Origin of the sequence: Mesorhizobium sp. B2-2-4, from assembly GCF_006442375.1 — a bacterium.
In the GTDB taxonomy this organism is placed as follows: domain Bacteria; phylum Pseudomonadota; class Alphaproteobacteria; order Rhizobiales; family Rhizobiaceae; genus Mesorhizobium.
Genome location: NZ_VFWB01000018.1, coordinates 1 through 57,671, shown reverse-complemented (window position 1 = coordinate 57,671; position 57,671 = coordinate 1). Strand labels below are relative to the sequence as shown.

The 57,671-nt window shown below is 63.9% G+C and carries 50 protein-coding genes and 1 pseudogene (1 of these 51 running past the window's edge); 23 read left to right on the top strand and 28 right to left on the bottom strand.

Features of this window, described 5'->3' with window-relative positions; translation table 11 throughout:
• The 14 genes from FJ959_RS30105 to puuE all read right to left on the bottom strand — a co-directional run.
• Positions 1-1,228, bottom strand: partial view of a S8 family serine peptidase gene (locus tag FJ959_RS30105; protein WP_140633678.1) — the 5' portion only. 203 nt of this gene lie to the left of the window's left edge; 1,228 of the gene's 1,431 nt are visible here — the first part of the coding sequence; its start codon is at positions 1,226-1,228; its stop codon lies beyond the left edge, outside the window.
• Entirely contained in the window at positions 1,218-1,886 is a 669-nt protein-coding gene (locus FJ959_RS30100; protein WP_140501198.1) for an anti-sigma factor, read from the bottom strand. Before FJ959_RS30100 ends, FJ959_RS30105 begins: the two co-directional genes overlap by 11 nt.
• The gene (locus FJ959_RS30095) at positions 1,883-2,449 is read right to left on the bottom strand and encodes a sigma-70 family RNA polymerase sigma factor (protein ID WP_140512795.1); all 567 of its coding nucleotides are present in this window, start codon (positions 2,447-2,449) and stop codon (positions 1,883-1,885) included. The genes FJ959_RS30100 and FJ959_RS30095 overlap by 4 nt, the downstream gene beginning before the upstream one ends.
• Before the next feature lie 126 nt (positions 2,450-2,575).
• Complete coding sequence (locus FJ959_RS30090; protein WP_140501194.1) at positions 2,576-3,415, bottom strand: alkaline phosphatase family protein; 840 nt, start codon at positions 3,413-3,415, stop codon at positions 2,576-2,578.
• An 81-nt stretch (positions 3,416-3,496) separates the two neighbouring features.
• A complete protein-coding gene (locus tag FJ959_RS30085; protein ID WP_140633675.1) occupies positions 3,497-5,080 on the bottom strand; it encodes an ABC transporter substrate-binding protein in 1,584 nt (527 codons plus the stop codon).
• 114 nt (positions 5,081-5,194) lie between these two features.
• Positions 5,195-6,850, bottom strand: a complete 1,656-nt coding sequence (locus FJ959_RS30080) for an ABC transporter ATP-binding protein (RefSeq protein ID WP_140501254.1) — start codon at positions 6,848-6,850, stop codon at positions 5,195-5,197.
• The gene (locus tag FJ959_RS30075) at positions 6,850-7,674 is read right to left on the bottom strand and encodes an ABC transporter permease (RefSeq protein WP_140501190.1); all 825 of its coding nucleotides are present in this window, start codon (positions 7,672-7,674) and stop codon (positions 6,850-6,852) included. Before FJ959_RS30075 ends, FJ959_RS30080 begins: the two co-directional genes overlap by 1 nt.
• Before the next feature lie 11 nt (positions 7,675-7,685).
• Positions 7,686-8,645: an ABC transporter permease gene (locus FJ959_RS30070; RefSeq protein WP_140512803.1), complete on the bottom strand. Its 960-nt coding sequence runs from the start codon at positions 8,643-8,645 to the stop codon at positions 7,686-7,688.
• Positions 8,646-8,660: 15 nt separating this feature from the next.
• On the bottom strand, positions 8,661-10,247 hold the full coding sequence (locus FJ959_RS30065) for an ABC transporter substrate-binding protein (protein ID WP_140512805.1): 1,587 nt from the start codon (positions 10,245-10,247) through the stop codon (positions 8,661-8,663).
• A gap of 153 nt (positions 10,248-10,400) precedes the next feature.
• Positions 10,401-12,386, bottom strand: coding sequence for a CocE/NonD family hydrolase (locus tag FJ959_RS30060; protein ID WP_140633673.1), 1,986 nt, complete (start codon positions 12,384-12,386; stop codon positions 10,401-10,403).
• Between the two features lie 92 nt (positions 12,387-12,478).
• Entirely contained in the window at positions 12,479-13,072 is a 594-nt protein-coding gene (locus FJ959_RS30055; protein WP_140501182.1) for a nucleoside deaminase, read from the bottom strand.
• Positions 13,072-13,575: an ureidoglycolate lyase gene (locus tag FJ959_RS30050; RefSeq protein WP_140501180.1), complete on the bottom strand. Its 504-nt coding sequence runs from the start codon at positions 13,573-13,575 to the stop codon at positions 13,072-13,074. Before FJ959_RS30050 ends, FJ959_RS30055 begins: the two co-directional genes overlap by 1 nt.
• Entirely contained in the window at positions 13,572-14,435 is an 864-nt protein-coding gene (locus FJ959_RS30045; RefSeq protein ID WP_140501178.1) for a bifunctional allantoicase/(S)-ureidoglycine aminohydrolase, read from the bottom strand. Before FJ959_RS30045 ends, FJ959_RS30050 begins: the two co-directional genes overlap by 4 nt.
• 10 nt (positions 14,436-14,445) lie before the next feature.
• Positions 14,446-15,870, bottom strand: a complete 1,425-nt coding sequence (puuE, locus tag FJ959_RS30040) for an allantoinase PuuE (RefSeq protein WP_140633670.1) — start codon at positions 15,868-15,870, stop codon at positions 14,446-14,448.
• 201 nt (positions 15,871-16,071) lie between these two features.
• Between puuE and uraH the strand changes: the two genes are divergently transcribed.
• The 4 genes from uraH to xdhC all read left to right on the top strand — a co-directional run bounded on the left by uraH (position 16,072) and on the right by xdhC (position 21,346).
• The gene (uraH, locus tag FJ959_RS30035; protein ID WP_140501174.1) at positions 16,072-16,446 is read left to right on the top strand and encodes a hydroxyisourate hydrolase; all 375 of its coding nucleotides are present in this window, start codon (positions 16,072-16,074) and stop codon (positions 16,444-16,446) included.
• 3 nt (positions 16,447-16,449) lie between these two features.
• Positions 16,450-17,931, top strand: a complete 1,482-nt coding sequence (xdhA, locus tag FJ959_RS30030; protein ID WP_140525604.1) for a xanthine dehydrogenase small subunit — start codon at positions 16,450-16,452, stop codon at positions 17,929-17,931.
• Positions 17,931-20,276 carry a xanthine dehydrogenase molybdopterin binding subunit gene (xdhB, locus tag FJ959_RS30025; protein WP_140633693.1) on the top strand — a complete coding sequence of 782 codons (2,346 nt, stop codon included), beginning with the start codon at positions 17,931-17,933 and terminating at the stop codon, positions 20,274-20,276. Before xdhA ends, xdhB begins: the two co-directional genes overlap by 1 nt.
• A gap of 62 nt (positions 20,277-20,338) precedes the next feature.
• Positions 20,339-21,346 carry a xanthine dehydrogenase accessory protein XdhC gene (gene xdhC / locus FJ959_RS30020; RefSeq protein ID WP_140633667.1) on the top strand — a complete coding sequence of 336 codons (1,008 nt, stop codon included), beginning with the start codon at positions 20,339-20,341 and terminating at the stop codon, positions 21,344-21,346.
• A gap of 13 nt (positions 21,347-21,359) precedes the next feature.
• Here xdhC and FJ959_RS30015 read toward each other — a convergent pair whose 3' ends face one another.
• From FJ959_RS30015 to FJ959_RS30005, 3 genes are all read right to left on the bottom strand, one after another.
• Complete coding sequence (locus tag FJ959_RS30015) at positions 21,360-22,616, bottom strand: LLM class flavin-dependent oxidoreductase (protein ID WP_140633664.1); 1,257 nt, start codon at positions 22,614-22,616, stop codon at positions 21,360-21,362.
• Entirely contained in the window at positions 22,613-23,596 is a 984-nt protein-coding gene (locus FJ959_RS30010; RefSeq protein ID WP_140633661.1) for an LLM class flavin-dependent oxidoreductase, read from the bottom strand. The genes FJ959_RS30015 and FJ959_RS30010 overlap by 4 nt, the downstream gene beginning before the upstream one ends.
• A 108-nt stretch (positions 23,597-23,704) precedes the next feature.
• Complete coding sequence (locus tag FJ959_RS30005) at positions 23,705-24,625, bottom strand: LysR family transcriptional regulator (protein WP_140501163.1); 921 nt, start codon at positions 24,623-24,625, stop codon at positions 23,705-23,707.
• Positions 24,626-24,763: 138 nt separating this feature from the next.
• Between FJ959_RS30005 and FJ959_RS30000 the strand changes: the two genes are divergently transcribed.
• From FJ959_RS30000 to FJ959_RS29985, 4 genes are all read left to right on the top strand, one after another.
• A complete protein-coding gene (locus tag FJ959_RS30000; RefSeq protein ID WP_140633658.1) occupies positions 24,764-25,981 on the top strand; it encodes a urate hydroxylase PuuD in 1,218 nt (405 codons plus the stop codon).
• A gap of 2 nt (positions 25,982-25,983) precedes the next feature.
• Positions 25,984-27,297: a guanine deaminase gene (gene guaD, locus FJ959_RS29995; protein ID WP_140633655.1), complete on the top strand. Its 1,314-nt coding sequence runs from the start codon at positions 25,984-25,986 to the stop codon at positions 27,295-27,297.
• A gap of 89 nt (positions 27,298-27,386) precedes the next feature.
• Complete coding sequence (locus tag FJ959_RS29990) at positions 27,387-27,893, top strand: heme-degrading domain-containing protein (RefSeq protein ID WP_140633652.1); 507 nt, start codon at positions 27,387-27,389, stop codon at positions 27,891-27,893.
• Between the two features lie 184 nt (positions 27,894-28,077).
• A complete protein-coding gene (locus tag FJ959_RS29985) occupies positions 28,078-29,343 on the top strand; it encodes a glycerate kinase (RefSeq protein ID WP_140633649.1) in 1,266 nt (421 codons plus the stop codon).
• 9 nt (positions 29,344-29,352) lie between these two features.
• Here FJ959_RS29985 and FJ959_RS29980 read toward each other — a convergent pair whose 3' ends face one another.
• From FJ959_RS29980 to FJ959_RS29960, 5 genes are all read right to left on the bottom strand, one after another.
• A complete protein-coding gene (locus tag FJ959_RS29980; protein WP_224647248.1) occupies positions 29,353-30,090 on the bottom strand; it encodes a UdgX family uracil-DNA binding protein in 738 nt (245 codons plus the stop codon).
• Positions 30,087-31,472: a glutamine synthetase family protein gene (locus FJ959_RS29975; RefSeq protein ID WP_140501251.1), complete on the bottom strand. Its 1,386-nt coding sequence runs from the start codon at positions 31,470-31,472 to the stop codon at positions 30,087-30,089. The genes FJ959_RS29980 and FJ959_RS29975 overlap by 4 nt, the downstream gene beginning before the upstream one ends.
• Before the next feature lie 47 nt (positions 31,473-31,519).
• Positions 31,520-32,893, bottom strand: a complete 1,374-nt coding sequence (locus tag FJ959_RS29970) for an aspartate aminotransferase family protein (protein ID WP_140633646.1) — start codon at positions 32,891-32,893, stop codon at positions 31,520-31,522.
• A gap of 98 nt (positions 32,894-32,991) precedes the next feature.
• Entirely contained in the window at positions 32,992-33,966 is a 975-nt protein-coding gene (locus FJ959_RS29965; protein WP_140513541.1) for a WD40 repeat domain-containing protein, read from the bottom strand.
• A 128-nt stretch (positions 33,967-34,094) separates the two neighbouring features.
• Positions 34,095-35,162, bottom strand: coding sequence for a GTP-binding protein (locus FJ959_RS29960; RefSeq protein ID WP_140512833.1), 1,068 nt, complete (start codon positions 35,160-35,162; stop codon positions 34,095-34,097).
• Between the two features lie 414 nt (positions 35,163-35,576).
• On the opposite strand from FJ959_RS29960, the gene FJ959_RS29955 reads away from it, so the two are divergent.
• The gene (locus FJ959_RS29955) at positions 35,577-36,047 is read left to right on the top strand and encodes a MarR family transcriptional regulator (RefSeq protein ID WP_140501145.1); all 471 of its coding nucleotides are present in this window, start codon (positions 35,577-35,579) and stop codon (positions 36,045-36,047) included.
• A 15-nt stretch (positions 36,048-36,062) separates the two neighbouring features.
• On the opposite strand, the gene FJ959_RS29950 is transcribed toward FJ959_RS29955, so the two are convergent.
• Complete coding sequence (locus FJ959_RS29950; RefSeq protein WP_140633643.1) at positions 36,063-36,932, bottom strand: AraC family transcriptional regulator; 870 nt, start codon at positions 36,930-36,932, stop codon at positions 36,063-36,065.
• A 49-nt stretch (positions 36,933-36,981) separates the two neighbouring features.
• Here FJ959_RS29950 and FJ959_RS29945 point away from each other — a divergent pair, with 49 nt between their 5' ends.
• From FJ959_RS29945 to FJ959_RS29925, 5 genes are all read left to right on the top strand, one after another.
• Positions 36,982-37,389, top strand: a complete 408-nt coding sequence (locus tag FJ959_RS29945; protein WP_140512837.1) for a DUF2000 family protein — start codon at positions 36,982-36,984, stop codon at positions 37,387-37,389.
• Positions 37,390-37,562: 173 nt separating this feature from the next.
• Positions 37,563-38,447 (top strand): DMT family transporter, encoded by an 885-nt coding sequence (locus FJ959_RS29940; RefSeq protein WP_181172018.1) that lies wholly within the window; start codon positions 37,563-37,565, stop codon positions 38,445-38,447.
• 67 nt (positions 38,448-38,514) lie between these two features.
• Positions 38,515-39,537, top strand: a complete 1,023-nt coding sequence (locus tag FJ959_RS29935) for a LacI family DNA-binding transcriptional regulator (RefSeq protein ID WP_140501249.1) — start codon at positions 38,515-38,517, stop codon at positions 39,535-39,537.
• Complete coding sequence (locus FJ959_RS29930) at positions 39,534-40,517, top strand: 2-hydroxyacid dehydrogenase (protein ID WP_140633637.1); 984 nt, start codon at positions 39,534-39,536, stop codon at positions 40,515-40,517. The genes FJ959_RS29935 and FJ959_RS29930 overlap by 4 nt, the downstream gene beginning before the upstream one ends.
• 85 nt (positions 40,518-40,602) lie before the next feature.
• A complete protein-coding gene (locus FJ959_RS29925) occupies positions 40,603-41,007 on the top strand; it encodes a hypothetical protein (RefSeq protein ID WP_140633634.1) in 405 nt (134 codons plus the stop codon).
• Here the strand turns inward: FJ959_RS29925 and FJ959_RS29920 are convergent, their stop codons facing one another.
• Positions 41,008-41,781 (bottom strand): gamma-glutamyl-gamma-aminobutyrate hydrolase family protein, encoded by a 774-nt coding sequence (locus FJ959_RS29920; protein ID WP_140633631.1) that lies wholly within the window; start codon positions 41,779-41,781, stop codon positions 41,008-41,010.
• 262 nt (positions 41,782-42,043) lie between these two features.
• Here FJ959_RS29920 and FJ959_RS29915 point away from each other — a divergent pair, with 262 nt between their 5' ends.
• Positions 42,044-43,153: a TRAP transporter substrate-binding protein gene (locus FJ959_RS29915; protein ID WP_140525590.1), complete on the top strand. Its 1,110-nt coding sequence runs from the start codon at positions 42,044-42,046 to the stop codon at positions 43,151-43,153.
• 147 nt (positions 43,154-43,300) lie between these two features.
• Here the strand turns inward: FJ959_RS29915 and FJ959_RS29910 are convergent, their stop codons facing one another.
• The 4 genes from FJ959_RS29910 to FJ959_RS29895 all read right to left on the bottom strand — a co-directional run bounded on the left by FJ959_RS29910 (position 43,301) and on the right by FJ959_RS29895 (position 47,923).
• Positions 43,301-44,329, bottom strand: a complete 1,029-nt coding sequence (locus FJ959_RS29910; protein ID WP_140501133.1) for a zinc-dependent alcohol dehydrogenase family protein — start codon at positions 44,327-44,329, stop codon at positions 43,301-43,303.
• A gap of 19 nt (positions 44,330-44,348) precedes the next feature.
• A complete protein-coding gene (locus FJ959_RS29905) occupies positions 44,349-46,145 on the bottom strand; it encodes a TRAP transporter large permease subunit (protein ID WP_181172017.1) in 1,797 nt (598 codons plus the stop codon).
• Positions 46,142-46,726 (bottom strand): TRAP transporter small permease subunit, encoded by a 585-nt coding sequence (locus FJ959_RS29900; RefSeq protein WP_140501131.1) that lies wholly within the window; start codon positions 46,724-46,726, stop codon positions 46,142-46,144. Before FJ959_RS29900 ends, FJ959_RS29905 begins: the two co-directional genes overlap by 4 nt.
• A 291-nt stretch (positions 46,727-47,017) precedes the next feature.
• On the bottom strand, positions 47,018-47,923 hold the full coding sequence (locus FJ959_RS29895; RefSeq protein WP_140633628.1) for a branched-chain amino acid ABC transporter permease: 906 nt from the start codon (positions 47,921-47,923) through the stop codon (positions 47,018-47,020).
• 150 nt (positions 47,924-48,073) lie between these two features.
• Between FJ959_RS29895 and FJ959_RS29890 the strand changes: the two genes are divergently transcribed.
• From FJ959_RS29890 to FJ959_RS29855, 8 genes and pseudogenes are all read left to right on the top strand, one after another.
• The gene (locus tag FJ959_RS29890) at positions 48,074-48,688 is read left to right on the top strand and encodes a CGNR zinc finger domain-containing protein (protein ID WP_140525588.1); all 615 of its coding nucleotides are present in this window, start codon (positions 48,074-48,076) and stop codon (positions 48,686-48,688) included.
• Complete coding sequence (locus tag FJ959_RS29885; protein WP_140633625.1) at positions 48,663-49,214, top strand: hypothetical protein; 552 nt, start codon at positions 48,663-48,665, stop codon at positions 49,212-49,214. The genes FJ959_RS29890 and FJ959_RS29885 overlap by 26 nt, the downstream gene beginning before the upstream one ends.
• A gap of 220 nt (positions 49,215-49,434) precedes the next feature.
• Positions 49,435-52,911 (top strand): indolepyruvate ferredoxin oxidoreductase family protein, encoded by a 3,477-nt coding sequence (locus tag FJ959_RS29880; protein WP_140633622.1) that lies wholly within the window; start codon positions 49,435-49,437, stop codon positions 52,909-52,911.
• 136 nt (positions 52,912-53,047) lie between these two features.
• Positions 53,048-55,363, top strand: a complete 2,316-nt coding sequence (locus tag FJ959_RS29875) for an EAL domain-containing protein (RefSeq protein WP_140580591.1) — start codon at positions 53,048-53,050, stop codon at positions 55,361-55,363.
• 340 nt (positions 55,364-55,703) lie between these two features.
• Positions 55,704-56,471: a hypothetical protein gene (locus tag FJ959_RS29870; RefSeq protein WP_140501119.1), complete on the top strand. Its 768-nt coding sequence runs from the start codon at positions 55,704-55,706 to the stop codon at positions 56,469-56,471.
• A 114-nt stretch (positions 56,472-56,585) separates the two neighbouring features.
• The gene (locus tag FJ959_RS29865; RefSeq protein WP_140501117.1) at positions 56,586-56,735 is read left to right on the top strand and encodes a DUF3096 domain-containing protein; all 150 of its coding nucleotides are present in this window, start codon (positions 56,586-56,588) and stop codon (positions 56,733-56,735) included.
• 213 nt (positions 56,736-56,948) lie between these two features.
• The gene (locus FJ959_RS29860) at positions 56,949-57,173 is read left to right on the top strand and encodes an aa3-type cytochrome c oxidase subunit IV (RefSeq protein WP_140501115.1); all 225 of its coding nucleotides are present in this window, start codon (positions 56,949-56,951) and stop codon (positions 57,171-57,173) included.
• Between the two features lie 87 nt (positions 57,174-57,260).
• A pseudogene (locus FJ959_RS29855) lies at positions 57,261-57,671 on the top strand (NAD(P)(+) transhydrogenase (Re/Si-specific) subunit alpha); the annotation flags it as partial.

Genomic DNA, 57,671 nt, shown 5'->3' with positions numbered 1-57,671 from the left:
CCGAGCCGGCTCCGCTCGGCGCCACCATCTCGACGCCCGGCGCCGAGATGAAGACATAGCCGCCGCGATTGGCCTGCGGCATTAGCCCATCCCTGGCGTCGGTGGCGGTCACCGCGATGACGCCGTCGAAGGCGGCCGGGTAGCCATAGGGCGCCTTGGGCCCGTTGTTGCCGGCGGCGGCGACCAGAACCATGCCGAGCGCGCGTGCATTGCGGCAGGCGACGCCGAGCAGGTCGTTCTTCGGACCGACGAAACTCATATTGATGATGCGCACGTCCTGCTCGGCCGCCCAGTCGAGCGCAGCGAGGATGACGTCCATTGTCGACTTGCCGCCTTCGAAGGCGCGTGCGTGATAGATCCTGGCGCCGGGCGCCATGCCCTTGAGCGCGCCGACGCCGGCGATCAGCCCGTCGATTGAGGTGCCGTGGTCGCGCTCTTCGACCGGCACGTCGGGCATAGCGTCGAACTGGCCGGCGATGACCCCGGCCAGTGTCGGATTGGTGTCGTCGACGCCGGTATCGATTACCGCGACGCGGACGTTCTCGCCGCTCGCCTGGTTGGCGTCGAGCGCGATGCGCTCGAACGCATAGTTGACGATGCCCGCCGCCTGCTGAAGCGAATAGATATGGTTGGGCTCACGCCGCTGCGTGCGGCTGTCGGCGGCAAGCTGCGCCAGCACCACGCCGACGGGGCGGCCGTCGGGAATGCCGAAGCGCACAAGCATGGTGCCGAGCAGAAACGACCGCCGCTGCGAGCGCACATCGAGGCCGAAGGAAGCGGCGATCTGCTGCACGGCGCCCGCATCGCCATCGACGGTCACCAGCACCTCGTCGGGCACGAAATCGCCGGCCACGGCGCGTGGCGGCTGAACGGCGATGAGATCGCTCGGCGAGACGATCGGCCCGCCCGAAGGCGGTCCGGCCTGCGTGCCGGCGGGCGGCGCCGCCGGGTCCGGCCGTGGCGTCGGCACCGGTGCCGCGGGAGCGGCCGGATTGGGAAACAGGTCGACGATCAGGGCGGGAAGAAACACGGCACCGGCTGCGCCGTCACTGTCGCCGCCGCCCTTGCCGTCCTTGCCACAGTCGGCGCCTGCCGCATCGGTGCCGTCGCGGCAGTCGATCTTTCGGTCGGCATTGGCGTCGTTGCCCTGCGCCGACGCAGGCCCGGTGGCGATCGTCATCGCCGCCGCAAGGATTGCCGCAAATCGAATGACCGCCTCAGCCGCCATCGGCCGGTTTCCTTCCCTCGATCACGGTGTCGGTGAAAGGCTGGGCGGCAACAAGGCCGAGTTGCCTGGTGTAGTCGGCCGCGTTGGCGGCCGGAATGCCGAGCCGGAACACGCCCTCGGCGGTCGGTCCGTCCAGGATCTTCAGTCCGCTGCTGCCGAGAAAGGCGGCGATGTCGGACATTTTCGCGTCGGGCCTGAACTTGACCAGGGCGAACGGCATCTTCGCCATCTCGTCCTGCGCGCCCGCGATCTCGAAATTGCCGCCCTTGCCGCCGGGCTGCACGAACGACTGCACCATGACCAGCGCCAGCAGAGCCGCGGCCGCCGCCCAGGCGACGCCGACCGGCAGCGCCATGAAGCGGCTCCAGGCCTGCGCCAGCCAGGACGAACCGGCGGCGGCGCGCGCCGGGCCAGCCTCGGCATCGAGCGCCCTGGAAAAGCGGCTCAGCGCATCGGCCGGCGGACGGATCGCCTCATTGGCGGCCGCGGTGCTGGAGAATTCAGCCTCCGCCTCGCCAAGGGCGGCCATCGCCGTCGGATCGCTGGCCAGCCATTCCTCGACGGCCTCCAGTTCCGAGCCTTCCAGCGAACCGTTCAGGTAGAACGGCAGCAACGTTTCCATTTCGTCGCGGCGCGACATCTTTTCAGCGGCGCTCATGGCCACCCCCTGTCGTAACCGGCGGCCTTGAGGGCTTCGCCGAGTTTCTTGCGGGCATAAAACATGCGGGTCTTGACGGTCGCGACCGGGATGTCGAGCACCTCGCCGATCTCGGTCACCGATTGCCCCTGATAATAGGCGAGATCGATGACCACGCGATGCTCGCGCGGCAAGGCATCGATGAAGCGGCGCAGGGCGGTGCTCTTGTCCTCCTTCATGGCAACGATCTCGGGCGTATCGGCGCCGTCGGGCACCGCGGCTGCGGCCTCGTCGTCGATCCAGTCTTCCTTTTTCTTGCGCAACAGGGACAGAGCCTTGAAGCGGGCGATGCCGAGCAGCCATGTCGAGACTTCGGAACGTCCCTCGAAACCCGGCGCCTGGCGCCACAGTTCGAGGAACACCTCGTTCGCGATGTCGTCAGCCATCATTTCCGATCCCGTCTGGCGCGCCACGAAGCGGTATATCCGCGCGTGGTGGCGCATGAACAGGAGCCGCACGGCGGCCCGGTCGCCCTTCGCGACCCGCTCGACAAGCGCGCGATCGGTCTCCATCGCGCCGGTCATGACCGATCGAGCCGCCTGGCTCCTGCCTGCTCTGTCGCTGATCGGCTCAAAAAGGTTCATCCTCCGCCAAGGAATTTGCGGAGGCTAACCGAAGAAGATGAGCCTTGCCAGTGGGTGAAGGGGAAGCTAGCTCAGGAAAGGCTTCGCCTTCATCGTCGCCGGCACCGACACCCCCAGTCGGCTTAGAACCGTCGGCGCCAGCTGCAGCTGGTCGAGCAGTGTGTCGGCATCCGGTCCCTTGCCGGCGCCGAAATAATACAGCGCGAAATCCTGCATCTCCTCATCATGGCCGCCATGGTGGCCGCGGTCGGTCTGGCCGTGATCGGCGGTGACGATCACTTCATAGCCGGCGTCGCGCCAGCGCGGCAGGAAAGCGGCCAGCATGCCGTCCATCGCGTAGCAGGCATGGTCCATCTCGTGACAGTCATGGCCGAAACGGTGGCCCATCGAGTCCAGCGTGCAAGTGTGCAGGATGCCGTAGTCGATGCCGTGGCGGCTGCTCAGCATGGTCAGCGTGGCGAACAGGTCGACGTCGCTCGGCGTCATCTGGTTGCGCGCGTTGTAGCCGGTCATGGTGTGGAAGCGGCCATGCGTGATCGGCCCGCCCGGCTCGTCATACTCCATGTCCTCGACGAGGTCGAACGGGTAGGAACGGAAGAACTCCGACCAGTAGGAGTGGGTGACCGCGCCGGTTATTCCCCCGGCCCCGGTGACCTCCGAGAAGATGTCGGGCTGGCTGACGCGGAAGCGGTTCTCGTTGGAAAGAATGCCATGCGCCTGCGGCGGCACCCCGGTGTGGATCGAAGCATAACAGCAGGCCGAGGTCGACGGCAGCACCGAGCGCATCTTCCATACCCGCGCTTCGCCCGACTGCACCCAGCCTTCGAGGTTGCCCATCAGCCGGCGCCAGTTCCGGTAAGGCACGCCGTCGAGGATGATCAGCAACAGTTTGGTCTTGAGCGCCACGAGCTGCTCCATGCGATTGTCGGGGGAACGAGCACGCCGCGTGTCGCACGGACACGCGGCGTGCTCGGCAGGAACTTGATGTCAGGCGTTCAGCCAGCATTCGGCGAGCGCGTAGCCGTCCATCATCTCGCCGATCGGGCTCTTGGCGAAGCCGCCGATCTTGTTGGTGGCGGCGTCGATGAACTGGTTGAAGAAAGGCACGATCAATCCGCCTTCGTCGCGCATCAGCTCGGCCATGTCGTGATAGATCGCCTTGCGCTTGTCCTGGTCGAGCTCGCCGCGCGCCGCAAACAGCATCTTGTCGAACTCGGGCCGCTTGAAACGCGTGTCGTTCCAGTCGGCGTTCGACACATAGCCGGTGGAATACATCTGGTCCTGCGTGGCACGCCCGCCCCAGTAAGACAGCGAGAAAGGCTGCTTGTTCCAGACCTCCGACCAATAGCCGTCGCCAGGCTCGCGCTTGATCTCGATCTTGATGCCGGCCTTGGCGGCACTCTGCTGATAGAGCTGTGCCGCATCGACGGCCCCGGGGAAGGCGACGTCGGAGGTGCGCAGCAGGATCGAGCCGCTGTGGCCCGACTTCTTGTAGAGCGCTGCAGCCTTTTCCGGGTCGAACTTGCGCTGTTCGATGGCCGAAAACAGCGGATAGGCCTCGTTGATCGGGAAGTCATTGCCGACCGAACCGTAGCCGCGCAGGATCTTTTCCAGCATCTCGTCGCGGTCCATGGCGAGCTTGAGCGCCATCCTGAGATCGCCGTTGTCGAAGGGCGCGGTGTCGCAGAACATGTTGAACGGGTAATAGCCCTTGCCCGAAACGTTCTCGATGCTGACGCCGGGGATGCGCTTGACGAGATCGACCACCTTCGGCTCGACGCGATTGATCATGTGCACCTGGCCGCCTTGCAGGGCCGCCAGCCGCGCCGTCGCATCGTTGATGACGACGATCTCGACCTGGTCGGCATGGCCCGCCTTGTCGCCCTGCCAGTAATTGGCGAAGCGCTCGCCGCCATGGCGCACGCCGGGCTGGTTGACGGTCACCTTATAGGGGCCGGCGCTGATGCCCGCGTTCGGATCGTCCTTGCCGCCATTGGGCTGGATGACGAGATGATAGTCGGCCATCAGATAGGGGAAGTCGGCATCGGCGTCGGCAAGCGTGACGACGACCTCCTTGCCGTTGGCCTTGATGCCCTTGATGTTCTTGAGAATGCCGAGTGCGCCCGACTTCGACTTCTCGTCGGCGTGGCGCTCGATGGTGGCCGCGACATCCTCCGCGCCGACCGTCTTGCCATTGTGGAACTCGATGCCGTCGCGGATCTTGATCGTCCAGGTCTTGGCATCCGGGGAAGCGCCGATGTCCTCGGCGATCAGGTTGACCAACCTGTTGTCGGGGGTGAGGCGAACCAGATATTCGCCCCACTGCTTGCCGAAGCTGAAGGTGACCTGGCTGAGGTTCAGCGCCGGATCGAGGCTGTTGGTCGATTCGCCGCCCTGCAGGCCGGCCTTGAGAATGCCGCCCTTGACCGGCGTCTGCGCGAAGGCTTTCCCGGCCAGCGTCGTTGCCAGCGCCGCCGACATGCCCAGCGCCGCGGTGCGCCCGAGAAAGTCACGCCGCGATATCCGGCCTTGGCCGGCGAGTTCAGCGAGATGGTCGAGTTCAGTCTTCATGTCCTACCCCTTTTTGAAACAACCGCACACAGGCGATGCCGTCCGAAGGACGTCTGGCCCTCCAGTGTTGCATCCGGATGACGTTCGTCATCTCCTTGACTGGCGAACCGCTGGCTAGTTCCCGGCGCTCGCCATGCGTCGCCCCTTGATCGCCTTTTCCAGCCAGCCGATCTCCATTTCCGGAACCGAGGACAGCAGGAGGTCGGTATAGGCATCGAAAGGCGGTGTGAGCACCTTGCTTTTGGAACCGTAACGGACCACCTCGCCGCGATACATCACCGCGATCGAATCGGCGATCGACCTTACCGTCGCAAGGTCGTGGGTAATGAAGAGATATGCGACCTTCTCGTGCTGCTGCAGGTTCAACAAAAGCTTGAGAATGCCGTTGGCCACCAGCGGGTCGAGCGCCGAGGTCACCTCGTCGCAGATGATCAGCTTCGGTTTGGCGGCGAGCGAGCGGGCGATGCAGACGCGCTGCTTCTGGCCGCCCGACAGCTCCGCCGGATAGCGGTCGAGGAAGCCTTTGCCCATCTCGATCTCGTCGAGCAATTCGGCGACGCGCCGGTCGCGCTCACGTCCCCGCATGCCGAAATAGAACTCCAGCGGCCGGCCGATGATGGTGCCGACGGTCTGGCGCGGGTTCATGGCCACGTCGGCCATCTGGTAGATCATCTGCAGCTGCCGCAGATCCTCCTTCGGCCGGTCGGCAAGCCGGTTGGCAAGCGGGCGCCCGTCGAAGGTCACCGTGCCCTGTTCGGGCGGCAGGAGCCCTGTGATGGCGCGCGCCAGCGTCGACTTGCCGGAGCCGGACTCGCCGACCACCGCCAGCGTCTGGCCGGGATAGATATCGACGGAGACGTTCTTCAGCACCTTGACATGACCGCCGCCATACGCGGCGGTGACGTTCTTCACGGACAGGAATGGCGAGACGCCGGGTTTCTGCTCGGCGTGTTCGATCTCGTGCACTGACACCAGAGCGTTGGTGTACTCCTGGCGCGGCTCCTTGATGATCTGGCGGGTGCCGCCCCATTCGACCAGCCGGCCGTGGCGCAGCACCATGATCTCGTCCGACACCTGGGCGACGACGGCGAGGTCGTGGGTGATGTAGAGCGCGGCCACATGCGTGTCGCGGATGGCGTCCTTGATCGCCGACAGCACGTCGATCTGCGTCGTCACGTCGAGCGCCGTCGTCGGCTCGTCGAAGACGATCAGGTCCGGTTCCGAGCACAGCGCCATCGCCGTCATCACACGCTGCAGCTGGCCTCCGGAGACCTGGTGCGGGAAACGCTCGCCGATGGTTTCGGGATTGGGCAGGCTCAGCTTCTTGAACAGCGCGACGGCGCGTTTCTCGGCCTCCGCGCGCGTCGCCCTGCCGTGCAGGAGGGTGGCTTCGACAACCTGGTCCATCAGCCTGTGCGCCGGGTTGAACGCCGCTGCCGCCGACTGCGCGACATAGCAGACCTCGCGGCCGCGCAGCCTGCGGAAACCTTCCTTGCCGCCCTTGAGGATGTCGCGGCCGTTGAGGAGCACCTCGCCGCCGGTGATGCGCACGCCGCCGCGCCCATAACCCATCGAAGACAGGCCGATGGTCGACTTGCCGGCACCGGATTCGCCGATCAGGCCGAGCACCTTGCCCTTTTCCAGGGTCAGCGAGACGTCGTGGACGAGCGTGATGGTCTTTGGCGCTTCGCCCGGTGGGTAGACCATGGCTTCGATGCGCAGGTTGCGGATATCGAGGAGCGGGCTGGATTTCGCTTTGCTGTCGGCCATCATCCGCGTCCTCCTTTCAGGCTTGTCGTGCGGTTGAGCACCCAGTCGGCGACGAGATTGACCGAGATCGCAAGCGCCGCGATCGCGGCCGCCGGTATGAGCGCCGCGGCAATGCCGAAGACGATGCCGTCCTTGTTTTCCTTGACCATGCCGCCCCAGTCGGCATCCGGCGGCTGTACGCCGAGGCCAAGAAAGGAGAGCGTCGACAGGAACAGCACGGCATAGATGAAGCGCAGGCCGAGTTCCGAGACCAGCGGCGACAGCGCATTGGGCAGGATCTCGCGGAAGATGATCCAGGTGCTGCCTTCGCCGCGCAGCTTGGCGGCTTCGACATAGTCCATGACGTTGATGTCGACGGCCACCGCGCGCGACAGGCGGTAGACGCGGGTCGAGTCGAGAATGCCCATCACCAGGATCAGCGTCACCAGGTTTGTCGGCAGCACCGAGAGCACGACAAGGCCCATGATCAGCGTCGGGATCGACATCAGAAGATCGACGAGGCGCGACAGCAGCGTGTCGAACCAGCCGCCGAACACCGCCGCCGAAAAGCCGAGAATGGCGCCAAGCGAGAAGGACAACGCCGTGGCGAGCACTGCGATGAAAAGGGTGATGCGCGCACCATAGATCATGCGCGACAGCAGATCGCGGCCAAGGTTGTCGGTGCCCAGCCAGTGCGCCGCCGACATGGGCTCCCAGACGTCGCCGACGATCTCGCCATTGCCGTGCGGCGCAAGCCACGGCGCGAAGATGGCCGCCAGCACGAACAGGGCCGTCAGCACCAGGCCGACCAGCGCGGGCACGGGGATGCGTTTGATGTCGAGCATGCCCGCCCTCTTCATTTGGGATGCCTCAGGCGCGGATTGGCGACGATTGCCGCTATGTCAGCGATGATGTTGAGGCCGATATAGACGGCGGCGAAGATCAGTCCGACCGCCTGCACCACCGGCACGTCGCGCTTGGTGACGTGATCGACCAGATACTGCCCCATGCCGGGATAGACGAAGATCACTTCGACCACGACCACGCCGACGATCAGATAGGCGAGGTTGAGCATGACGACGTTGATGATCGGCGCGATGGCGTTCGGGAAGGCATGTTTGCGGATGACCGCGAAAGCCGAGAGCCCCTTGAGCTCGGCGGTCTCCACATAGGCCGATTGCATGACGTTTAGGATCGCCGCGCGCGTCATGCGCATCATATGGGCAAGCACCACCAGCGTCAGCGCCGCCGCCGGCAGCGCGATCGCCTGCATGCGTTCACCGAAAGGCATGCCGTCATATACGGTCGAGATGGCGGGGAACCACTGATGCTGAACTGCGAAGTAGAAGACCAGCAAGTAGCCGATGAAGAATTCCGGGAAGGAGGTCGAGGCGAGCGCCAGTCCCGAGATCAGCTTGTCGACCCAGCCATTGCGGTAGCGCACCGCGATCAGGCCAAGCGTTATGGCCAGTGGAATGGCCACGATCGCCGCCCAGAAGGCGAGGAACAGCGTGTTCCACAGCCGGCCCTTGATCGATGTTGCGATATCCTGTCCGCTCGACATGGCGGTCCCGAGATCGCCGGTCAAAACGCCGCCGAGCCAGCGGAAATACCTGATATAGGCCGGGTCGTTGAGACCAAGCTGCTCACGCAGATTGGCGAGCGATTCCGGTGTCGCCGACTGCCCTAGGATGGCTTGCGCGACGTCGCCGGGCAGGATCTGTGTGCCGGCGAAGATCAGGACCGAGACGGCCAACAAAAGGAGGATGCCCAGCGCAACGCGCTGGGCCACCAGTTTCACGATGGGTGAGGACATCTGGGCAAGGCCGGCTCAGGCTTCGAGCCAGCACTTTGCCAGGGCATAGCCATTCATCAACTCCTGGTGCGGATCGTCCACCCAGCCGCCCACCTTGGCGCCGGTGGCGTCGATGAACTGGTTGAACATCGGCAGGATCAGGCCGCCTTCGTCGCGCACCATGACGGCCATGTCGTGATACATCGCCTTGCGCTTGGCCTCGTCCAGCTCGGCGCGCGCCGCCAGCACCATCTTGTCGAAATCCGGGCGCTTGAAACGCGTGTCGTTCCAGTCGGCGGTCGACAGGTAGGCGGTCGAGTACATCTGGTCCTGGGTCGAGCGTCCGCCCCAATAGGAGGCGCAGAAGGGCTGCTTGTTCCAGACCTCGTTCCAGTAGCCGTCGCCCGGCTCGCGCTTGAGCTCGATCTGGATGCCGGCCTTGGCCGCGCTCTGCTGGAAAAGCTGGGACGCGTCGACGGCGCCGGGAAAGGCGACGTCGGAGGTCCTGAGCAGCACCGCACCGTCATGCCCCGACTTCTTGTAGTGGAACTTGGCCTTGTCCGGATCGTATGTGCGCTGCTCGATCTCGGTGAACAGCGGGTAGGCGGCATTGATCGGGAAATCATTGCCGAGCGAACCGTAACCGCGCAGCACCTTCTTCAGCATTTCTTCGCGGTCGATCGCCAGCTTCAGCGCCATCCTGAGATCGTTATTGTCGAACGGCGCCGTATTGCAGTGCATGATGAAGACGTAGTGCCCCGGTCCCGCATGGTTGCGGATGGTGACGCCCGGCACGCGTTTGATCAGGTCGACGATCTTCGGCTCGACGCGGTTGACCATGTTGACCTGGCCGCCCTGCAGGGCTGCCGTACGGGCCGTGGCGTCGTTGATGACGATGATCTCGATCTGGTCGGCATGGCCCATCTTGTCGCCCTGCCAGTAGTTGGCGAAGCGCTCACCGCCATGGCGCACGCCGGGCTCGTTGGTGGTGACCTTGTAAGGGCCCGCCGAGATGCCGGCATCGGCCTTGTCCTTGCCACCATTGGGCTGGACGATCAGGTGGTAGTCGCTGAGCAGGTAGGGCAGATCGGCATTGGCCTCCTTCAGCGTCAGCACCACTTCCTTGCCGCTGGCCTTGATGCTTTCGATGCCTTTCATGTAGCCGAGCGCGCCGGACTTCGACTTCTCGTCCGAATGGCGCTCGAGCGTGGCGGCGACGTCTTCGGCTGTCACCGTCTTGCCATTGTGGAATTCGACGCCGTCGCGGATCTTCAGTGTCCAGACCTTGGCATCGTCGGACGAGCCGATCTCCTCGGCGATGCGGTTCTCGAGCTTGCCCTCGGGGGAAAGCTCGACGATCAGTTCGCCCCACATTTTGCCGAAGGCGAACGGCACCTGCGTCATGAACAGGGCTGGATCCAGGCTGTTGGTGGACTCGCCGCCAACCAGGCCTGCCTTGAGCGTCCCGCCCTTGACCGGACCGGCTGCGCGCGCCGCGCTCGAAAGCAGTGAGTTGGCGAAGGTCGCGGTGACGCCGAGCGCTGCCGCCCGGCCGAGAAAATCACGACGGCTGAGCTTGCCTGAAGCGACACGTCGGCTAAGGAATTCCAGTTCGTTTGACATTTTGAGTTCCTCACTCTGTTGGTTCGACCTTAGTGGTCGTTTTCTTGTTTCTTGTGAGGGGAATAATGACCGCAAGGGAAAGCGGTAAGCAAGACCGAATGCGACATGCCGTGGCGTAAATGGCACGTCGCAATTGGACCAATGCCTTGCCGCTCAAACAAGCGAGCGCGGAACCGCCTGTTCGAAATTGCGTTCGAAGACGAGTTTTTCGCCTTCGTAAGCTTCAATTCGGGCGCTTACGATGAAGTTTTTGGCGTCGGAGCGTATTTCGGCCGATGTTTCGGTGCGCACCGACCATCCGCTTCGCGACAGGGTTTGCGTCCAATGCGTCCGTCCCGCGGCCGACAACGGATCGTCCGGATGAATCGTCCAGGTCTCGCGGGCGATGCTGCCGTTCGCCAGGCCATGCGCAAGATCGCGCACCTCGCCGAAATCGTCTTCTATGGAAAGCGTGACGATGCCGGTCTTCTCGTCGCGGTTGACGCGGCGTTCCGAATTGGCCGGGCGGATGGTCTCGGTTGCCCAGGGGGAAGCGGCCTCCGGCGCGGCGAACGTGACCTCGTCGCCCGTCGCCAGCGGGCGCAGGGGCAGCTTCAGCGTCGCCGCCGACAGGCTTAGGCGGACCGGCTCCGGCGAGGGCCAGATCATAGGCCAGTAGGCGTTCGAGACGGCTATGCGCAAATGGTGGCCGGCCGGCACGCGATAGGCGCACTGGTCGAGCACGACGCGTGCCGAAACGCTCTCGCCGGGGACAAGCGCTTGCGGGAATTCGTGGGAGAGGCGATGCGTGAGGTTGAGCACGCCATAGGAGATCAGCTCGGAGGCGCCATCGGGATGTACGTCGCAAAGCCGCACCGCGATGTTGGCCTGCGGGCGGTCGCAGGATAACCGGACGTAGACTTCCGGTGCGCCGACGACGTCGATCGCCTCGGCGAGTTCCGGCTGGTCGAAACACACCGACAGCGCGTCGTCGGGACGCTGGTCGCCCGGCAATTCCGGGCCGAAGGTGAACGGGAAATACTCACCGCCGGCCAGCCCACAGCTTTGCGGCGAAGCGATGGTGACGGATTTACCGCCCGCCGGGATCAATTCGATCGTTTGCGTCTTGATGTCGGGCGAAGGCCACTGCCGCTCCGCCACCCAGCGGCCCGGCCGTTCCGGATGCCAGCGCGCCGGCCGCACGCTGTCCATCACATAGGCGCGGTAGGCCGGGTCGGCCTCGACGCCGGTCTCGACGCCCTTTAGCCAGCGGTCCCACCAGCGTAGCGCTTCCTGCAGGAAGCCGATTGCCGGCTGGGGCCCGGCATAATGCGGGTATTTGTGGATCCAGGGGCCGACGATGCCTTTGACCGGCGCCTCGATGTTGGCGACGAGATGCGAGATGGTGTTGCGGTAGCCGTCATGCCAGCCGCCGATCGACAGCACCGCGGCCTTGACGGCGGAGAAATCCTCGCAGATCGAGCCGCGTTTCCAGTAGGCGTCGCGGTGCTGGTGGCCAAGCCAGAGCGGCAAAAGGAACGACTGGTTCTCCAGTCGGCTGAGCCACAGGTCGCGCCATCTGTTGTCGCCCGCCAGCAGCGGGTCCGGCGGCCGTGACGAATAGGACAGCATTGTCGAGGCCCAGCCGAAATTTTCCAGCAGCAGGCAGCCGCCCTTGTAGTGGATGTCGTCGGCATAGCGATCAACGGTCGAGCACAGGCTGATGACCGCCTTGAGCGCCGGCGGCTGCATGGCTGCCACCTGCAGGCAGTTGAAGCCGCCCCAGGAAATACCCATCATGCCGACATTGCCGTTGCACCAGGGTTGAGCCGCCGCCCAGGCGATGACGTCGCAGGCGTCCTGCAACTCCTGCTCGGAATATTCGTCGTCCATCAGCCCTTCGGAATCGCCATTGCCGCGCATGTCGACACGGATCGAGGCATAGCCGTGGCCGGCGAAATAGGGATGCGTCAGCTGGTCGCGAAAGATGGTGCCGTCGCGCTTGCGGTAGGGCAGGTGCTCGAGGATGACAGGCACCGGATCGTCGCCGGCATCTTCCGGCATCCACACCCGCGCCGACAGCCGGCAGCCATCCGGCATAACGATGCCCATATCAGGGAATTCGACGACCTTGCGGGGAAACTCGGTGACGGTTTTCATGGCGCGCATAACGCCTCGCGGCGCGGCAAGTTTCAATCGCCATTCGCGACTGGAGCAGTGGAATATGCGACCTGTGCCGCTGCTTGGTGCCCTCAGTTCAGCGGAATGTCGTTCTCGGCCTTGTTGGCCTGGTAGTCGCCAGAGAGCGCTTCATAAAGTGCTGCAATCTTGCCGATGCGCGCCTCCAGCCGCCCGCGTTCCGCCTCGGGCAGCGCCCGCACCAGCCTGCGGATCGAAAAGCTCTTCCAATAGGCGTTCTCGGCATTGTAACCGCCGGGATCGAGGGTGAAGACCTCTTTCAGGATTTTCAGATCGTGCGGGATGGCAAAACTGTCGCGCGAATCCTCGTGGCTGAACAGATAGTAGAAATTGTCGAAACCGGTCCAGGTGATCGCCGACAGGCAGAGCGAACAGGGCTCGTGCGTGGCCAGGAAGATGGCCTCCTTGGTGTCGACACGTTCGGCTTTGGGCATTTCGTAGAAGCGTTTCAGGCAGTGCACTTCGCCATGCCAGAGCGGGTTTTCGATCTCGTTGTTGGTTTCGGCCAGCACCAGCGAGCGGTCGCCTTTCTTCAGGATCGCCGCGCCGAACAGCTTGTTGCCATGGGCGACGCCTTCCTGCGTCTTCGGCACGATGTCGTGCTCGATGACGTCGAGCAGGCGGTCGATCAGCGAAATGTCGGTCATCAAAGGATCTCGTCGGGGAGATGAATCTCGTAGGCGTGCGAAAAATGGAATTCTTCGAGATTGGAGCCGTCGCCGCCACGGTCGACGATCAGGAAATCCTGGGGCTCACCCAATGGCGTCAGTACGCCGTGCCATAGATTGCGTGAATAATTGATGCCTTGCCCTGGCTTGGTGATGAAGGCATGCGGCTCGGCCGGACCGTCCTTGCCGTCATGACAGACGACGACCAGGAACGGTCGTGGCGACAGCGGGACAAAGGCCTGGCTGCCGAGCGGGTGACGCTCGACCATGGTCAGCGCCAGCGGCAATTCGTAAGGCGTGCCGCGCACCATCGAGATCAGCACGCGCGCATTCGGCCCCACGGCCTCGGCGGTCGCCAGATCATGGTAGCGCTCGGCCTTGCCGCCATTGATCGGGTAGTGGTTGTCGCCGCCCATGTCGATGACATCGCCGAACGGGGCAAAGCCCTCGCGGGTCAGCGGCCGCGCGACGATGCGGGTCACGGCGCACGCCCTGCGATCCCGGCACTGCCGAGCTTGGCGTGCCGGTTGACGTCCTTGTAGAGCAGATAGCGGAATTTTCCCGGTCCGCCGGCATAGCAGGCCTGCGGACAGAAGGCGCGCAGCCACATATAGTCGCCGGCCTCCACCTCGACCCAGTCCTGGTTGAGCCGGTAGACGGCCTTGCCTTCCAGGACATAGAGCCCGTGCTCCATGACATGGGTCTCGGCAAAGGGAATGACCGCGCCCGGTTCGAGGGTGACGATGGTCATGTGCATGTCATGGCGCATGTCGGCCGGATCGACGAAGCGCGTCGTCGCCCAACGGCCGTCGGTACCGGGCATCGGCGTCGGCCCGATGTCCTGCTCGTTGGTGAAGAAGGCTTGTGGGACCTCGAGGCCGCTGACGGACTCATAAGCCTTGCGTATCCAGTGAAAGCGGACAGCCGCATTGCTTTCGTTGCGAACAGTCCAGCCGCTCGACGGCGGCAGGAAGGCGAAGCCGCCCGGCCGCAAGACATGTCTTTCGCCGGCAAGCAGGACGGTCAGTTCGCCTTCGACCACGAACAAGGCGCCCTCGGCGCCGGCATCGGGTTCCGGCCGGTCGCTGCCACCGCCGGGCGCGATCTCGACGATGTACTGCGAAAACGTCTCGGCAAAGCCCGACAGCGGCCTCGACAATATCCAGACGCGGGTCTTGTCCCAGAATGGCAGGGCGCTGGTGACGATGTCCTGCATCACGCCCTTGGGGATGACGGCATAGGCCTCGGTGAAGACGGCGCGGCCGGTCAGAAGCTCACTCTGGCCGGAATGGCCGCCATGTGGAGCATAATAGGTTCGCTCGGGCATTCTGATCGTATCCATGGGTTCAAACCTATTGCGGAAGCATGTCCTTGAGGCGGAAGAGCGCGATGCGCTCGACCTGTTTGCAGGCGGTCTCGAATTCGACGCCGCGGCTGTTGCCGATGCGCCTTTCGAACTCCGCCAGGATTTCTTGCCTGGTCTTGCCCTTCACCGCGACGATGAACGGGAAACCGAAGGTGGTGACGTAGGCGGCGTTAAGCTTGGAAAACAGCTCGCGCTCCTTGTCGGTCAGCTCATCGAGGCCGGCCGAAGCCTGTTCCCTGGCTGATTCCGCCGTCAGCCGCCTGGCCCTTGCCAGCTTGCCGGCAAGGTCTGGATGGGCGTTGAGCACGCCCAGCCGCTCCGTTTCGCTTGCGGCGCGGAAAACGCGGCAGAGCGCATTGTGCAGGCCGCCGGCGCTGTCGTGCGCCGGGCCAAGTTCCAGCTCGTAGGCGCGCTCGGCTATCCACGGCGAATGTTCGAAAACGCCGCCGAAAGCATGCACGAAGGCCTCGAATTCCATCCTCGAAGGGCGCAGCACCGGCTGCTTGTATGGATGGGTCTCGCGCCAATGCCTGGCGATGTCGATACGCCGCGCCAGCCAGACCTTGTCGTGCGACTTCACATAGTCGACGAAGCGCTTCAGCGCCGCCACCCGCCCCGGCCGCCCGACGAGGCGACAGTGCAGGCCGATATTCATCATGCGCGGCCGCCCAGCCTTGCCTTCGGCATAGAGCGTGTCGAAACTGTCCTTCAGATAGGCGAAGAACTGGTCGCCCGAGTTGAAGCCCTGCGGCGTGGCGAAGCGCATGTCGTTGGCATCGAGCGTGTAGGGGATGATGAGCTGTGGCCTGTCGGTCCCGTCATCCGCGAACCAGTAGGGCAGTTCGTCGTCATAAGTGTCGGAGACGTAGTCGAAGCCGCCTTCCTCCGCCACCAGCCGCACGGTGTTGACCGACGTCCGGCCGGTGTACCAGCCCGTCGGGCGCGTGCCTGTCACTTCGTAGTGCAGCCGGATCGCCTCCTTGAGGTCGCGGCGCTCGTCCTCGGCGCTGTGGTCGCGGTAGTCGATCCATTTCAGCCCGTGCGAGGCGATCTCCCAGCCGGCATCCTGCATCGCCGTCACCTGATCGGGCGAGCGGGCGAGTGCCGCGGCGACGCCGTAACAGGTCACTGGCACCTCGGCCTCGGTGAACAGGCGAAGCAGCCGCCAGAAGCCTGCCCGCGCCCCATATTCGTAGATCGATTCCATGTTCCAATGGCGTTGGCCCGCCCAGGGAGCCGCGCCGACGATTTCCGACAGGAAGGCTTCCGAAGCCTTGTCGCCATGCAGGACGCAGTTCTCGCCGCCTTCTTCGTAATTGACGACGAATTGCACGGCCACATGCGCGCCACCGGGCCATTTGGGATCCGGCGGATTGGCTCCGTAGCCGCGCATGTCTCTGGTGTAACGCATCGTCCCTCCCACGGGGCATCGCCCGAAGTATGATCAGGATATCGAAAGGGTGCTTCTCGCATTCCCCCGAAAATTTTTGAAAGTGTTTTTGTCGCACTCCGCTCGACCGGGACTTATGCATCGCCTTTAATTGGCGCACAATTCATCAGCAATGTTTGGCTGTACCGGCCGGTTTGTTCGTATTGGAATGGGAGGCGGACAATGGCAGAAACGTCGAAAATCGATGGCGGGCGTCTGACGACCCATGTCCTGGATACGGCAACCGGCAAGCCCGCGGCGGGATTGTCGATCGCGCTCTACCGGATCGATGGCCCGGCCAGGACGCATCTGAAGACGGTCGCCACCAACGCCGATGGCCGTTGCGACGCACCGCTTTTGGCCGACGCGGATTTCCAGACCGGCGAATACGAGCTGGTTTTCGCCGCTGGCGACTATCTGCGGCGCCAGGGAACGAAACTGCCCGAGCCGGCCTTCCTCGACACCGTGCCGATCCGCTTCGGCATGGCGGATGCCGTGCACTATCATGTGCCGCTGCTCGTCTCGCCCTACGGCTATTCGACTTACAGGGGGAGCTGAGACGTGGCCGAGGTCAAGATCCGTAACGATATTCGTTTTATCCTCAACGGCAGGGATGTCGTGCTGTCATCCGTGGCGCCTGACGCGACCTTGCTCGACTGGCTGCGGCTCGACCGATCGCTGCGCGGCACCAAGGAAGGCTGCGCAGAGGGCGATTGCGGCGCTTGCACCGTGCTGGTCGGCAGGCTTTCCGCCGGCGAACTGGTCTATGAAAGTGTCAACGCCTGCATCCGCTTTCTGGGTTCGTTGGACGGCACCCATGTCGTGACGGTCGAGCATCTCCGTGGAACGCCGGGCCAGTTGCACCCGGTGCAGCAGGCGATGGTGGATTTCCACGGTTCGCAATGCGGCTTCTGCACGCCAGGTTTCGTCATGTCGCTTTACGGCTTGTGGATGAAATCACCGGAACCGTCGGACGCGGCCATCGAAAAGGCCTTGCAGGGCAATCTCTGCCGCTGCACCGGCTATGAGGCGATCATGCGCGCGGCCCGCGCCATCTCCAGCTACGGCAAAGCACAGAAGGATCCGCTGGCGCTGGAGCGTCAGTCGATCATGGCCAGACTCGAGGCGATGGGCGACGGCGCACGGATCGAGATCGGCGCCGGCAAGGCGCGGCTCGTCGTGCCGGCTGACGTTGACGATTTCGCCGCCGTGCTCGACAAGGAACCGGGCGCCACCATCGTCGCCGGCTCGACCGATGTCGGTCTCTGGGTGACCAAGCACATGCGCGATATTTCGCCTGTCATCTTCATCGGCAATCTCGACGGGCTGTGCGCCATTGCCGAGGACAAGGACGTGATCTCGATCGGCGCCGGCGTCACCTATTCCGATGCCTTCGCGATGCTGTCGAAACGCATCCCGGCGCTCGGGCCATTGTTCGATCGCATCGGCGGCGAACAGGTGCGCAACATGGGCACGATCGGCGGCAACATCGCCAATGGCTCGCCGATCGGCGACACACCGCCGCCATTCATCGCGCTCGGCGCGCGGCTGACGCTGCGCCGTGGAAGCAAGCGGCGCACGATCCCGCTCGAGGATTTCTTCATCGCCTATGGCAAGCAGGACCGGCAGGCCGGCGAGTTCGTCGAGGCCGTGCATGTGCCGGTTCCGGCAAACGAAACGAAGTTCGGCGTCTACAAGATCACCAAGCGCCGCGACGAGGATATCACCGCCGCCCTCGGCGCGTTTTTTCTGACCTTGGCCAGGGACGGCACCGTGGCCGATATCCGCATCGCCTATGGCGGCATGGCGGCGACGCCGAAGCGGGCTGCGGCGGTCGAGAAAGCTCTGCTCGGCAAACCCTGGACCGAAGAAACAGTCGAGGCGGCGATGACCGAATACGCAACGGATTTCACGCCGCTCACCGACATGCGGGCAAGCGCTGAATATCGGGCTTTGGCGGCGAAAAACTTGTTGCTGCGTTTCTTTGTCGAAACCACCGGCACCAGGGCACCGTTCCAGGTGTCGCGCAACGAGGCGGCATGATGAACAAGCACGCCAGCGCCAATTTAAAGGCCGAAAAGATCGTCGGCGGCGTCGCCACAGACCAGCGCCATGATTCCGCGCACAAGCATGTCAGCGGCAGCGCCGTTTACATCGATGATATGCCCGAACCGGCGGGCACGCTGCATGGCTGCCTCGGCTTGGCCACGGCCACGCATGCCACCATCACCAAAATGGACCTGTCGGCGGCGCGCGCCGCCCCCGGCGTGATCGACGTGCTCACGGCAAAGGATGTGCCGGGCGAGAACGACATTTCGCCGACCGGGCGCCATGACGAGCCGGTACTCGCCGACGGCGAGGTACAGTTTTTCGGCCAGCCGATCTTTTGCGTGATTGCCGAGACGCGCGAGCAGGCGCGGCGCGCCACCAGGCTGGCAAGGGTCGAATACGAGGAATTGCCTTTCGTCACCGACATCGGCGCGCTCGATCCGACCAGGGACAAACTCGTCACGCCGCCTCTGACGCTGAAACGCGGCGACGCGGCTGCTGCGATCCGTCAGGCCCCCCGCCGGCTGAAAGGAACAATGCGCGTCGGCGGCCAGGAGCATTTCTACCTCGAAGGGCATATCGCGATGGCGGTTCCCGGCGAGGATCAGGACGTCACCATCTATTCCTCGACGCAGCATCCGAGCGAAGTCCAGCACATGGTTGGTCATGCACTCGGCGTGCCGAGCAACGCCATTACCGTGGAAATGCGTCGCATGGGGGGCGGCTTCGGCGGCAAGGAAACGCAGGGCAACCAGTTTGCAGCGCTGGCCGCGATCGCCGCCAAGAAGCATCATCGGGCAGTGAAAATCCGGCCCGATCGCGATGACGACATGATCGCCACCGGCAAGCGGCACGATTTCCTCATCGACTACGAAGCCGGCTTCGACGATGAGGGCAATATTCTCGGCGTCGACTTCATGTTCGCGGCGCGCTGCGGCTTTTCTGCGGACCTTTCAGGCCCGGTCACCGACCGCGCGCTGTTCCACTGCGACAACACCTATTTCTGGCCGGCGGTGCATGCGCAGTCGGCGCCGCTCTACACCAACACGGTCTCGAACACCGCCTTTCGCGGCTTCGGCGGCCCGCAAGGCATGGTCGGCGCCGAGCGCATCATCGACGAGGTGGCGTTTGCCGTCGGCAAGGACCCGCTTGAGATCCGCAAGCGGAATTTCTATGGAACCGCCGACCGCAACGTCACGCCCTACCACCAGGCGGTCGAGGACAACATCATCCACCGCATCGTCGCGGAACTGGAAGAAAGCGCCAGCTATGCAAGGCGCCGGCGCGAAATCTCGGCCTTCAACAACAACAGCCGCTTCATCAAGCGAGGCCTCGCACTGACACCGGTCAAATTCGGCATCTCGTTTACCGCCACGCATTACAACCAGGCCGGCGCGCTGGTGCATGTCTACACCGACGGTTCGGTGCATCTGAACCATGGCGGCACCGAGATGGGGCAGGGCCTCAACGTCAAGGTGGCGCAAGTGGTGGCGCAAGAGTTCCAGATCGATCTCGACCAGGTGAAGATCACCGCGACGACCACCGGCAAGGTGCCGAACACCTCGGCCACCGCCGCGTCGTCCGGCACCGACCTCAATGGAATGGCGGCGCAGAATGGCGCCCGCCAGATCAAGGACCGGCTGACCGATTTCGCCGCCGAGAAATACCAGGTGCCACGCGACCAGGTGCTGTTCCTGCCCAACAGGGTGCGAATCGGCAACCAGGAGATACCTTTCGCCGACCTCGTCAAGCAGGCCTATATGGCCCGCATCCAGCTTTCGGCGGCCGGCTTTTACAAGACGCCGAAGATCCACTGGGACCGCGACAAGGGCGAGGGCCGTCCTTTCTATTATTTCGCCTATGGCGCCTCCTGCTCGGAAGTCTCGGTCGACACGCTGACCGGCGAATACATGGTCGAACGCACCGACATCCTGCACGAGACGGGCCGCTCGCTGAACCGCGCCATCGACCTCGGCCAGGTCGAGGGCGGCTTTATCCAGGGCATGGGCTGGCTGACGACCGAGGAACTGTGGTGGGATGACAAGGGCCGGCTGCGCACGCATGCGCCCTCGACCTATAAGATCCCGCTGGCGTCGGACCGGCCCAAGATCTTCAACGTGACACTGGCCGATTGGCCGGAGGCCGGTGAGCCGACGATCCATCGCTCCAAGGCGGTCGGCGAGCCGCCCTTCCCGCTCGGCATGTCGGTGCTGCATGCCCTGTCCGACGCGGTGGCAAGCGTCGCCGACAACAGGATCTGTCCACGTCTCGATGCGCCTGCGACACCGGAACGCGTGCTGATGGCGATCGAGCGGCTGAAGAAAGAGGCGAAGACCTGACTCCGGCAAAACGTGCAAAACAGGCCGAAAAGGCCTATATTTCCCGACAGGGAATGTAAAAAATGAACACGACTGTGCAAAGCCTGAAAGCCTTTCTTGGCCAAACCGGCCGGGTCGCGCTCGTCGAGGTCGCGGCGACGAAGGGCTCGACGCCGCGCGAGAAGGGCGCCTTCATGCTCGTCTCGCAAGCAGCGACATCGGGCACGATCGGCGGCGGCCAACTGGAATATATGGCCATCGACAAGGCACGGCAGATGCTTGGTTCTTCACCCTCCCCCTTGTCGAGAGGGTCGGCGAGCGGACGCCGCGAAGCGGCTTCAGCGAAACGGGGTGGGGGAGTGGCGTTCACAGCCCCGCAGACGACTTTGCCGTCCGACCCTCCCCCTCAGGGGGAGGGTGAAGAAACCCGCCCCGACACCCGCGTGATCCTCGACGTGGCGCTCGGCCCGGAGATCGGCCAATGCTGTGGCGGGCGTGTCGAAGTGTCGATCCGCCTCGTCGATGCGACGTTGGCGCAGGAGCTGATTTCGGCCGCGGAAATCGAGCAGGCTGAACTGCCTTATGTCTACATTTTCGGCGGCGGCCACGTCGGCCAGGCGCTGGCCTCCGCGGTCGCCCTTCTCCCTGTGCGTGCCGTCGTCATCGAAACACGGGCCGACGCGCTTGAAGGAATGCCGCAAGCCATCGAGACGCGGCTGACCCCGATGCCTGAAGCCGAGGTGCGCAACGCGCCTGCAGGCAGCGCCTTCGCCATCCTCACCCATGATCATGCGCTGGACTTCCTGATTGTCGCCGAAGCCCTGAAGCGTGATGACACCGCCTATGTCGGCATGATCGGCTCAAAGACCAAGAAAGCGACATTCAGGAATTGGTTCCTGAAGTCGGCTGAGGGCACGGAAGCGCAGTTTGCCCGCCTTGTTTCCCCAATTGGCGGTGATGCCGTGAAAGACAAGCGCCCATCCGTCATTGCCGCGCTAGCGGCCGCCGAGATCATGACGGCGCTGGTCAATCACGGCGCCGCGGCAAATGCCGAGCACCAGGTGCCGCATGATAGGACGACGGCCGGGTAAGGTCACGTCGCGGCTATACCGGTTGCTTCAAGCCCAGATGATCGCGCAGTGTGCGGCCCTCATAATCCCTACGAAACAGGCCGCGCCGCTGCAGCTCCGGCACGACCAGGGTGGCGAAGGCATCGAGTTCGCCGGGGAAATATGACGGCATGACGTTGAAGCCGTCCGCCGCACCGCCCTCGAACCGGGCCTGGAGTTCGTCTGCGATCTGCACCGCGGTCCCGACGATGCGCCAATGGCCGCGTGCGCCAGCGAAATGGCGGGCAAGCTGGCGGATGGAAAGGCCGTCGCGGCGCGATTGCTCGATGACCAGGGCCTGCCGGCTTTTCATGCCTTCGCTCTCCGGCAATTCGGGCAGCGGCCCGTCGAGCGGATAGCGCCGAAGATCGGAGATGCTGAGATAGCTGGACAGCAGCGCTACGCCGACGTCATCGGGGATCAGCTCCTGCAGCTCCTCGTATTTCGCCCGCGCTTCCGCTTCGGTTTCCGCCACCACCGGGGCGACGCCGGGCATGATCTTGATGTCGTCCGGTTCGCGTCCATAGGCCGCCAGACGGCCCTTGAGATCGTCGTAGAAAGCCTTCGCTTCCGCGAAAGTCTGCGCGGCGGTGAACACCACATCGGCGGTGCGAGCGGCGAGATCGCGGCCGACATCCGAGGCGCCGGCCTGAACCATGACCGGGGCGCCCTGCGGCGAACGCGGCAAATCGAGTGGATCGCACACCGAAAAGCTCTGGCCGTCATGGCCGGAGGCGCCGAGCTTGCCGTGCCAAAGCCTGGTGACGACTTCGGCGAATTCTCGTGCCCGTTCATAACGATCGGCGTGGGGTCTGAGACCCGTTGCGCCGAAGTTGGCGGCCTCGATCGGGCTGGCCGACGTGACCAGGTTCCAGCCGGCGCGCCCGCCGCTCAGCTGGTCGAGCGAAAGGAAGGTTCGTGCCAGCCCGTAAGGCTCGTTGTAGCTGGTCGAAGCCGTGGAGACGAGGCCGATGCGGCTGGTCTGGACAGCGAGTGCGGAAAGCAGGCTGATCGGCTCGAAGCCGATCGAACGCGAGGTCTGGCTGGCGATGCTGACATCGGCTTCGCGCAGGCCGGCCGCATCCTCGCAGAACAACAGGTCGAATTTCGCCGCTTCCGCCGTGCGTGCCAGCGCGACGTAATGATCGATGTCGATCCCGGCCTTCACATGGGCCTGGGGATGTCGCCAGGCGGCGATATGGTGGCCCGTCGCCCACAGAAAGGCGCCGAGCTTCATCTGGCGCGGGGTCATCGGTCGCCTCCGCCGCTGAGTCCCAGATGCGAGCGCAGCGTTGTGCCCCCATAGCTCTGTCGAATCACGCCGCGCCGCCGCAGCTCCGGCAGAACGCGATTGGTGAAATCGTCGAGCGCTGAAATGTGCGCGGACAGCCGGATGTTGAATCCGTCGCAATTGTTCGCCCGGAATTCTTCCTCCATCCTGTCGGCCAGCCCGGCGACGCCGTTGGCGGCGAGGGATATGTCAGCCAATATCCTCACGGCATCCGGTTCGCGCCCGGACGCGGAAACGCGGCGCCTGAATTCGTCATGGCGTGCTTTGCGCCGCGCTGCCTGCCTTTCGTCCAGCAGGATGACATCGGCTGTGCGCGCGGCAATGTCGAGGTCGCCTGCCGCCAGGCCGGACAGGACCAGAACCGGCGTATCCTGCGGCGAACGCGCCACGTTCAGCGGTCCGCGCACGGCGAAGAATTCGCCCTTGTGGTCGAGCTGGTGCATTTTTCCGGGATCGTGAAAGCGGCCGCTGTCTTTGTCGAACAACAGCGCGTCCGCCTCCCAGCCATTCCACAAGCCCTGGACGATGCCGATGTATTCCTCGGAGCGGCGGCGAAACTCGTCGCTGGAAAATCCATCCGGCCGGCTGAAATTGGCCGCCTCGCTCGGCGCCTGCGCCATCGTTGCGTTCCATCCGGCGCGACCGTGGCTGATGATATCGAGCGAGGCGAACCGGCGCGCCAGATTGTAGGGCTGGTGGGCAACCATCGACGCGGTGGCGACCAGCCCGATTCTGCTCGTCACGGTCGCCAGTGCGGCAAGCAGGGTCGTCGCTTCGAACGGGTTGCCCGACCCGGCCCTGCCCGGCGGCGCATCGTCGAGAACAATCATGTCCAGCCCGGCCGCTTCCGCCCGCTGCGCGAAGCCGGCCAAGTCGCTGAAGGTGAGCGCGCCGGCCTGCCCGGCCGTGGAGGCAATGTTGAGCGAAACGGTGAGATGCATTGTGGCTAGCTCGTCAGTCGGCGCAAAGCCCATCGGCCATGAGGCGGCATCCGCGAACCTAAGTTCGCCTTCGCGCAAGGCAACCCTTGCGACTGGGCCAGGAGCCGCTCACTTGCCGACCAGTATGTCCTTGATCAGCCGCTGGCAGCGCTCGGCCATGAAATCCAGCAGCAGGCGCACCTTCGGGTCCTGCAGCTTCTTGTGCGGATAGACGGCGGCGAACTGCACCGGCGTCGGCGGCGTGCCGGCCAGGATGATCTTCAGCCGCCGGTCGCGAATGAACGGCTCGACCTCGAAGCGCGGCTTGTTGATGATGCCGCGCCCCGACAGCGCCCAGCCGGTCAGCACGTCGCCATCGTCCGTATCATAGGGCCCGTGCACCTCGAATTTCTGCGGTCCGTTCGGCGTCTGCAGGGTCCAGACATATTCGCGCGCGCCGGAATAGCGCAGCATCAGGCAATCGTGCTTCCTGCTGATCAGTTCCTGCGGCTCGGCCGGCTCTCCGCGCGCCTCCAGATATTTGGGTGCCGCGACCAGCACCCGCTCGCATTCCATGATGCCGCGCATCCTGAGGCTGGAATCCTCGATGATACCGAGCCGGAAGGCGACGTCGATACCCTCTTTCATGATATCGACATTGTGGTCCGAGAGCCTCAGCCGCACCTCGATATCAGGGTATTTGTCGTGGAAATCGGGAATGCCCGAGGCGACCAGGCGGCGGCCGAGGCCGAGCGGCGCGGTCACGCGGATGGTGCCGCGCGGCTGGCCGGAAAGGGCCGAGACCGCGGCCTCCGCCTCGGTGATCGCTTCCAGCACCTGCTTGGCGCCGGTGTAGAACACCGTGCCATGCTCGGTCGGCATCAATTGTCGTGTCGTGCGGTTGAACAGCCGCACACCAAGGTGCTTCTCCAGCTCCTTGATGCGGTTGGAGGCAACCGCCGGCGAAATGCGCATGTCGCGCCCGGCCGCCGACAGATTGCCGAGCTCGACGACGCGGACGAAGACGGCGATGTTGTCGAGATAGGCCATGCGGTTCAGTGGCTTTCAATCAAGCTGCGTGCGAGCAACCTAGTATTTTCCAATTTTTTTTGAAAGTCATCGCACACCTCGCCTCTTTCCGTTTGCGCGCCACACCGTAAAGTCGCTTCATCGGCAGGGACGACTTCAATGATGGATTTCGCTATTTTCTGGGACTGGCTGAGCTTTGCCGTGCGCTGGCTGCACGTCATCACCGGCATCGCCTGGATTGGCTCGTCCTTCTATTTCGTCGCGCTCGATCTCGGTTTGCGCCAGCGACCGGGCATGCCTGCCGGCGCCTTCGGCGAGGAGTGGCAGGTGCATGGCGGCGGCTTCTATCACATCCAGAAATACCTGGTCGCGCCGGCCGAGATGCCGGAACACCTCACCTGGTTCAAATGGGAATCCTACGCCACCTGGCTGTCCGGCTTCGCCATGCTGTGCGTGGTCTACTATGCAGGGGCCGACCTGTTCCTGATCGATCCCAACGTGCTGCCGATGTCTGTACCGGTCGGCATCCTCCTGTCGATGGCGACGATCGGCGTCGGCTGGGTAGTCTATGACCTGCTCTGCCGTTCGCCGCTGGGCAAAAGCGACACCGGCCTGATGCTGGTGCTCTACTGCTTGCTGGTGTTCATCGCCTGGGGGCTGACCCATCTGTTCACCGGCCGCGCCGCTTTCCTGCATCTGGGCGCCATCACCGCCACGATCATGTCGGCCAATGTCTTCATGGTCATCATCCCCAACCAGAAGATCGTCGTCGCCGATCTGATCGCCGGCCGCAAACCCGATCCGAAATATGGCAAGATCGCCAAGCAGCGCTCGCTCCACAACAACTATCTGACGCTGCCGGTGCTGTTCCTGATGCTGTCGAACCACTATCCTCTGGCGTTCGGCACCGAGTTCAACTGGATCATCGCCTCTCTGGTGTTCATCATCGGCGTGCTGATCCGCCACTACTTCAACACCGTTCACAAGCGCGCCGGCAACCCGCACTGGACCTGGCTGGGCGCCCTTGTCCTGTTCCTCGTCATCATCTGGCTGTCGACCGTGCCGAAGGTGTTGACCGGCGAACCGAAGGCGTCCGCCTCGGCGCAAGTCTATGTCGCCTCGGCCCATTTCGCGGCCGTGCGCGACACCGTGCTCGGCCGCTGCTCGATGTGCCATGCCCAGGAGCCGGTCTATGAGGGCATCTACCATGCGCCCAAGGGCGTGATGCTGGATACCGACGTCAACATCGCCGAGCATGCCCGCGAGATCTATCTGCAGGCCGGCCGCAGCCATGCCATGCCGCCCGCCAATGTCAGCCAGATCACAGACAAGGAGCGGGCACTGCTGGTGGCCTGGTTCGAAGGCGCGGGGAAATAAGCATGACATCGACGCTTCTGCGTGGCCGCACGCTGTCCTTCGTGCGCTGGCCTGAAAGCATCGATGATCATTCCGCCTGGCGCTACGAGGAGGATGGCGGCCTGCTGATCCGCGACGGCAGGATCGTCGCCGCCGGCGCTTACGTCGATGTTGAAAGGCAGGCAGGCGAGACAGCGAGAAGGATTGATCACCGGCCGCATCTGCTGCTGCCGGGCTTCATCGATGCCCATGTGCATTTCCCGCAGATGCAGATCATCGCCTCCTACGGCGCCGAACTGCTCGACTGGCTGAACGCCTACACTTTCCCGGAGGAGACGAAGTTCGCCAATGCGCAGCATGGCCGGCGCGTCGCGCGGCTATTCCTCGACGAGATGGTGCGCCACGGCACCACGACGGTTGCCGCCTACTGTTCCGTGCACAAGGCCTCCGCAGAAGCTTTCTTCGCCGAGTCGCATGATCGCAACATGCTCAACATTGCCGGCAAGGTGATGATGGATCGCAACGCGCCCGATGGCGTGCTCGACACGCCGCAATCGGGCTATGACGACAGCAAGGCGCTGATCAGCGAGTGGCACGGCAAGGGCCGGCAGCTTTACGCCATCACACCTCGCTTTGCGATCACCTCGTCGCCGGAGCAAATGGAGATGGCCGGCGCGCTGTGCCGCGAATACCCCGACCTGCACATCCAGACGCATCTGTCGGAAAACCATGCCGAGATCGCCTTCACGCAGGAGCTTTATCCGTGGTCGCGCGATTACACCGACGTCTACGAGCATTACGGGCTGTTGGGGAGAAAGAGCCTGCTCGGCCATTGCATCCATCTGTCGGAGCGGGAGGCGGACGCGCTTTCGGACAGCGGCTCCGTAGCCGTGTTCTGCCCGACCTCGAACCTGTTCCTCGGCTCCGGCCTGTTCGATTATCAGCGCTACCGCACCCGCGATAAAGCCCTCCGCATCGCCGCCGCCACCGATGTCGGTGGCGGCACCAACTATTCCATGCTGCGCACCATGGACGAGGGCTACAAGGTGATCGCGCTGAACGGCGAGAAGCTGAACCCGTTCCAGTCCTTCTGGCAGGTCACGCGCGGCAACGCCGAGGCGCTGTCGGTGGCGCAAAGGATCGGCACGCTGGAGGAAGGCACCGATGCCGATATCGTCGTGCTGGACGCCAGGGCGACGTCGTCGATGCGGCTCAGGATGGAGACCGTCGAGACGCTGGCGCAGGAACTCTTTCTCTTGCAGACGCTGGGCGATGATCGCGCCGTGCGCGAGGTCTATGTGGCGGGTCGGCCGGCAAAAACCGATTTGGCAATTTAGAACGTGACGGCGCGTTCCTTGCTTGACCCGGGCTTGACCCAGCGGCAACCATCCGTCAAAGCGTGCGGCGACGTTGAAAGGGGAACGACATGGCCGTTGCCGAAGACATCGCTCTGATCAAGAGACAGGAGGAAGCCCTTGTCTTTCCCGCCTTCGACGAGGCGGTTGCGTTCAGTATCGGATCCGCGATCCGCGACCGGGCGCTCGCCGAAAATCTCCCGATCATCGCCGATATCAGGACCTTCGACCGGCCGCTGTTCTACGCCGCCATGCCGGGCTCGAACGCTTCCAATCCCGACTGGGCGCGGCGCAAAATCAACGTCGTCAAGCGGTTCCTGAAAAGCACTTACCGCATGGTGCTGGAACAGCAGCGCCCCGACCGCACTTTCAAGATCGGCGAGGGCCTGGATATTGCTGACTACGTGCTGGCCGGCGGCGGCTTTCCCGTCACGGTCAAGGGTGTCGGGGTCATCGGCGTCATCGCCGTCTCCGGGTTGCCGGAGCGCGAGGATCACGGCGTGGTGGTCGATGCGCTGTGTAATCATTTGGGCCTCGACAAGCGCGAACTGGTATTGCCGCCGGAAGAAAAATCGTGACATCGGCGCCGCCCCTCATCCGCCTGCCCGTCCTTCGCAGCAGCTGCGCTGTAGCTGCTGCGGGTGGAAGTGAAACGCTCCACCGCTGGCTATCCCCCTATGCCCGTTCTTCACGGGGAGAGGGTCGGGGTGAGGCGCAACGTCAGCTCTGCAAGAATGCGCGAAACGCTGCTGGCTGCCGGATATGACCATTCTCGATCCCAAATCCTTCCTCACCTCCATCTTCAACGCCGCCGTCGCCGCCGCCGATCCGGAAAAGACCATCCGCTATCATTTGCCGGTCAGGCCCAAGGGCCGCACCATCGTGATCGGCGCCGGCAAAGGCTCGGCGCAGATGGCGGCGGCCTTCGAGAAAGCATGGGACGGCCCGCTCGAAGGACTGGTCGTCACCCGCTACGGCTATGACGCGAAATGTGAGCGCATTGAGATCATCGAGGCGGCGCATCCGGTGCCGGACGCCGCCGGGCTCGAGGCTTCGCGGCGGCTGCTCGGGAAGGTGCAAGGGCTGACCGCCGACGATCTGGTGGTGGCGCTGATTTCCGGCGGCGGTTCGGCGCTGCTGCCGTCACCGGCAACCGGCCTGACATTGGCCGACGAGATCGCCGTCAACGAGGCGCTGCTGGCGTCGGGCGCGCCGATCGCGGCGATGAACACCATCCGCAAGCATCTTTCCACCATCAAGGGAGGCCGGCTGGCCGCCGCCGCCTGGCCGGCCAAAATGGTGTCGCTGGTTGTCTCCGATATTCCCGGTGACAATCCGGCGCTGGTCGCATCCGGCCCGACCGTTCCCGACACCGGCAGCCGGGCGGATGCGCTGGCGTCGATATCAGCCTACGGCATGAACCTGCCGGCCTCGGTCATGGCGCATATCAATTCACCGGCCGCCGATGCACCAATTCCCGGGGATGAGCGCTTTTCGCGCAACGAGGTGCATCTGATCGCCTCCGCCGGCGTGTCGCTCGAAGCAGCCGCAGCGGAAGCGAGCCGACAGGGCATCGAAGCTGTCATTCTCTCAGATGCCATCGAAGGCGAAGCCCGCGAGGTGGGCGGGGTTCACGCGGCCATCGCGCGCGAAGTAGCGACACGCAATCGGCCTTTCTCAAAGCCGGTGCTGATCCTGTCCGGCGGCGAGACCACGGTGACGCTGCGTGCCAAGGGGAAAGGCGGCCGCAACTCCGAATTCCTGCTCGCCTTCGCCATCGGCATCAATGATGTGAAGGGCATTCACGCCCTGGCCGCCGACACCGACGGCATCGACGGCTCGGAAGACAATGCCGGCGCCTTCGCCGATGGTTCCACGGTCGCGCGCATGCGCGCGGCCGGCATCGACGCCAAGGCGATGCTGGCAGGCAACAATGCCTGGACGGCTTTCAACGCGGTCGGCGATCTGTTCGTGCCCGGTCCGACCGGCACCAATGTCAACGATCTCAGGGCCATCCTGATTCGCTAATCGTTTGGATCAGGCAGCCATCAGCCGCTTCACCTGCTTCATGTCGTCAAGGAACCGTTCTCGCTCGGCCTCCTTGTCCGCACGGTCACGGATGCGCAGGATGAAGGAGGGATGGATGGTGATGAACACACGCATGCCATCTTCCCGCTCGATCGCCTGGCCGCGCATCTTCGTCACCGGAACCGCCTTGCCGAGCAGCGACAATGCCGCCGTTGCGCCAAGCGCCACGGCAAGGTTCGGTTTGATCAGTCCGAATTCCTGGTCGAGCCACCAGCGGCACGCCTGAATCTCGCCGGCGTTCGGCTTGGAATGAATGCGACGCTTGCCGCGCGGCTCGAACTTGAAGTGCTTGACCGCATTGGTGACGTAGACTTTCTGGCGGTCGACCCCGGCGTCGTCCAGTATGGCGTCGAACACCCTGCCGGCCGGGCCGACGAAAGGAGCGCCGGCGAGATCTTCCTGATCGCCGGGCTGCTCGCCGACGAAAATCACCTTGGCGCCGTCAGGCCCTTCGCCGAACACGGTCTGCGTCGCATCGCGCCACAGCGGGCAGCGGTGGCAAGCCTTCGCTACCTCACGCAGCTCCGAGATCGAGGTGACATCTGGCAGTGGCTCGTCGGACGGCCCGGAAATGCGCCTGGCCGGCCTCTTCGCTTCATGCGTTTGGCCTGTGGTCGCCATCATCCTGTCCTGTCGGTTCTGACACTGAAATGGACGGGAAGGGCGATGGTTCCTCCGAGGGCTCAGACCTCGTGCAGATAGAGGTGATAGTCCAGCTCGCTGACCGTGCGCGCCACGCGCAGGTATTCGGACTGCTTGATCGCCACGAAGGTGCGGTGCAGGTCTTCGCCAAGCGCGCCTTTGAGGAAGCTGGACGCTCTGGCCGCCTCGATCGCCGCGCGCCAGTCGACCGGCATGGTCGTGCGCGTCACCGCCGCCTCATAGCCGTTTCCGGTCGTCTCGGGGCCGGGGTCGAGGCCTTCGTCGAGCCCTTTGACGATGCCGGCAAGCACGGTTGCCGCGATCAGATAGGGGTTGGCGTCGACGCCCGACGGCCGATGCTCGATGCGCCGGTTCCTGGCGTCGCCCGCCGGCACGCGCAGCGCCACCGACCGGTTGTTGACGCCCCAGGTCGGCGCCACCGGTGCATAGGATTGGGAGACGAAGCGCCGCCAGGAATTGGCGTGCGGCGCAAACACCAGCATCGATTCCGCCATGGTCTGGATCAGGCCGCCCAGCCCGCGCAGCAGTGGCAGCGACCAACTCTCGCCACCGGCCTCCGAAAAAACGTTTCGGCCAGCCTTGTCCTGCAGCGAGACGTGGAAATGCATGCCGGAGCCGGCATATTTCTCGATCGGTTTGGCCATGAAGCAAGCGGTGACGCCATGGCGGCGCGCCTGCGCCCGAACCAGCCGTTTCAGCATGACGAGGTCGTCGGCCGCCCGCATCACATCCTTGCGGTAGTTCAGCGTCAATTCGTACTGGCCGGGCGCATATTCGGAAATCACGGTCTCGGCCGGAATGCCCTGTGCCTTGGCCGCGGCATAGATGTCGGTAAACAGCGGCTCCATGCCGTGCAGATGGTCGACCGAGTAGACCTCGGTCTTGCCCGAGACGCGGCCATCCAGCACGGCGTGCGCCGGCTGCACCTTGCCGTCGCTGTCGCGCTCATTGGCGAGGAGAAAAAATTCGAGCTCGAAGGCGCCGGCCGGGTACAGCCCCTTGGACGCCAATATGTCGACCTGCCTTGCCAGCGCCAGCCGCGGGTCCGATGACATCGGCGCGCCGTCGAGATGATACATCGCCATCAGCACCTGGCCGCGCGGCGGGTTGGTCCCGTGGAGCGGCACCAGCGTGCCAGGAATCGGCCAGGCGCGCAGATCGCCGTCGCCGGTGGTCCAGATCAGCCCGGTCTCGTGCACGTCCTCGCCGGTGATGTCGAGGCCGAGGATCGAGATCGGCATGTGCCGGCCGCCTTCGAAGATGGCTTTCAGCTCGTGCCGGCGCACGATCTTGCCACGGCCGACGCCGTTGGCATCGGTCAGCACGATATCGAAGGCTTCGATCTCAGGATGGGCGTCGAGAAAGGCCTGCGCCTCGGTGGGCGTCGAGCCCGAAGGTGAAGTCATGATGGAGCCCGGCCTGGCTTGCGCGCCTGTCTGTTGGGTGGCTTGTCTCATGCCGCAAGCTCCGCCGCAACTGCGCCGAAGGCGGTGATCAGCCGGTTGACCTGGGCGCCAGTGGTCGCCGGAGAGATCAGCATCATATTGTGGAAGGGCGCGATAAGCACGCCGCGATTGACCAGCGCGACATGGATGGCGGCTTCGAGTTCCGGCGCGTGCGCGGCCTCCGCCTCCGCCCCATTGCGCAGCGGGCCCGGCGCGCAGATGAATTCGACGCGGGCGCCGACGCGGGCGACATGCCATGGCAGGCGGTAGCGGTCGATGACCGTGGTCAGCCCGGCATCGAGCCGCCGCGCCAGATGATCCATGCGGTCGTAGTTCTCGGCCGTCATCACTTCTTCGAGCGCGGCGCGCATCGCGGCGAATTGCAGAGGATTGGCCGAGAGCGTCGTGCCCATGCCGGAATAACCCGGCTCTTTCGTCCTGTTGTAGTCGGCGTAGCGCGAGGCAACCTCTTCGCTCATGCCCCATACGCTTGCCGGTACACCACCGGCGATCGGCTTGCCTAGCACGAACAGGTCCGGCTCCAGCCCGTATTTCGCGGAATAGCCGCCCGGTCCGGTCGAGATCGTATGCGTCTCGTCGATCAGAAGCAGCGTGCCGGCCGCGCGGGTCAGCTTTCGCAGCGCCTCGTGGAAACCGGGATCGGCCAGCACCATGCAGGAATTGGTCAGCACCGGTTCGGCGATGACGCAGGCGACATCCTTGTCCCTGAGCGCTGCCTCCAGCGCGGCAACGTCGTTGAACTCGATGACCTTGGCCGTGCGGGTCAGGTCGCGGAATTCTCCGGCCAATCCGGGCCGGTTGGCCGGCTTGCCGTCGATCAGCCGCACCATCGTCTCGTCGACAGAGCCGTGATAACAGCCGTTGAAAACCAATATCTTTTCTCGCCCGGTGACGGCGCGGGCAACGCGCAGCGCGAAGCGGTTGGCATCGGTCGCCGTCGTGGCGATCTGCCAGAACGGCAGGCCGAAGCGCTGTTGCAGCAGCGGTCCAATGGCGAGCGCATCTTCCGAAGGCAGCATGTATGTCAGGCCGCGTCCGGCCTGCCGGCGGATGGCGCGCGCTATCGCCGGCGGCGAATGGCCGAACATCGATCCGGTGTGGCCGAGGCAGAAATCGTCGAGCCTGTTGCCGTCGATGTCGGTGATCGTAGCGCCTTTGGCGCTCTCGACCAGGATCGGAAACGGCGTCGGCCAGTCGTTCATCCAGTGCATCGGCACGCCACCGAAGAAGCCGGGCAGGCCGTTGCCGGCCTTGGCCTGCGATTTCGGCCGCGCCTTGCGGAAGCTGGCGCCTTCGGTATCCCGCAATGCGGCAATGCGGTCGCGGCTGACGCCGCCAATGGACGTGTGGGCGCTGTGCATGAAACCCCTCTTTGGCGCAGTAGTGGAGTAGTGGGGTAGGCGCTCAACGGCCCGGACGCTCTAAACCCGCTCCCATATTGCCCTACTCCCCTACTCCCCTAACCCGTGATGTCGATAACGCCGCAGTCGCCGGTGGCACTGCCGAAGGCGATGCGGCGTTCTTCCCTGTCCCACATCATCGAGGTGATGGCGCCCTTGCCGGGGCGGCGCAACAGCACTTCCTTGGCGTCGGAAAAACGCACCGCCATCACCATGCCGTCCTCATAGCCGATGGCGACAACATCCTGGCTTGGATGGCAGGCGACTGAGGTCACCATCGCATTGCCGCGCGTGCCGAGTTCCAGCGGCGCCTTGCCCATCGGCCCGTCCTTGCCTGAAAACGGCCAGACGATCGCCGCCGGCGCGCCGGAACTCGCCAGCCACTTGCCTTTCACGCTCCATGACAGGCTTTTGACCTTCGCAGGATAGCCGCTCATGCGCATATGCTTGCCGTCTGCCAGCTTCCAGCCGTGCAGCGCGTTTTCCTGCATGGTGGTGACCAGGAAGGCGCCATCCGGCGAGAAGGTGATGCCGGTATGGGCGCCAGCCCATTCGAGCTCCACCGGCTTGCCCTCGGCGGCCGGGAAATGCAGCGTCGCGCCATTGTAGCGCGCTACGCCGAAGCGCATGCCCTTGGGCGAAAATGCCAGCCCCTCGACCGAACGCGGATGGGCGAACTCTTTTGTGTGGCCGTCGGCAAAGCGCACATAGGCGGTCTTGCCTGTAGCGTAGGCGATGGCACCTTGCGGGCCAGCGGCGACGCTGGTGACCCACTTCTTGCCCGCGCTCGCCAATTCCTTGGCCTCGCCGCCCGCTTTCACCGCAAACACCTTGCCGTCTTCGCCGCCGGTGAGCAGCCGGTCATTGGCGGCATCGTGGAAGGCCGCGAGCAGCCCGTCATTGGCCTGCACCGTCTTGTGGCCATTGTCGAGCCGATGGACGGTGCCGTCGGCCAGCGCGAAATGCGGCACGTCGCCGAGGAAGACGGCGGCAAGGCAATGGCCTTCGAGATCAAGCGGGGCGACGGTCGGCATGTAGGACAGGTCCATTCCAGATTGTTGCTGGTCGTCTCGGGAGCCGCCAGCGCGCCAGGCGCGGCCCCACCCTCTCCCGCAAGGGGAGAAGGAAGAGCGGGCAGCGCTACCGCCATAAAGTCCGGAAATCAAGCGGCCTGGCAGGCCTCGAAGCTCTTCCTCAGCCGTTCGGGGTCCAGTTCGCGACCGATGAACACCAGCCGGCTCTCATGCTTCTCGCCGTCTTTCCAGGCGCGCTGGTGGTCGCCCTCGATGATCATGTGCACGCCCTGGATGACGTAACGCTCGTCGTCGCCCTTCAAGGCGATGATGCCTTTCAGGCGCAGGATGTTCGGCCCCTCCATCTGGGTGACCTTCTCGATCCAGGGGAAGAATTTCTTCGGATCCATCTCGCCCCCGCGCAGCGAAACCGACTGCACCGTCACGTCATGAATGTCGGATGGATGCGCGTGATGGTGGTGCCCATCGTGGTCATGATCGTGCCCGTCATGATCGTGGTGGTGATGATCGTGGTCGTGGTCATGATCATGGTGGTCGTCATGCGCCTCGAGGAAATGCGGGTCGTTCTCCAGCGCCCTGGACAGGTCGAAGGCGCCGCGGTCGAGCACTTCCGACAGCGCCACGCCGGCGCGGGTGGTGCGATGGATCCTTGCGGCCGGGTTGATGGCGCGGATCGTCGCTTCGACCTTGGCGAGTTCTTCTGGTGTGACGAGGTCGGTCTTGTTGAGCACGACGACGTCGGCGAAGGCGATCTGGTCCTCGGCTTCCTTGGAATCCTTCAGCCTGAGCGGCAGGTGCTTGGCGTCGACCAGCGCCACCACCGCGTCGAGCTTGGTCTTGGAGCGCACGTCGTCGTCCATGAAGAAGGTCTGCGCCACCGGCACCGGATCGGCGAGACCCGTGGTCTCCACCACGATGGCGTCGAAGCGGCCGGGCCGGCGCATCAGGCCCTCGACGACGCGGATCAGGTCGCCGCGCACCGTGCAGCAGACGCAGCCATTGTTCATCTCGTAGATTTCCTCGTCGGATTCCACGATCAGGTCGTTGTCGATGCCGATCTCGCCGAATTCGTTGACGATGACGGCGTAGCGCCTGCCGTGGTTTTCCGACAGGATGCGGTTGAGCAGCGTCGTCTTGCCGGCGCCGAGATAGCCGGTCAGAACGGTTACGGGGATCTGCGTCTGTGCGTCGCTCATGGCTTGCCTCGAATGGATGGGCCTTGAAAGATTTCGGCGGCCTCGAAAGGGATTGTCGGCTCCATATAGGATGCGCGGCGGGCTTTTGCACGAGGCAAACCGCGAATGGCTGCGGTCCAATCCCTAGGTCAGCGTCTCGTCGAACTAGGCGGCTGGCGGCGCCCTGCAGGCCATGCGGTATCGGTGCGCAAAAAGAGCCTGTGGACGACCACGGCCGGCCGATCCACCGCAATCGCTTTCGCGAAAAGTCGTTTGTCATCTAACTGAAATAATCATCTGGCATTAGCCACGGCGGGTACCGCAATGCTTGCCGGCAAAGCTGTTTCAGGCGCCGGAATCTTTTTTGATCGTCGATTGCCAACCGGCCGGCTGCGTCTATGCTGCCCGCACCGGTATGGCCGAAGAGGGATGACCATGGCCAAGGCGGACAAGACTGCGACAATGAGCCGGCTGCATTCGGCGGCAAGGCTGGCAAGAACAGCGCTTGCGGCACGGCTGCTGGCGCATGGCTTCTATGCCGGCCAGGACCAGATCATGCTGGCGCTCGACCGCGAGGACGGCCAGACCCCGGGCAATCTGGCTGGCCGGCTCGGCGTGCGCCCGCCCACCATCACCAAGACCATCAATCGGCTGCAGGCACAGGGTTTTCTGCAAAAGCGCGCCTCCGACGCCGATGCCCGCCAGGCGCATATCTTTCTCACCGACACCGGTCGCGAGACCATCCGCGCCATCGAAAAGTCGGTGAAGAAGACCGAAAAGCAGGCGCTGAAGGGCCTCGACAAGAAGGACCAGAAGGCGCTGTTCAAATTTCTTGCCCGCATCGAGGCCAATCTTTCGAACGAAGAACTGGCCTTGATCGACGACGACGCCGAGTCGGACGACTGACCGCCGGTGCGGTGATCAGGCTGCCGCTGCGGCCCCACGGATCAGCGAAGACCAGCGTCCCGGCGTCATGCCGAATGCCTTCTTGAATTGCCTGTTGAAGTGGCTTTGGTCGCTGAAACCGGCCTCGGCCGCGATCTGTGCCAGCGGCTCGCCGGCGGCGATCATGCGTCGCGCGCGCTGAAGCCGGCGCATCAAAAGGAAACGATGCGGGCTGGTGGAGAAAGCGGCGCGGAAATGCCTGGACAAGGCATAGCGGTCGAACCCGGTAACCGCCTCCAACTCGTCGGATCGCACGGGCCGGGCAGAGTTTTCCGTGAGATAGTCGCGCGCCAGAGCGGCCGCCCGCCAGGCCGTTCCCGGCACCGCTCTCGCCGGCTGGCCGGCATGGCGGGCGAGCCCTTGCATAAGTTGCGCCAGGAAGTCGGCGACGAACAACTCGTCGAGTTCCTCCTCCAGTGGACCCAGCGCCGAAAGCAAGGTCGCGCGCAGGCGTTCGTCCGCCACCACGGCTTGCCTGACGAAAGGCAACGATGCGCCGCCGAGGCAGTCCAGCATCAGCGACGGTTCCAGATAGAGGATCCGGTAGCGCAGCCCGTCCTCGGTTCCCGCGCCGCCATCATGCAGTTCGTCGGGATGCAGGACGATGATCTGGCCGGGCAGGCTATGCCGCACCGCACCGCGATAGCGAAAGCTCTGCACGCCTTGCAGCGTCACCCCGATCGCATAGGTGTCGTGGCGATGCAGGTCGAAGGCGCTACCGTGGAATCGCGCCTCGATGCGCTCCATGCCGGCGGGGTCGCGGGCGGGAATGATGCAGTTTTCCGCAGCCTCCGCGCACAAACGTCCAAGACCCTGGAACGCCTGGCTGCCTAGATCGAGCGACATCGCTTCCTTTCGCCTTGAAAGGGGCATAACCACGAATGGTCACTGTCTCATGTTCGATACGAAATTTGCAATCGTGCTCAGGGATGATCTGCCGGTCTGGCAAAAACTCAACGTCACCGCATTCCTGACCAGCGGCGTCGTCGCGCAGTTCCCCGATATCATCGGCGAGCCCTATCGTGACCGCGCCGGCAATGTCTACAACCCGCTGTCGATCCAGCCCGTCATCGTGCTGTCCGCCGACCAGGTGACACTCGGCGCGATCCACAGCCGCGCCCTGGAGCGCGGAGTAACGAGCTCGCTCTATGTCGAGGAGATGTTCTCGACCGGGTTCGACGCCGCCAACCGCGCCGTCTTCGCCGAATTCGCGCCGGAAGACGCCAAGGTGGTCGGCATTGCATTGCGCGCCGACAAGAAGACGGTCGACAAGATCACCAAGGGTGCTCGCATGCATCCCTGACGGCGCCGGCCTGAGCCTGTCGGCGCGTCTTGTTGTGCCAGCCGCTTTTGGCTTGCCGCACGCCCGCAATTGCCGCAAAAGGTGGGCCTCAGCCCAGCTTTCCATTCGGCCTGCAAGTGAGTGCTCCCCAAACATCTTCAGAAAGCGCGACGCCGCCGGTGGCGATCCTGTGCATGCTTTCCACCTATGTCTTCTTCACCTTTCTCGACACCAGCAGCAAATACCTCGTCCTAGCCGGCGTCTCCGCGCTTGTCGTCGCCTGGGTGCGCTTTGCCGTGCATGTCGTGCTGGTCGGCGCGCTGTTGCGCGGCTGGCGTGAACCGGCGCGGTTCCGTCCGGCCAACCTGCCGGCTCATGTCCTGCGCGGGCTGTTCCTGTTCGGCTCGACCATCTTCAACGTGCTGGCGCTGCGGTCCCTGCAACTGGCCGAGACGACATCGATCTATTTCTTCGGGCCGATGGTCATCACCGCACTTGCCGGCCCGCTGCTTGGCGAATGGGCGGGCTGGCGGCGGTGGCTGGCGATCCTGACCGCGTTCGCCGGGGTTCTGATCATCACAAGGCCGGGAGTCGGCGTTTTCGGCATCGGCCACCTGTTCGCGCTCGGCTCGATGCTGTCGAACTGCTTCTATGTGATCATGACCCGGCGCATGTCGGCGACCGAGACATCGGAAAGCCTCATCCTGTTTTCGGCACTGGCCCCGGCGGTGGTGCTCCTGCCCATGCTGCCGTTCTCGTTTTCCCTGCCGCATGATGGCTGGCACTGGTTCATCCTGCTCATGCTCGGCGTCTTTGGCGGCGTCGGTCACTGGCTGCTGGTGCAGGCCTATCGCATGGCCACCACCACCGCGCTCGCCCCCTATCCCTATTCGCAGATGGTGTGGATGATCCTTTCCGGGCTCATCGTCTTCAAGCAGTTCCCCGACCGCTGGACGCTCGTCGGCGCCGCCGTCATCGTCGCCAGCGGTCTCTACATCGTCCATCGCGAGCACCGGCTGCGCCTGCGCAATCGTGCGGTGCTGGACATCGAGGCGGAAGCGCTGGCAAAAAAACTTTGATTTAGCCTCGAAGGGTGGCATAAGGCCGCCTTTAAACAGTTTAAAAAAACGACGGGGGAGCGGAAGGCTGGCACAGAAGATCAAGCTGTCGACGATCGCGGATGCGCTCGGCGTGTCCACGGCCACGGTATCGCTGGCGCTGCGCGACAGCCCGCTGGTCGCAGGTGGCACCCGCGACCGCATCAAGGAACATGCCCGCGCCATCGGCTACATCTACAACCGCCGTGCCGCCAGCCTGCGCACCTCGCGTTCGGGCATTGTCGGCGTCGTCGTGCATGACATCATGAACCCGTTCTTCGCCGAGATCCTGCGCTCGATCGAAAGCGAGCTCGACCGCAGCCGCCAGACCTTCATTCTGTCCAATCACTACGACCAGCTCGAGAAGCAGCGCACTTTCATCGACACGCTTTTGCAGCTCGGCGCCGACGGCGTCATCATGTCGCCGGCCATCGGCACTCCGGCCTCGGATATTCTGATGGCCGAGGAAAACGGCCTGCCGGCGGTGCTGATCGCGCGCACCGTCGAGGGCGCCGACGTGCCGGTTTTTCGCGGCGACGATGCCTATGGCACGGGGCTTGCCACCAATCACCTGATCTCGCTCGGCCACAAGCGCATCGCCATGATCGGCGGCACCGACCAGACCTCGACCGGCCGCGACCGCTACCAGGGCTATGTCAACGCCATGGAGGCCGCCGGGCTGGAAGTGCGGCCGGCCTGGCGCATCCCCGGCCCGCGAACCAAGCAAGCCGGCTTCGAGGCCGCCGGACAGTTCCTGGCGCTGAAGGACAAACCGACAGCCGCCTGCTGCTGGAACGACCTCGTCGCCATCGGCCTGATGAACGGCATCGCGCGCGCCGGCCTGGTGCCTGGCCTGGACATATCGGTCACTGGCTACGACGATCTCGAGGAGGCGGCAATCGCCACGCCGGCGTTGACCACCGTGTGGAACGGTCAGCGCGAGGTTGGCCGCCGCGCCGCCAGCGCCCTGCTCGACAAGCTGAACGGGCAGACGGTGCGGCCCTCGCAGGAACTGATCAAGCCGGAACTGCATGTGCGACAGTCGACCGGCAAGCCGGTGGAGCGTGCATGACAAAGCCCGAGCAACTGCAAACCGTCGCCATCCTGGTGCCGGGGCATTTCAACGACCACGCGGTCGAGCGCATCGACCGGACATTCAGGCGTGTCGGGATCGAGCGCGCCGACCCATCCCTGGTCACCGATGATATGCGCGACAACGTGCGCGCCATCGCCTCGTTCGGCGGCATCAGCGCGGCCTTCATGGATGCATTGCCGAAGCTTGAGATCGTCGCCAGTTTCGGCGTCGGCTACGATTCGGTCGATGCCCGCCACGCTGGCGATCACGGCATCATGGTCACCAACACGCCGGATGTGCTGACCGAGGAGGTCGCCGACACCGCCATCGGCCTGCTGATCAACACCGTGCGCGACCTGCCGCGCGCCGAAGCCTGGCTGCGCGACGGCAGCTGGCAGCGCAAGGGCAACTATCCCTTGAGCCGGCTTACCTTGCGCGGCCGCAGCGCTGGCATTTTCGGCATGGGCCGCATCGGGCTCGCCATCGCCCGCCGGCTGGAGGCGTTCGGATTGCCCGTCGCCTATCACAACCGGCGCCGGGTCGAGGGCCTGTCCTACCCCTATCATCCGACGCTGAAGGGCCTCGCCGAAGCAGTCGACACGCTGATTTCGGTGGTCCCGGGCGGCGCCTCGACGGAAAAGGCGGTCGATGCCGAGATCCTGTCGGCGCTTGGCGCCAACGGCGTCTTCGTCAATATCGGGCGCGGCAGCACGGTCGACGAGGCGGCGCTTGCGACAGCCCTCGCCAAGGGCACTATCGCCGCCGCCGGGCTCGATGTCTTCGCCGACGAACCGAACGTGCCGCGGGCGCTGCTTGACGCGACCAATGCCAGTCTGTTGCCGCATGTAGGTTCGGCGTCGGAGCACACACGTCGCGCCATGGCGGATCTGTGCGTCGACAATCTGGTGTCCTGGTTCAGCGAGCGCCGGCCGATTACACCTGTGCCCGAGACGGTGCATGTGAAGGCGCGCGGCTGAGCGGTCGGCTGCCATATTTATTAACGTCAGCTTAACCCTTTGAAATCATTCTTCATCCTGTCCGTACGCATGGATGAGGATCAGCATGAAAACGCTTTCCGTACTGATCGGAGCCGCCGCCCTGTTTGGCGGCGTTCAGCTGTTTCATGGCGGCACTGGCGAAAGCGTCGCTGAAGAGGCCGCGCCGCCCGACACCTACAGGCTGGTCGCCAATGGTGATGAGGGGGTTTGCGCAATCAAACGCGGCGCCACCGTCTCGGACGGCCTGTCGCTTTTGACGGTGGCTCCGAACTGTAGCCGACTGATGCCAGGCATCGAGCGGGCGAAATTCTGGCGCGAGCAGGAGGACGGCACGGTCGCCTTCAGCGTCAACGGCGTCGATCCGATCGTCACCTTCGCGGTCGCCGATGGCGACGGATTCGAATCCTACGCTCCTGCACTGCCGCTGCTGTCGCTGGCGGCCGCCGGGGACCCGAGCACCAACGACTGATTACTCCGCCGCCGCGCGGGCGCCGGCTTTGGCAGCCGCATGCAGGCGAACCGCGTCGCCGAAGGCCCGGAAGATCTTGGCCGAGTTACTATCCGACTTGACCCAGTATTCGGGATGCCACTGGACGCCGACCGCGAAGGCGCGGGCATCCTTTACAGAGACCGCCTCGACGGTGCCGTCGTCGGCCACGGCTTCGAGCTGCAGCTTCGAACCAAGCCGGCCGATTGCCTGGCGGTGCAAAGAGTTGACCTTCATGTCGCCGGCCCCAAACACACCGGCCAGGCAACTGCCCGCCTTGATCGAAACGGTCTGGTGAATCGCGAAACGTTCGTCCTGATTGTCGCTCACCGGCGCGCGGTGGTCGAGCGAGCCTTCACGCTCCTGGATTTCAGTGCCCAGCGTGCCGCCCAGCGCCACGTTCATCTCCTGGATGCCGCGGCAGATGGCAAGCAGCGGCACGCCACGCTCGATCGCTTTGCGAATCAGCGGCAAGGTGGTGGCGTCGCGTGCCGGATCATACGGGCCGTTCGCCTCGCTGGCATCGCCGCCATAGAGCGAGGGGTCGACGTTGGATTTCGAGCCGGTCAGCATGACGCCGTCGACCGACGACAGCAGCTCATCGAAATCGAGCCGCTCGCCGAACGAAGGCACCAGCACCGGAAACACGCCGGCGCCGGCTATCGCCGCCTCCAGATATTGCTGTGGGGCGGCATGCCAGGTGTAGTTGTCGAATTGACGGACGTCGGTCGATATGGCGACGAGCGGCTGCTGCATTTTGGCTTTGTTTTCCATCTGGGCCGGGGAATCCTGCCTTCAAAATAGGCGATCCCAGCACATTTTTCCATGACAAGTTTCGGTCCGTCGGATGGGCCACCAAACGGCCCGTTAGACTATAGTTGCAAGGCCCTGCGCACACGCCGTCAAATCAGGCCGCCACGCTGGACTCGACTCCTTGCCCGTGTATTGTTTCGCCCAGCCGTGCGGGGCATCGAGCATGCGCCGCACGTCGGTTTGTTGATCCAAAAGGGAGGACTTCATGGATCGTCGTTCATTCATCCGCAAGGCCGGGACGACCGGCGTTGGCGCCGCTGTGGCCGCCGCCACGCTCGCCGCGCCGGCCATAGCCCAGTCCAATCCAAAGGTGACGTGGCGGCTGGCGTCGTCCTTTCCCAAATCGCTCGACACGATCTATGGCGGCGCCGAGGTCTTCTCAAAGATGCTTTCGGAAGCCACCGACGGCAACTTCCAGATACAGGTCTTCGCCGCTGGCGAGCTGGTGCCCGGCCTTCAGGCGGCCGACGCCACGACCGCCGGCACGGTCGAGGCCTGCCACACGGTGGCATATTATTACTGGGGCAAGGATCCGACCTGGGCGCTGGGCGCGGCGGTTCCGTTCTCGCTCAACGCGCGCGGCATGAATGCCTGGCACTATCATGGCGGCGGCATCGACCTGTTCAACGAATTTCTCGCCACGCAAGGCTTGTTCGGCCTGCCTGGCGGCAATACCGGCGTGCAGATGGGCGGCTGGTTCCGCAAGGAGATCAACACGGTGGCCGACCTTTCCGGCCTCAAGATGCGCATCGGCGGCTTCGCCGGCAAGGTTGTGCAGAAGCTCGGCGTCGTGCCGCAGCAGATCGCCGGCGGCGACATCTACCCGGCGCTCGAAAAGGGCACCATTGACGCAGCCGAATGGGTCGGCCCCTATGACGACGAGAAGCTCGGCTTCTACAAGGTCGCGCCCTACTACTACTATCCAGGCTGGTGGGAAGGCGGCCCGACCGTCCACCTGATGTTCAACAAGGCGAAATACGAAGAACTTTCGCCGACTTACAAGTCGCTGCTGCATACCGCCGCGCAAGCCGCCGATGCCAACATGCTGCAGAAATACGACTATCTCAATCCTGCGGCGGTGAAGCGGCTGGTGGCCGGCGGCGCCAAACTGCGTCCGTTCAGCCAGGAGATCATGTCCGCCTGCTTCGAGAAGGCCAATGAGGTCTACGCCGAAATGGAAGCCTCGAACGCGCCGTTCAAGAAGATCTGGGACTCGATCAAGGGCTTCCGTAAGGAGCACTATCTCTGGGCGCAGGTGGCCGAGTACAATTACGACACCTTCATGATGGTCCAGCAGCGCAACGGCAAGCTGTAAGGTTTTTCTGCCTTATTTCGAAGACCCCGGACTCGGTAGTCCGGGGTTTATTCGTTGGGCGTCGGTGCTGGAAACATCGATAGTCGAAGGCGTCGAAACTTGCGCCGCAGGGCCGGGGGTAGAACGGGTTCGAAGCGACAGCGGCACTCAGCCTCGGTCCGGCACCACCACCACCTTGACCTCGCCGGCGGCAGGCGGGTTGGCGATTACCGCGGCGGCCTCTTCCAGCGGCACCTGCCTGGAGATCAGCCGGTCGATCTCGATCGCGCCCGAAGCGATCAGCTCGGCGGCGCGGCGGTGCGTGTAGGGATTGAGGAAGGAGCCGAGAACCTTCAACTCGCGAAACAGAAGATCGAAGGGCTCGAACGCCGCCCTCATGCCTTGCGGCACCACGCCGACAATGACGACCGTGCCGCCGGCCCTCGCCAGCCGCAGCGACTGCTCGACCGTTTCCTGGACACCGGCACATTCGAGCACCACGTCGACACCGCCGGGCACCAGTCCCGCTGGCCCGGAGATGGCATCGATGACGTCGGCGGCGCTTGCGTCGACCGTTGCCGTCGCGCCGAGCTCCTCGGCCAGTGCGCGCCGTGATGCCTGTCGCGTCGACAGGATGATGGTCGTCGCCCCTGCAAGCCTTGCCAGTTGCACTGTGAGCAGGCCGATCACGCCGCCGCCAAGTATGGCGACCGAGGAGCCGGGCTTGATCTCGGCCAGATCCACGCCATGCAGGCAGCAGCCGAGAGGCTCGCAGAAGGCGCCGTGCGTCGGCTTCAAGTCCGCGGGCAGGATGAAGGCCTGTTTCTGCGGCAACACGACGTAGTCGGCGAAGCCGCCGTCGCGATGGATGCCGATGGCATTGAGATTGCTGCACAAATTGATGCGGCCGGCATGGCAATGGCGGCAGCGTCCGCAGGCGATGTTGGGATCGCCGGTGACGCGGTCGCCGATCGAGAAGCCGCTCACGGAATGTCCCATTGCCTCGACGATGCCGGAGAACTCATGTCCGGGCGTTACCGGCGGCCGGCAGGGAAACTCGCCGTGGAAGAGATGCCGGTCCGTGCCGCAGACGCCGCAGGACTCGATGCGCACCAGCAGATCGTCAGGCCCGGGAACCGGCTTGGCGACCTCGCGCAGCGTGATGCTGCCAACCGCTTCCAGCCGTACCGCTTTCATGGTTTTGCGACCTCCGGCATCAGTTGAAATTCGGCGGCTGCGACAGATCCGGCTGTGGTGCCGCCGGTTTGGCGGGCGCCGTGTCGCCGAAGTTCGGCGGTTGCGACAGGTCGGGCGCGGCAGGCGCGGCGGGCGGCGGGGCGCCAGTGGCGGGTGCGGGGCCGCTCCCGGCCGGCGGCGTGCCGAGCGGCGTCAGTCCCGGCACCTCCGGCACCGTATAGTCGATCGTGCCGGAATCGACCGCTGTGCCCTTGTAGTGCATCACCATTTGCGGGAAGGCGATGGTGAGCCCGATCATGATCACCTGGATGCAGACGAACGGCACGGCGCCCCAATAGATCTGACCCGTGGTCACCGGCGCGATCTGCTTGCCGGTCAAGCGGTCGAGATAGGGCACCCGGGCGGCGACCGAGCGCAGGTAGAACAGCGCGAAGCCGAAGGGTGGATGCATGAAGCTGGTCTGCATGTTGACGCCCAGAAGCACGCCGAACCAGATCAGGTCGATGCCGAGCTTGTCGGCGGCCGGTGCCAGCAGCGGCACGATGATGAAGGCCAGTTCGAAGAAATCGAGAAAGAAGGCAAGCACGAAGACCAGGATGTTGACGCCGATCAGGAAGCCGACCTCGCCGCCCGGCAGCGAGGTCAGGAGATGCTCGACCCAGATGTGGCCGTTGACGCCGTAGAAGGTGAGGGAGAAGACGCGCGCGCCGATCAGGATGAACAGCACGAAGGACGACAGCCTTGTCGTCGAAGCGAGCGCCTGCCTGACCACGTCGAGCGACAGCCGGCCTTTGATCGCCGCCATCGCCAGCGCGCCGACAGCGCCCATGGCGCCGCCCTCGGTTGGAGTGGCGATGCCAAGGAAAATGGTGCCCAGCACCAGGAAGATCAACGCCAATGGCGGGATCAGCACGATCACGACCTGCTGCGCCAGCCGCGACATCATGTTGATTTTCAGGCGCTGATCGGCGATCGCAACGATATAGATCACGGCCACGCCGATGCTGGCGCCGAGGATGTCGGCATTGTCGCCATGGGTCGGTGCGAGATAGCGGTAGGCCGCGTAGGAGATCGCCACCGCCGCCAGCAACGCCACCAGCAGCGACACGACGCCGTGGCCGAGCGTGCGTGCTTCCAGCGGCAGCGCCGGCATCGAATTCGGCCGGACGATCGTCATGATCAGGATGTAGAGCATGTAGAGGCTGGTCAGCACGATGCCGGGGATCAGCGCGCCCGCATACATGTCGCCGACCGAGCGGCCGAGCTGGTCGGCGAGCACGATCAGCACCAGCGACGGCGGGATGATCTGGGCGAGCGTTCCGGACGCGGCGATGACGCCGGACGCCAGCCGGCGGTCATAGCCGTAGCGCAGCATGATCGGCAGCGAGATCAGCCCCATGGCGATGACCGATGCCGCCACCACGCCGGTCGTGGCGGCCAGCAACGCGCCGACGAAGATCACGGCATAGGCAAGCCCGCCGCGGATCGGCCCGAACAGCTGGCCGATCGTATCGAGCAGGTCTTCCGCCATCCCCGATCGCTCGAGCACGATGCCCATGAAGGTGAAGAAAGGGATCGCCAGCAGCGTGTCGTTCGACATCACCCGGCTGCCGTAGAAATTATCCGGCAACGCATGCAGCAGCGGCCAGGCGAGATTGATCGAGCCGCCCGAATAGGGTGAGACCAGCACGCCGATGAAGAAGAACAAAAGTCCGTTGGCGGCGAGCGAGAAGGCGACGGGATAGCCGATCAGCAGGAAGAGGACCAGCGAGGCGAACATGATCGGCGCCATGTTCTGGGCGATGAACTCGATCACGAGCGCACCTCGTCGGCCAGTGCCTTGGCTTCGAGTTCCGCCTGCTCATGCGCCGATATGAACGGGGTCGGGTCGTCCATGTCGCCGCGCATGATGGCGATCTTCTTGATGATCTCGGAGATGCCCTGCAGCGCTAGCAGGAAGAAGCCGACCAGCAGGATCGCCTTTGCCGGCCAGATGATCAGCCCGCCGGAATTGTTCGACATTTCGCCGCTGCGGAACGACAGCGACACATAGGGGACGAAATAGATCACCATCAGCGTCACGAACGGCATCAGGAAAAAGACATGGCCGAAAAGGTCGATCCAGTGCTGCACGCGGCGCGGGAACAGGCCGTAGACGATATCGATGCGGATATGGTCGTTCTGCTTCAGCGTATAGGCCGCCGCCAGCATGAAGGCGGCGCCGAACAGGTACCATTGCAGCTCCAGCCACGCATTCGACGAGGTGTCGAACACCTTGCGGATGGTCGCGTTAGCGGCGCTCACCAGGATTGCCAGCAGGATCAACCACGATATCCATTTGCCGATGAACTCGTTCACACGGTCAATCGTCCTGGATAGAGCGAGAAGCCCTGCCATGCATTCCTCCCTTTTGTCCGAGGCGCGACGGCTCCCCGTTGTTTTACGCCGCGCCGCTGTGGCCTAACCGTATGCCGTGCGTGGCAGGACGGGTCAACACAGGAGCGGCGCTGTCAACGCGGTTGTGAGACGAGGAAGCCGACGAAGCGCAGGGCTGCGGCGCAGGGCTCGGAAAACCGGAACCGGCTTCCGGCAGGGTTCGTGGGCAAAATCAAAGCGTTAAGGAGATCGTTTCGTTGCCGAAACAGGCTCATCGGTGGCAGGCGTCATGCAACCAAAGTCTGATGCTGATCACGCGATCTTGGTCTGGTCGCGGCCAGCGCCGATCAGCACCAGCATGGCGACGAGGAACAGGTACATCCATGCGTCGCGCCATTCCACCGGGAAATAGCCGGCCCACAGCGACTCGGCCATGCCGAAGGCGGCAGCGCCCAGGGCCGCCCGCGGCGGTGAGAGATAGCCGCCGACCGCCGTCACGAACAGGATCTTCAGCCCGTAGACGAGGCCGGAACCGAAACTGACATTGCCGTAATAGAGGCCGGCCATGACGCCGGCCAGCGCGGCGCAGAAACCGCCGAACAGCACTGCGTGGCGGAACACGGCGCGCACATCGACGCCGCACATGGCGGCCGCCTTGGGATCGTCGGAGACGGCGCGCCAGCGCCGGCCGAAATTCGAATGGGCAAAGGCCCATGCCGCAAGCGCCACCGCCGCCAGCACCACGGCGCAATCGAGCAGCTGGATCAGCGTCAATGTCGCCTTGAAGCGGGCATCCTGCGCGAAAACGACAGGCTGCGCCAGCATAGGCGGCAGCCACAGATCATGCGTGTCGGCCGCGATGCGGCTTGCTTCCGACAAAACCAGCAGGATGCCAAGCGTGGTCACCACGATCGCGTTGGGCGAGCGGTCGGCCAGCGGTTCGAAGACGCTGCGCGACAGGACGCAGCTGATAAGCGCGGCGTAGAGGAAAGCCGCTGCGATGCCGAGCACCACCGCCGCCGTCAGCGTCAGCCACAGCACCTGGTAGCCGAAGGCGGCGGTCAGGATCATCGTCTGTCCGCAAAAGGCGAACAGCGCGCCATAGGCCAGGTTGGTGCGGTGCAGGATACCGTTGGTCAGCACATAGCCGAACGCCAGCAGCGCATAGAGTGCGCCTGAATGCAGCCCGTTCAGGACCTGCTGGAACAGATACAGCATGCGAAAATCCTCGGGGCATGTCGCCCAAAGCGCATAGCGGTTTTGGGACGACGATACGCTCCAGACAGAGAGCGGCAATACCCGCTTCAGGGCAGACTTGCATCGTCGAATCTAACTTGTCAAATGCCATTTATCAGTTAGATTTCGGACATGACGGTATCCTGGACCCCGCACCGCTTCACCGGCGGCCTGCTCGCGCTCGACACGGCGAACACCGTCGTGCTGCGTGCCGATCCGGAGAGGACCTTCGACCGTTTTGACGATCCGCGCGAGATCGCCCACTTCGCGGACGCGGCGAGCGGCTTTCGCGCCGCCGAGCTTGGCGGCAGGCGGCTGGCGGTCTCCGCGCCGGCTGCAATCGCGCCTGTCGTGCTGGCGATCCGCGAGGCGACGGACCGGTTGTTTCGCCACGCGGTGTCGAAAGGCACGGTCGCTACCGATCATCTCTCCGGCCTCCTGGCGGCCTGCGCCGACGGTCTTGCCGGTAGTCGGACCGAGATCGCAACGCCCGGAAAGCCGTTCGGCGATCCGGCAACGCCGATCGCATTCGAAGCGGCACTGGCGGTTTCCGCCCTGTCGCTGCTGCGCGAGGACACGGTCGCCAGGCTCAGGATCTGCCCCAATTGCTCCTGGCTGTTCGTCGACCGCAGCCGCAATTCCAGCCGCCTGTGGTGCGACATGGCGGTCTGCGGCAACCGCCAGAAGGCAAGCCGCCACTATCGCCGCCGCAGGGCGGCCAATGAGGTCAACAATGTCCAGGACTAGCTCTCGTTCAGCCCTGCTCGGCATGGCGCTGATCGCGGCGATGGCGCTCGGCGCCTGCCGCGACACCGGCAAGGACGGTGAAGGCAAGTTGTTCGAGATTTCGGGCAAGATATTCGTCTTCAACTATCGTCTCGCCAGGGCGACCTATGTCGTGACGCTGCGGCCCTTGCGGCCGATGGGAGAGGGCCAGGTCGCGGTCGCCAGCTTCCAGGATCCGGCCGGCGGCGCGCCGTTGGTGGTCGAGCAGAAGGTCTGGCCCAAGCTCGACAAGGTGACGCTGGAGAGCCCGGCTTTGACCTGCGTCGTCAAGAACAAGCCTTATACGATCGCCATCGCTATCAAGGGTTCCGACGGCGCGGTCCTGCAGAAGATCGACACCACGCTGATGTCCACCGAAGACCAGTCCATCCTGCCCGACCGGCCGCTCGTCATTGACCAGCTCTACACCGCCAATCCCGATCTCGTAGGCCACCCCGACGGCAAGCTGCCGGGCGAGCCGAAGCCCGACTGCTCCAAGGGGACCTGACGCTCGCCGCCAAGCCGAAAGGCAAGCGAAATTTTCGTACGCCGGACATTGCTCGCGGGGCGATTTCATACCGGGCAAGGGATGACGGCGGATCGTTCGTTGCGCGTTGCCTGGCACGTCCGATTTCGTTTGACCTGTCTTGCAAGGGGAGAAAGGATGCGTCATCCGATCCCGACGCTGGCTGCCTGCCCCCGCGCGGCCTCCGCAGAGGAAATGCCTGATGACGCTGCACGACGTCGCGCTCGACGACAAGTTCGACCTGGGGAAGGAACGCATCTTCCTGTCCGGCGCCCAGGCGGTCATCCGCATGCTGCTGATGCAGCGCGAGCGCGACCGCCGCGCGGGCCTGAACACGGCCGGCTTCGTCTCCGGCTATCGCGGTTCGCCGCTGGGCGGCCTCGACATGCAGCTGTGGAAGGCAAAAAAACAGCTCGCCCAGGCCGACATCGTCTTCCAGCCCGGCCTTAACGAGGAACTCGCCGCTACCGCCTGCTGGGGATCGCAGCAGACGGAACTGCTGGGCGAAGGCACCCATGACGGCGTTTTTTCGGTTTGGTACGGCAAGGGTCCGGGGGTCGACCGCTCCGGCGACGTCTTCCGCCACGCCAATCTGGCCGGCTCGTCGAAACATGGCGGTGCGCTCGCTTTGATGGGCGACGACCACATGGCCGAATCCTCGACCAACGCGCATGCCACCGAATTCCTGTTCGTCGACGCCATGGTGCCGATCCTCAACCCGGCCGGTGTCCAGGAGATAATCGATTACGGGCTCTACGGTTTTGCCATGTCGCGCTTCGCCGGCACATGGGCGGCCATCAAATGCGTCAAGGACAACATCGAATCGACGGCCTCGGTCGATGCCTCGATCGAGCGTCTGAACATCGTTAATCCCGAGTTCGACATGCCGCCCGGCGGCCTCAACATCCGCCACGAGATCGACATGCTCGGCCAGGAGGAGCGGCTGCATGAGTACAAGCGCGCCGCCGCGTCGGCCTTCATCCATGCCAACGGGCTGAACCGCGTCGTCTATTCGGGCGGCCGCAATCCCAGGATCGGCATCATCACCATCGGCAAAAGCTATCTCGACGTCCGCCAGGCGCTCGAGGATATCGGCATCGACGAGGCGGCCGCCGGCCGCATCGGCGTGCGGCTGTTCAAAGTCGGTTGCCCCTGGCCGCTCGATTTCCAGCACATTGCCGAGTTCGCGCGCGGCCTCGACACCATCGTCGTCGTCGAGGAGAAGCGTTCGCTGATCGAGGTGCAGCTTCGCGAGAGCCTCTACGGCACCGCCACGCAGCCCGTCATCGTCGGCAAGAAGAACGAGCGCGGCGACTGGCTGTTTCCGGCCAAGGGCGCGCTCGACCCCAACGAAATCGCCATTGCCCTTGGCGAAAGGATCGTGAAAACCATCGGTCCGTCGGAAGAGATTTCAGCGCGGGTGGCGAAGCTGCGCCAGTTCCAGGCCATGCTCGCAGACGCGTCGGACATCGGCTCCCGCACGCCCTTCTTCTGCTCCGGCTGCCCACACAATTCCTCGACCAAGGTGCCGGATGGCTCGATCGCCGCGGCCGGCATCGGCTGCCATTTCATGGCACTGTGGATGGACAGGAATACTGTCGGCTTCACCGCCATGGGTGGCGAGGGGGCGCAGTGGGTCGGCCAGGCGCCCTTTTCCAAGCGCGACCACATTTTCCAGAATCTCGGCGACGGCACCTACAACCACTCCGGCACGCTGGCGATCCGCTTCGCGCTGTCGTCGGGCGCCAACATCACCTACAAGATACTCTATAACGACGCGGTGGCCATGACCGGCGGCCAGCCGCATGAAGGCGGCCTGACGGTGGACATGATCGCCAGGCAGGTGCGAGCCGAAGGGATCGAGCGCATCGCCGTCGTCACCGACGAACCCGACAAATATGCCGGCAAGGTCGAGTTCCCGGCCGGCGCCACCATCCATCACCGCGACGATCTCGACCTCGTCCAGCGCGAGCTGCGCGGCGTCAGCGGGGTTTCGATCCTGCTCTACGACCAGACCTGTGCCGCCGAAAAGCGCCGCCGTCGCAAGCGCGGAACCTTTCCCGATCCCGACAAGCGGGTCTTCATCAACGAACTGGTCTGCGAGGGCTGCGGCGACTGCGGCGTCCAATCGAACTGCGTCTCCATCCAGCCGGTGGAGACCGAGTTCGGCCGCAAGCGCCGGATCGACCAGTCGAGCTGCAACAAGGATTTTTCCTGCGTCAATGGCTTCTGCCCGTCCTTCGTCACGGTGCATGGCGCCAAGATCCGCAAGGCCGAAGGCATCGCCGGCAAGACCGATCCGCTCGACGGCGTTCCAGCAGCCGCCGAATTCCCGCTCGGCGAACAGGGCTGGGCGGCGATCATCGACGGCGTCGGCGGCACCGGCGTCGTCACCGTCGGCGCCGTGCTCGGCATGGCGGCTCATCTCGAAGGCAAGGGCTGCGGCATGATCGACATGGCCGGGCTTGCCCAGAAGGGCGGTTCGGTGTTCACCCATGTCCGCATCGCCCGCACGCCCGATGACATCCATGCCATCCGTGTCTCGGCCGGCAAAGCCGATCTCGTGCTCGGCTGCGATCTCGTCGTGTCGGGCGCCAAGAAGGTGCTGGCCGCGGTGCGCGAGGGCCACACCATCTTCCTCGCCAATACTGCCGAGATCATGCCGGGCGAGTTTGCCCGCTCGGCCGATTTCTCGCTGCCCATCGAACGCTTGAAGAAGGCGATCCGCACTGCTGCCGGCGACGACAAGGCGCATTTCTTCGACGCCACCCGCACAGCCACCGCCCTGTTCGGCAATTCGCTGGGCGCCAACATGTTCATGCTCGGCTTCGCCTTCCAGCATGGCGGTCTGCCGCTGTCGGCGCAAGCCGTCGAAAAGGCGATCGAATTGAACGGCGAGGCGGTGGGGATGAACATCGCCGCCTTCCGCTGGGGCCGCCGCGCCGCGCATCAGCCGGATTTCGTGCGTGGCCTCGTCCAGCCGGGCAAGGACGGCCAACCCGCCACGATTGCCCAGACGCTGGACGAAATCATTGCCCGCCGGATCGCTTTCCTTTCCGCCTATCAGAACGCCGCCTATGGCAAGCGCTACGCCGGCAGGATCGCTGCCCTGCGCGCGGCCGAAGCCAAGGCAGCGCCCGGTTCGAGCGCCGTGACGGAAGCGGCGGCCAGGAACCTGTTCAAGCTGATGGCGATCAAGGACGAATACGAGGTGGCGCGGCTCTATACCGACGGCTCCTTCGCCGCCGAACTCGGCAAGCAGTTCCAGAGTTACGAAAAACTCGAATTCCACCTGGCACCGCCGATCCTGGGCCGTCGCGGCAGTGACGGCAAACCGAGGAAATCGAGCTTTGGTCCCTGGATGATGAAAGGGTTCCGCATGCTGGCGGCGCTGAAGGGCCTGCGCGGGACAGCATTCGACCTGTTCGGCTACACCGCCGAGCGGCGCATGGAGCGGCAATTGCTGGCGCAATATGAGGCCGACCTGCAACGCGTCGCCAACTCGCTGGCACCGGACACCATCGAGGCCGCCACGGCCCTCGTCTCGGTGCCGGCACTCATCCGCGGTTACGGCCATGTTCGCCAAGCCAGCGCTCAAAAGGCAGCCGGCGAGCGCCAAAGGCTGCTCGAGCGCCTGTCCGGCACATCAGCGAGGGCGGAACTCCAGGCCGCCGAGTGATGGCCTTGTTTACCTAAAGCCCAATTCTCCCAGTCTGTCCTGCTTTGCGCGCCTTCGGCAAGCCGCCCAAAACCGCTGTTCTAAGCCTTTCTTAAGGCGGATGTGAGATGACGAGGCCTAGCGTTGGGCCGACGACATGGGCAGAACAAAGACCGAAAACATCCCAGCGGATGTTTATATCCAGTTTGTGCGGTCGTTGTTCGACAACGCCCACATGCTGGTGATCGGTGGCGTGTGCTACTGGATCCTCGGGCTAATGATCTACTTGCGTACGAACAATCCGTTGTTCCTGGCTTTCTCTTTTGTTCTGCTGTCCATCTGCCTTTACCGCTATTTCGGCATTCGCGCCTTCCGGAAGGCAGGCGGTGTAATAGCCGACGTCCAGGAGGCGCATCGGTGGGAGCGTAACTACATCCTCAAGGGCAGCGTGCAGGGCCTCACGTTGGGCGCACTGTGCTTCATATCGATCTATGTCTATCCCGATCCCTTTGCCGAACTGGCCGCGACGTCGCTGGCCATCGCGACCTTGGTGACGGTTGTTGGCAGGAACTATGGCTCTCCCATTATGGTGCGGGTTTTTTCCGTGACCTTCATTGGTCCGGCAGCACTTGCACTTTTGCTGCGCATGGATGTGCCTTCGGTCATTCTCGGTCTGATGATCATCCCGTTGACTTTCGTCACGATCAACAGCGCCGACCACGTCCGCGATGTGCTTTTCTCGGCCGTCATCGGCCACAAGGAAGCGAGGAAGCTCGCGCTCAGATTCGATCGCGCGCTCAATACCATGTCGCATGGCCTCGTCATGCTTGGCCCGGACGGTCGGGTGGCGGTCGCCAATGCCGAGGCCGCGCATCTGATGTCGCTCAAATCGGCCGATGCGCTGCTTGGGCGGTCAATCCATGGTCTCTTGATGCGCGGCGTCGTGGGCGGCATGCTGGCCCCAAAGGACTGCCGCTACATCGAAGCCCAGCTGACGCGTGCATTGCGCGAGGGCCGCGACCGTAAGGTCCTGGTTTCGCTCGCCAATGGCCAACATTACGAATTCTCCGCCCGCGAAGGCAGCCAGGAACTCGGAGTCATCACCTTCGAGGACGTGACGGCGCGCGTCGAGGCGGAAGACAAGATCCGCTTCATGGCGCGCTATGACAATCTCACCGGCCTGCCCAATCGCGCCTATTTCCACGAACTGATCGGCGAGGCGATGGCGTCAGGCGACCGTGACCGCCTCTGCGGCCTTGCCGTGCTCGACCTCGACGATTTCAAGAGTGTCAACGACACGCTCGGGCATCCGATCGGCGATGGATTGATCTACGCGGTGGCCGAGCGTCTTGCCGCCATTGCGGGACAAGGCATCACCGTCAGCCGCTTCGGCGGCGACGAATTCATGGTTTTCTTCGACCGTATAGAGGATGAAAGCCATCTGACCCTTCAGATCGACGAGATCTTTGCAGCGTTGCAAGGGGAGGTGGACGTCGCCGGCCACGGGCTGCGCATCCAGGCCAGCGCCGGCGCCGTGCTGTCGCGGGTCAGGGATACCGACGTCGACGCCATGATCGTCAAGGCGGACCTGGCGCTCTATAAGGCCAAGGAGCTCGGCAAGAACGGCTGGCGGCTGTTCGAGGCCGCCATGGACGCTGCGTTCCGCAACCGCCAGCTGATGAAGGCGGATCTGCGCAGCGCGGTGGAAGGCAAGGCCCTGCGCGTCGTCTACCAGCCGATCGTGGCGATGAGCACGATGCGCATCGCCAGCTGCGAGGCGCTGTGCCGCTGGGACCATCCCGACCTCGGGCCGATTTCGCCAGGCATCTTCATTCCGCTGGCGGAGGAAATGGGCATCATTTCCGAGATCAGCACCTTCGTGCTGCAGGCAGCCTGCACCGAATGCGCCAAATGGCCGGACCACACCAGCGTCTCGGTCAATCTCTCCGCCAAGGATTTCCGCAACCGGGACGTCATCCAGAAGGTTCGCGACGCTCTGGCCAGCTCCGGCCTTGCCGCCGGCCGGCTGGAGATCGAGGTCACCGAAACGGCGCTGCTCGATGACAAGTCGCTGACACGTCAATACATCGAGGAACTGAAGCAGATCGGTGTGCGCATCGCACTTGACGATTTCGGTACCGGCTATTCGAGCCTGAGCTATCTGCACAAGCTGCCGCTCGACAAGATCAAGATCGATCGCTCCTTCTTGATGGACGTCACCCAGAGCAAGCGTTCGCTGGAGCTGCTGAAGGGCATTGTCAATCTGTCGCGGCCGCTTGGACTTTCGGTGACTGTCGAAGGCGTCGAGACCTTTGAGCAGCTCAAGATCCTGGCCTTGCAAGTGAAACCGGATCTCGTGCAGGGCTTCCTGTTCGGTGCCGCGCTCAGTGCGTCGGGTATCGAGACGATGTCGAATGTCACCTGGCCATTCGCCGCTGACCTGCGTCGCACCGGTAAACGGACGGTCCGTTAGCGCCGTAATTTTCGACTTCGCTCGATTGGATTCCCCGCGCGTTGCGAGTCGCACGATGCTCTTTGATGTCGAACTCAATCGTTCGATGAGAGGATACGGTTCCGCCGTGATTTTGCCTTTGCGCAATGCTGCTGAAAGGTCTTCCTCACTACGCAGATGTATCGGAGGCATGATCCACATCCTCTCAGTGGCAATCGCTCGGACGATTGCTCAGTAAGATATTCTCAAGCGGCTCCCGGCCATTAAGGTTAACGGAATGTAAATCAACAAGATCTAAATTTCGGCTTGTGTCTCATTTCAACTCGAATAGCCTATCCTAGGTCGAATTCGAGGACAGACGATGGATGCTGCAACAGCTACAAGGAATGCGTCTGGCGGGGTAAGCACAGCCGGGGATTCGGTGCTGAATCGATCGATGATGCAACTGCTTGAGCATGTCGATTATCGCCTCATTACCGGGGGCGAGGATTTGGAAGCGATTTACCGGCTTCGCTATAAGTCCTATCTGCGCTCCGGCATGTGCGGCCCGCTCGCCAGCGGCATGTTCGAGGATCGCTGGGACAATCTACCCAATTCCTACCGATTCGGTGTCTATTGCTACGGCGAATTGGTGAGCACAATCCGCTTCCATTACATTTCCATCGAGCACCCGAATTCGCCCTCCGTTGATGCCTATCCGGAAATACTGATCGAGCGCCTTGCCCGCGGAGAAACCTTCATCGACGGAACCCGCTTCGCAACCGATCCTGATGCCGCGCCGGCACCCGGAGTGCTGCCGTTTCTGACACTCAGGCTTGCCATGGTGGCCTCGCTCTATTTTGGCCAGAACTCTGTGCTGACGCCGGTCAAGGTCGAGCATTCCAATTTTTATTCTCGTTACTTCAATGCCGTGCAGAGGACCGAGGCTAAGGAGTTTCCGGGCGTTCTTACCCGGATCGCCCTGTTCGAAATCCCCGCCGGCGAAAATATGCGCCTGACGCTCGAACGTTTCCCATTCTTCAGGTCGACGCCCATGGAACAGCGGTTGATGTTCGCCAATCCGGCCATCAATCGGCTGACGCCCTTGTCTATCGTGCCGACGGCGAAATATTATCGTGAGGCCGCCTGAGGCCCCTGATTTTGCAAAGCTCCGGAGCTTTCCGGCCAGATCCGCGTTTTGATGACGGCGGCGCGTTGACGCTCCGCGTCTTCATTTCGACGTATCTGCCAAAAGGACCCCGACATGCATATTTCCCAGCTCGCGCTCACGCCGCTTATCTCGCTGATCGCCGGGGTGCTGATTCTGGTCATGCCACGGCTGCTGAACTACATCGTCGCGCTCTACCTGATCATAGCCGGCCTGCTTGGATTGTTTCCGCACCTCGCCGGCTAAAGACGGACAGCGCGGTTGACGCGCCAGCCGGCTTCGTCCGGGATTGCGCGAAAACAAGCAGCCGGAGCGGTTCGGCGATTCTGCCGAACGCAGGGGCGCTTTGCTTCAAATTTCCCTTGAGGCAGTTGTCGGCTGCGATGCGGCAATAGCGCCATTGCTCTCGGCGCGGCTTTTCGCTATGTGCCTGAAAGATGTCTTCGAAGGGGTATTCCTATGGCTGAGCACACGCCGACCGGTCCTGTCGAACTGGGCGCGAAGATGGACTATGCCGAGCACGACCGCACCTATGCGGGCTTCCTCATGCTGGCCAAATACGGATCACTCTTCTGCGGCGCCATACTTCTGGCGATGGCTTTCGGTTTCTTCGCGGGCGGCTTCTTCTCGGCGACTATCCTGTTCGTCCTGATCATGGCCGTCGGCGCCTTCATTCTGCGATAGTCTTTCCAAAACCCCATTGCCTTTGACGTCGCCGGACGCCCCGGCCGACACTTTGCGCAAACAGGTTCCAGCCGAAAGGATCATGCGGTGGGACAGACGGTTTTCATCCCTCGTGAGCTCGATGCGAACGAGCCGCGCGTCGCGGCTTCGCCCGATACGGTGAAACGGCTGGCCGGCCTGGGTCTTGAAGTGGTTGTGGAGGCCGGTGCCGGCACGCGATCGCGCATTCCCGATGAGGAGTTCGCCAAGGCGGGCGCTTCGATCGGCGAGGCCGGCGATGTGGCCAAGGCCGACGTGGTGCTGAAGGTGCGCCGGCCGACCGATGCGGAGCTGAAAAGCTACAAGTCAGGCGCTGCGGTCATCGCCATCATGGATCCCTATGGCAACGATGCCGCCGTCGCGGCGCTGGCCAAGGCCGGGGTGACGGCCTTTGCGATGGAATTCATGCCGCGCATCACGCGCGCCCAGTCGATGGACGTCTTGTCCTCGCAGGCTAAC

Bases quoted from the DNA above. Each gene is read 5' to 3' on its own strand.
- FJ959_RS30100 (WP_140501198.1), bottom strand. From the start codon at position 1,886: ATGAGCGCCGCTGAAAAGATGTCGCGCCGCGACGAAATGGAAACGTTG.
- FJ959_RS30095 (WP_140512795.1), bottom strand. From the start codon at position 2,449: ATGACCGGCGCGATGGAGACCGATCGCGCGCTTGTCGAGCGGGTCGCG.
- FJ959_RS30085 (WP_140633675.1), bottom strand. From the start codon at position 5,080: ATGAAGACTGAACTCGACCATCTCGCTGAACTCGCCGGCCAAGGCCGG.
- FJ959_RS30080 (WP_140501254.1), bottom strand. From the start codon at position 6,850: ATGGCCGACAGCAAAGCGAAATCCAGCCCGCTCCTCGATATCCGCAAC.
- FJ959_RS30075 (WP_140501190.1), bottom strand. From the start codon at position 7,674: ATGCTCGACATCAAACGCATCCCCGTGCCCGCGCTGGTCGGCCTGGTG.
- FJ959_RS30070 (WP_140512803.1), bottom strand. From the start codon at position 8,645: ATGTCCTCACCCATCGTGAAACTGGTGGCCCAGCGCGTTGCGCTGGGC.
- FJ959_RS30065 (WP_140512805.1), bottom strand. From the start codon at position 10,247: ATGTCAAACGAACTGGAATTCCTTAGCCGACGTGTCGCTTCAGGCAAG.
- FJ959_RS30060 (WP_140633673.1), bottom strand. From the start codon at position 12,386: ATGAAAACCGTCACCGAGTTTCCCCGCAAGGTCGTCGAATTCCCTGAT.
- FJ959_RS30055 (WP_140501182.1), bottom strand. From the start codon at position 13,072: ATGACCGACATTTCGCTGATCGACCGCCTGCTCGACGTCATCGAGCAC.
- FJ959_RS30045 (WP_140501178.1), bottom strand. From the start codon at position 14,435: ATGGATACGATCAGAATGCCCGAGCGAACCTATTATGCTCCACATGGC.
- puuE (WP_140633670.1), bottom strand. From the start codon at position 15,870: ATGCGTTACACCAGAGACATGCGCGGCTACGGAGCCAATCCGCCGGAT.
- uraH (WP_140501174.1), top strand. From the start codon at position 16,072: ATGGCAGAAACGTCGAAAATCGATGGCGGGCGTCTGACGACCCATGTC.
- xdhB (WP_140633693.1), top strand. From the start codon at position 17,931: ATGAACAAGCACGCCAGCGCCAATTTAAAGGCCGAAAAGATCGTCGGC.
- xdhC (WP_140633667.1), top strand. From the start codon at position 20,339: ATGAACACGACTGTGCAAAGCCTGAAAGCCTTTCTTGGCCAAACCGGC.
- FJ959_RS30015 (WP_140633664.1), bottom strand. From the start codon at position 22,616: ATGACCCCGCGCCAGATGAAGCTCGGCGCCTTTCTGTGGGCGACGGGC.
- FJ959_RS30010 (WP_140633661.1), bottom strand. From the start codon at position 23,596: ATGCATCTCACCGTTTCGCTCAACATTGCCTCCACGGCCGGGCAGGCC.
- FJ959_RS30005 (WP_140501163.1), bottom strand. From the start codon at position 24,625: ATGGCCTATCTCGACAACATCGCCGTCTTCGTCCGCGTCGTCGAGCTC.
- FJ959_RS30000 (WP_140633658.1), top strand. From the start codon at position 24,764: ATGATGGATTTCGCTATTTTCTGGGACTGGCTGAGCTTTGCCGTGCGC.
- guaD (WP_140633655.1), top strand. From the start codon at position 25,984: ATGACATCGACGCTTCTGCGTGGCCGCACGCTGTCCTTCGTGCGCTGG.
- FJ959_RS29990 (WP_140633652.1), top strand. From the start codon at position 27,387: ATGGCCGTTGCCGAAGACATCGCTCTGATCAAGAGACAGGAGGAAGCC.
- FJ959_RS29985 (WP_140633649.1), top strand. From the start codon at position 28,078: ATGACCATTCTCGATCCCAAATCCTTCCTCACCTCCATCTTCAACGCC.
- FJ959_RS29975 (WP_140501251.1), bottom strand. From the start codon at position 31,472: ATGACTTCACCTTCGGGCTCGACGCCCACCGAGGCGCAGGCCTTTCTC.
- FJ959_RS29970 (WP_140633646.1), bottom strand. From the start codon at position 32,893: ATGCACAGCGCCCACACGTCCATTGGCGGCGTCAGCCGCGACCGCATT.
- FJ959_RS29965 (WP_140513541.1), bottom strand. From the start codon at position 33,966: ATGCCGACCGTCGCCCCGCTTGATCTCGAAGGCCATTGCCTTGCCGCC.
- FJ959_RS29960 (WP_140512833.1), bottom strand. From the start codon at position 35,162: ATGAGCGACGCACAGACGCAGATCCCCGTAACCGTTCTGACCGGCTAT.
- FJ959_RS29955 (WP_140501145.1), top strand. From the start codon at position 35,577: ATGGCCAAGGCGGACAAGACTGCGACAATGAGCCGGCTGCATTCGGCG.
- FJ959_RS29950 (WP_140633643.1), bottom strand. From the start codon at position 36,932: ATGTCGCTCGATCTAGGCAGCCAGGCGTTCCAGGGTCTTGGACGTTTG.
- FJ959_RS29945 (WP_140512837.1), top strand. From the start codon at position 36,982: ATGTTCGATACGAAATTTGCAATCGTGCTCAGGGATGATCTGCCGGTC.
- FJ959_RS29940 (WP_181172018.1), top strand. From the start codon at position 37,563: ATGCTTTCCACCTATGTCTTCTTCACCTTTCTCGACACCAGCAGCAAA.
- FJ959_RS29930 (WP_140633637.1), top strand. From the start codon at position 39,534: ATGACAAAGCCCGAGCAACTGCAAACCGTCGCCATCCTGGTGCCGGGG.
- FJ959_RS29925 (WP_140633634.1), top strand. From the start codon at position 40,603: ATGAAAACGCTTTCCGTACTGATCGGAGCCGCCGCCCTGTTTGGCGGC.
- FJ959_RS29920 (WP_140633631.1), bottom strand. From the start codon at position 41,781: ATGCAGCAGCCGCTCGTCGCCATATCGACCGACGTCCGTCAATTCGAC.
- FJ959_RS29915 (WP_140525590.1), top strand. From the start codon at position 42,044: ATGGATCGTCGTTCATTCATCCGCAAGGCCGGGACGACCGGCGTTGGC.
- FJ959_RS29910 (WP_140501133.1), bottom strand. From the start codon at position 44,329: ATGAAAGCGGTACGGCTGGAAGCGGTTGGCAGCATCACGCTGCGCGAG.
- FJ959_RS29900 (WP_140501131.1), bottom strand. From the start codon at position 46,726: ATGGCAGGGCTTCTCGCTCTATCCAGGACGATTGACCGTGTGAACGAG.
- FJ959_RS29895 (WP_140633628.1), bottom strand. From the start codon at position 47,923: ATGCTGTATCTGTTCCAGCAGGTCCTGAACGGGCTGCATTCAGGCGCA.
- FJ959_RS29890 (WP_140525588.1), top strand. From the start codon at position 48,074: ATGACGGTATCCTGGACCCCGCACCGCTTCACCGGCGGCCTGCTCGCG.
- FJ959_RS29885 (WP_140633625.1), top strand. From the start codon at position 48,663: ATGAGGTCAACAATGTCCAGGACTAGCTCTCGTTCAGCCCTGCTCGGC.
- FJ959_RS29880 (WP_140633622.1), top strand. From the start codon at position 49,435: ATGACGCTGCACGACGTCGCGCTCGACGACAAGTTCGACCTGGGGAAG.
- FJ959_RS29875 (WP_140580591.1), top strand. From the start codon at position 53,048: ATGGGCAGAACAAAGACCGAAAACATCCCAGCGGATGTTTATATCCAG.
- FJ959_RS29870 (WP_140501119.1), top strand. From the start codon at position 55,704: ATGGATGCTGCAACAGCTACAAGGAATGCGTCTGGCGGGGTAAGCACA.
- FJ959_RS29865 (WP_140501117.1), top strand. From the start codon at position 56,586: ATGCATATTTCCCAGCTCGCGCTCACGCCGCTTATCTCGCTGATCGCC.
- FJ959_RS29860 (WP_140501115.1), top strand. From the start codon at position 56,949: ATGGCTGAGCACACGCCGACCGGTCCTGTCGAACTGGGCGCGAAGATG.